The 54142-nt window shown below is 69.8% G+C and carries 46 protein-coding genes; 18 read left to right on the top strand and 28 right to left on the bottom strand.

The window, feature by feature from the left end; genetic code table 11:
* Positions 1-279 precede the first annotated feature (279 nt).
* From J2847_RS31615 to J2847_RS31590, 6 genes are all read left to right on the top strand, one after another.
* Positions 280-2250 carry a sigma-54-dependent Fis family transcriptional regulator gene (locus J2847_RS31615; protein ID WP_209782700.1) on the top strand — a complete coding sequence of 657 codons (1971 nt, stop codon included), beginning with the start codon at positions 280-282 and terminating at the stop codon, positions 2248-2250.
* 168 nt (positions 2251-2418) lie between these two features.
* A complete protein-coding gene (locus J2847_RS31610) occupies positions 2419-3492 on the top strand; it encodes an ATP-NAD kinase family protein (protein ID WP_209782699.1) in 1074 nt (357 codons plus the stop codon).
* A gap of 44 nt (positions 3493-3536) precedes the next feature.
* Positions 3537-4520 carry a thiamine pyrophosphate-dependent dehydrogenase E1 component subunit alpha gene (locus J2847_RS31605; RefSeq protein WP_209782697.1) on the top strand — a complete coding sequence of 328 codons (984 nt, stop codon included), beginning with the start codon at positions 3537-3539 and terminating at the stop codon, positions 4518-4520.
* A gap of 34 nt (positions 4521-4554) precedes the next feature.
* Entirely contained in the window at positions 4555-5592 is a 1038-nt protein-coding gene (locus J2847_RS31600; protein ID WP_209782696.1) for an alpha-ketoacid dehydrogenase subunit beta, read from the top strand.
* A gap of 44 nt (positions 5593-5636) precedes the next feature.
* The gene (locus tag J2847_RS31595) at positions 5637-6791 is read left to right on the top strand and encodes an acetoin dehydrogenase dihydrolipoyllysine-residue acetyltransferase subunit (RefSeq protein ID WP_209782695.1); all 1155 of its coding nucleotides are present in this window, start codon (positions 5637-5639) and stop codon (positions 6789-6791) included.
* A gap of 53 nt (positions 6792-6844) precedes the next feature.
* Positions 6845-7630 carry an SDR family NAD(P)-dependent oxidoreductase gene (locus J2847_RS31590; protein WP_209782694.1) on the top strand — a complete coding sequence of 262 codons (786 nt, stop codon included), beginning with the start codon at positions 6845-6847 and terminating at the stop codon, positions 7628-7630.
* Positions 7631-7687: 57 nt separating this feature from the next.
* On the opposite strand, the gene J2847_RS31585 is transcribed toward J2847_RS31590, so the two are convergent.
* Both J2847_RS31585 and J2847_RS31580 read right to left on the bottom strand, forming a co-directional pair.
* Complete coding sequence (locus J2847_RS31585; protein WP_209782693.1) at positions 7688-9211, bottom strand: MFS transporter; 1524 nt, start codon at positions 9209-9211, stop codon at positions 7688-7690.
* Between the two features lie 57 nt (positions 9212-9268).
* Positions 9269-9814, bottom strand: a complete 546-nt coding sequence (locus J2847_RS31580; protein ID WP_209782692.1) for a TetR/AcrR family transcriptional regulator — start codon at positions 9812-9814, stop codon at positions 9269-9271.
* 233 nt (positions 9815-10047) lie between these two features.
* Here J2847_RS31580 and J2847_RS31575 point away from each other — a divergent pair, with 233 nt between their 5' ends.
* Positions 10048-11724, top strand: coding sequence for a caspase family protein (locus J2847_RS31575; protein WP_209782691.1), 1677 nt, complete (start codon positions 10048-10050; stop codon positions 11722-11724).
* 36 nt (positions 11725-11760) lie between these two features.
* Here the strand turns inward: J2847_RS31575 and J2847_RS31570 are convergent, their stop codons facing one another.
* Entirely contained in the window at positions 11761-14076 is a 2316-nt protein-coding gene (locus tag J2847_RS31570; RefSeq protein ID WP_209782690.1) for a CHAT domain-containing protein, read from the bottom strand.
* Between the two features lie 234 nt (positions 14077-14310).
* Between J2847_RS31570 and J2847_RS31565 the strand changes: the two genes are divergently transcribed.
* Positions 14311-14838, top strand: a complete 528-nt coding sequence (locus tag J2847_RS31565; RefSeq protein ID WP_209782689.1) for a hypothetical protein — start codon at positions 14311-14313, stop codon at positions 14836-14838.
* A gap of 18 nt (positions 14839-14856) precedes the next feature.
* On the opposite strand, the gene J2847_RS31560 is transcribed toward J2847_RS31565, so the two are convergent.
* From J2847_RS31560 to J2847_RS31530, 7 genes are all read right to left on the bottom strand, one after another.
* Positions 14857-15867, bottom strand: a complete 1011-nt coding sequence (locus tag J2847_RS31560; protein ID WP_209782688.1) for an NAD(P)H-quinone oxidoreductase — start codon at positions 15865-15867, stop codon at positions 14857-14859.
* A 425-nt stretch (positions 15868-16292) separates the two neighbouring features.
* Positions 16293-17177 (bottom strand): IclR family transcriptional regulator, encoded by an 885-nt coding sequence (locus tag J2847_RS31555; protein WP_209782687.1) that lies wholly within the window; start codon positions 17175-17177, stop codon positions 16293-16295.
* Positions 17178-17300: 123 nt separating this feature from the next.
* Positions 17301-18176 carry a succinate--CoA ligase subunit alpha gene (gene sucD, locus J2847_RS31550; RefSeq protein ID WP_209782686.1) on the bottom strand — a complete coding sequence of 292 codons (876 nt, stop codon included), beginning with the start codon at positions 18174-18176 and terminating at the stop codon, positions 17301-17303.
* A complete protein-coding gene (gene sucC, locus J2847_RS31545) occupies positions 18176-19375 on the bottom strand; it encodes an ADP-forming succinate--CoA ligase subunit beta (protein ID WP_209782685.1) in 1200 nt (399 codons plus the stop codon). The genes sucD and sucC overlap by 1 nt, the downstream gene beginning before the upstream one ends.
* 158 nt (positions 19376-19533) lie before the next feature.
* Positions 19534-20808: a formyl-CoA transferase gene (frc, locus tag J2847_RS31540; RefSeq protein WP_209782684.1), complete on the bottom strand. Its 1275-nt coding sequence runs from the start codon at positions 20806-20808 to the stop codon at positions 19534-19536.
* Between the two features lie 67 nt (positions 20809-20875).
* Positions 20876-22645: an oxalyl-CoA decarboxylase gene (gene oxc, locus J2847_RS31535; RefSeq protein ID WP_209782683.1), complete on the bottom strand. Its 1770-nt coding sequence runs from the start codon at positions 22643-22645 to the stop codon at positions 20876-20878.
* Positions 22646-22687: 42 nt separating this feature from the next.
* Positions 22688-23377, bottom strand: a complete 690-nt coding sequence (locus J2847_RS31530; protein WP_085554426.1) for a GntR family transcriptional regulator — start codon at positions 23375-23377, stop codon at positions 22688-22690.
* A 286-nt stretch (positions 23378-23663) separates the two neighbouring features.
* Here J2847_RS31530 and J2847_RS31525 point away from each other — a divergent pair, with 286 nt between their 5' ends.
* Positions 23664-25931: a mechanosensitive ion channel family protein gene (locus J2847_RS31525; RefSeq protein ID WP_209782682.1), complete on the top strand. Its 2268-nt coding sequence runs from the start codon at positions 23664-23666 to the stop codon at positions 25929-25931.
* Positions 25932-25934: 3 nt separating this feature from the next.
* Here J2847_RS31525 and J2847_RS31520 read toward each other — a convergent pair whose 3' ends face one another.
* The gene (locus tag J2847_RS31520) at positions 25935-27992 is read right to left on the bottom strand and encodes a sensor domain-containing protein (protein ID WP_209782681.1); all 2058 of its coding nucleotides are present in this window, start codon (positions 27990-27992) and stop codon (positions 25935-25937) included.
* 400 nt (positions 27993-28392) lie between these two features.
* Positions 28393-28581 (bottom strand): zinc-finger domain-containing protein, encoded by a 189-nt coding sequence (locus J2847_RS31515; RefSeq protein WP_085554429.1) that lies wholly within the window; start codon positions 28579-28581, stop codon positions 28393-28395.
* A 154-nt stretch (positions 28582-28735) separates the two neighbouring features.
* Between J2847_RS31515 and J2847_RS31510 the strand changes: the two genes are divergently transcribed.
* Entirely contained in the window at positions 28736-29734 is a 999-nt protein-coding gene (locus tag J2847_RS31510) for an ABC transporter ATP-binding protein (RefSeq protein ID WP_209782680.1), read from the top strand.
* Complete coding sequence (locus J2847_RS31505) at positions 29724-30716, top strand: alpha/beta hydrolase (protein ID WP_209782679.1); 993 nt, start codon at positions 29724-29726, stop codon at positions 30714-30716. Before J2847_RS31510 ends, J2847_RS31505 begins: the two co-directional genes overlap by 11 nt.
* Positions 30717-30782: 66 nt before the next feature.
* Here the strand turns inward: J2847_RS31505 and J2847_RS31500 are convergent, their stop codons facing one another.
* The 4 genes from J2847_RS31500 to J2847_RS31485 all read right to left on the bottom strand — a co-directional run bounded on the left by J2847_RS31500 (position 30783) and on the right by J2847_RS31485 (position 36045).
* A complete protein-coding gene (locus tag J2847_RS31500) occupies positions 30783-31277 on the bottom strand; it encodes a hypothetical protein (RefSeq protein WP_085554432.1) in 495 nt (164 codons plus the stop codon).
* A gap of 18 nt (positions 31278-31295) precedes the next feature.
* Entirely contained in the window at positions 31296-33323 is a 2028-nt protein-coding gene (locus J2847_RS31495; RefSeq protein ID WP_209782678.1) for a protein kinase family protein, read from the bottom strand.
* A gap of 202 nt (positions 33324-33525) precedes the next feature.
* A complete protein-coding gene (locus J2847_RS31490) occupies positions 33526-34818 on the bottom strand; it encodes an adenylosuccinate synthase (protein WP_209782677.1) in 1293 nt (430 codons plus the stop codon).
* A 72-nt stretch (positions 34819-34890) separates the two neighbouring features.
* Complete coding sequence (locus J2847_RS31485; protein WP_209782676.1) at positions 34891-36045, bottom strand: ATP phosphoribosyltransferase regulatory subunit; 1155 nt, start codon at positions 36043-36045, stop codon at positions 34891-34893.
* A gap of 275 nt (positions 36046-36320) precedes the next feature.
* Here J2847_RS31485 and J2847_RS31480 point away from each other — a divergent pair, with 275 nt between their 5' ends.
* A complete protein-coding gene (locus J2847_RS31480; protein WP_209782675.1) occupies positions 36321-36839 on the top strand; it encodes an HPP family protein in 519 nt (172 codons plus the stop codon).
* Between the two features lie 21 nt (positions 36840-36860).
* Here J2847_RS31480 and J2847_RS31475 read toward each other — a convergent pair whose 3' ends face one another.
* The 4 genes from J2847_RS31475 to J2847_RS31460 form a co-directional block, all read right to left on the bottom strand.
* On the bottom strand, positions 36861-38024 hold the full coding sequence (locus tag J2847_RS31475; RefSeq protein ID WP_209782674.1) for a phosphoserine transaminase: 1164 nt from the start codon (positions 38022-38024) through the stop codon (positions 36861-36863).
* A gap of 125 nt (positions 38025-38149) precedes the next feature.
* On the bottom strand, positions 38150-38611 hold the full coding sequence (locus J2847_RS31470; RefSeq protein WP_209782673.1) for a hypothetical protein: 462 nt from the start codon (positions 38609-38611) through the stop codon (positions 38150-38152).
* A gap of 101 nt (positions 38612-38712) precedes the next feature.
* A complete protein-coding gene (locus tag J2847_RS31465) occupies positions 38713-39048 on the bottom strand; it encodes a hypothetical protein (RefSeq protein WP_211114898.1) in 336 nt (111 codons plus the stop codon).
* 129 nt (positions 39049-39177) lie between these two features.
* Entirely contained in the window at positions 39178-40803 is a 1626-nt protein-coding gene (locus J2847_RS31460; protein ID WP_209782672.1) for an EAL domain-containing protein, read from the bottom strand.
* 213 nt (positions 40804-41016) lie between these two features.
* On the opposite strand from J2847_RS31460, the gene J2847_RS31455 reads away from it, so the two are divergent.
* A complete protein-coding gene (locus J2847_RS31455) occupies positions 41017-41379 on the top strand; it encodes a hypothetical protein (RefSeq protein ID WP_209782671.1) in 363 nt (120 codons plus the stop codon).
* A 148-nt stretch (positions 41380-41527) separates the two neighbouring features.
* Positions 41528-42385: an IclR family transcriptional regulator gene (locus J2847_RS31450; RefSeq protein ID WP_233474918.1), complete on the top strand. Its 858-nt coding sequence runs from the start codon at positions 41528-41530 to the stop codon at positions 42383-42385.
* A 120-nt stretch (positions 42386-42505) separates the two neighbouring features.
* On the opposite strand, the gene J2847_RS31445 is transcribed toward J2847_RS31450, so the two are convergent.
* The 4 genes from J2847_RS31445 to uraH form a co-directional block, all read right to left on the bottom strand.
* A complete protein-coding gene (locus J2847_RS31445; RefSeq protein ID WP_209782670.1) occupies positions 42506-42892 on the bottom strand; it encodes a DUF7079 family protein in 387 nt (128 codons plus the stop codon).
* Between the two features lie 10 nt (positions 42893-42902).
* The gene (locus J2847_RS31440; protein WP_209782669.1) at positions 42903-43823 is read right to left on the bottom strand and encodes a LysR family transcriptional regulator; all 921 of its coding nucleotides are present in this window, start codon (positions 43821-43823) and stop codon (positions 42903-42905) included.
* 130 nt (positions 43824-43953) lie between these two features.
* The gene (gcl, locus tag J2847_RS31435) at positions 43954-45723 is read right to left on the bottom strand and encodes a glyoxylate carboligase (protein ID WP_209782668.1); all 1770 of its coding nucleotides are present in this window, start codon (positions 45721-45723) and stop codon (positions 43954-43956) included.
* Between the two features lie 139 nt (positions 45724-45862).
* Positions 45863-46213 carry a hydroxyisourate hydrolase gene (gene uraH, locus J2847_RS31430; RefSeq protein WP_209782667.1) on the bottom strand — a complete coding sequence of 117 codons (351 nt, stop codon included), beginning with the start codon at positions 46211-46213 and terminating at the stop codon, positions 45863-45865.
* A 209-nt stretch (positions 46214-46422) separates the two neighbouring features.
* Here uraH and puuE point away from each other — a divergent pair, with 209 nt between their 5' ends.
* Both puuE and uraD read left to right on the top strand, forming a co-directional pair.
* Positions 46423-47337 (top strand): allantoinase PuuE, encoded by a 915-nt coding sequence (gene puuE / locus J2847_RS31425; protein ID WP_209782666.1) that lies wholly within the window; start codon positions 46423-46425, stop codon positions 47335-47337.
* Between the two features lie 32 nt (positions 47338-47369).
* The gene (uraD, locus tag J2847_RS31420; RefSeq protein WP_209782665.1) at positions 47370-47882 is read left to right on the top strand and encodes a 2-oxo-4-hydroxy-4-carboxy-5-ureidoimidazoline decarboxylase; all 513 of its coding nucleotides are present in this window, start codon (positions 47370-47372) and stop codon (positions 47880-47882) included.
* A 10-nt stretch (positions 47883-47892) separates the two neighbouring features.
* Here uraD and J2847_RS31415 read toward each other — a convergent pair whose 3' ends face one another.
* Together J2847_RS31415 and J2847_RS31410 are read right to left on the bottom strand one after the other, a co-directional pair.
* Positions 47893-49311 (bottom strand): hypothetical protein, encoded by a 1419-nt coding sequence (locus J2847_RS31415; RefSeq protein ID WP_233474917.1) that lies wholly within the window; start codon positions 49309-49311, stop codon positions 47893-47895.
* Positions 49308-50411 carry a hypothetical protein gene (locus J2847_RS31410; protein ID WP_209782664.1) on the bottom strand — a complete coding sequence of 368 codons (1104 nt, stop codon included), beginning with the start codon at positions 50409-50411 and terminating at the stop codon, positions 49308-49310. Before J2847_RS31410 ends, J2847_RS31415 begins: the two co-directional genes overlap by 4 nt.
* A gap of 243 nt (positions 50412-50654) precedes the next feature.
* Between J2847_RS31410 and J2847_RS31405 the strand changes: the two genes are divergently transcribed.
* The gene (locus J2847_RS31405; RefSeq protein ID WP_209782663.1) at positions 50655-51059 is read left to right on the top strand and encodes a 6,7-dimethyl-8-ribityllumazine synthase; all 405 of its coding nucleotides are present in this window, start codon (positions 50655-50657) and stop codon (positions 51057-51059) included.
* Between the two features lie 7 nt (positions 51060-51066).
* Here the strand turns inward: J2847_RS31405 and J2847_RS31400 are convergent, their stop codons facing one another.
* Entirely contained in the window at positions 51067-52296 is a 1230-nt protein-coding gene (locus J2847_RS31400) for a benzoate/H(+) symporter BenE family transporter (protein ID WP_209782662.1), read from the bottom strand.
* A gap of 97 nt (positions 52297-52393) precedes the next feature.
* Here J2847_RS31400 and J2847_RS31395 point away from each other — a divergent pair, with 97 nt between their 5' ends.
* Positions 52394-53110, top strand: coding sequence for a GntR family transcriptional regulator (locus J2847_RS31395; RefSeq protein ID WP_209782661.1), 717 nt, complete (start codon positions 52394-52396; stop codon positions 53108-53110).
* 223 nt (positions 53111-53333) lie between these two features.
* Here J2847_RS31395 and J2847_RS31390 read toward each other — a convergent pair whose 3' ends face one another.
* Complete coding sequence (locus J2847_RS31390) at positions 53334-54059, bottom strand: transporter (protein ID WP_209782660.1); 726 nt, start codon at positions 54057-54059, stop codon at positions 53334-53336.
* Positions 54060-54142: the final 83 nt, after the last annotated feature.

Below are 54142 nucleotides of genomic sequence, written 5' to 3'. Positions count from 1 at the left end.
AACCAGCTCAACCGCTTGTTTCCGCTTCCTTTTTCTCCGCCGCCGCGCCGCTTCGTGAAGCGCCGCCCCGTCGGTGGAGCGGGTTATAGGCGCCCCCACCAAACACGCGCAACCCCTTTTTTCGTCCCTGCTGCACTTTTTTGACGGACACGGTTCCCCCTCCCGGAGGCGGGTCCAGGGTCGATGCTTTTGCACAGGTTGCGCCGGACGATGCCGGGTTGATAGTGTGGCATCGCTTTGTTGGTTGGCAAAACATACTGTAAACCGGGAGGCTCGGCAATGGACAACGCTTGCACGGCGCACATCCACGAGCTTGTCCGTGTCTCCGGCGGCGTCGCGTCCAACCGCGATCCGATCATCGAGGCCTCGTGGCGACGCTGCGTGTCCGACCACAAGCTCGACCCGACGGTCGGGCGCGAGGCCCGCATCCTGCCGCAGGAACGGCTGCGCCTTCACCGCGACGCGATGGACGAGTTCCTGCGCACGGCCCGCTTCGGGCTGGAAGCGCTGTACCGGCAGGTCGCGGGGATGGGCTACGTGCTGCTGCTGACCGACAGCAACGGGATCACCGTCGACTTCATCGGCGACCCGACCTTCGACAACCATCTGCGGCGGGCCGGCCTCTATCTGGGATCCGACTGGAACGAGGGGCACGCCGGCACCTGCGCGGTCGGCACCTGCATCGCCACCGGCACGGCGCTGACCGTCCACCAGACCGACCATTTCGACACGACCCACATCCCGCTGACTTGCAGCTCCGCCCCGGTTTTTGAAAGCGGCGGCGAACTGGCCGCCGTGCTGGACGTCTCGGCACTCCATTCGCCGGAACCGAAGATCAGCCAGCATCTGGCGCTCCAGATGGTCAAGACCTATGTCCACAAGATCGAGAACGCCAATCTCTACAACAACTTCCGCCGCGACTGGGTGGTGAAGCTGTCGGCGTCGCAGGAGTTCGCCGAGGTCGATCCCGATTACGTCATCGCGCTCGACGGCGGTGGCCGCATCATCGGCTTCAACAACAAGGCCCGCCGGCTGCTGGCGCCGGAGGATGCGGAGTCGCCGCTGGGATGCTCCTTCGCCGAGCTGTTCGACTGCGAGGTGGAGGATCTCGTCCGCTTCGTGCGCTCGCTGCCGAGCGACCAGCGCACGCTCCGCCTGCGACGCACCGGGACGCCACTGTTCGCCCAGGCGATGCCACCGCCGGCCGTCAGCCTGCCGCGCGCCCATGGCGGCGACGGCTCCCATCACCCCGAACCCCTGCCCGAGCCGCTGTGCGCGGTGTCCGGCGGCGATCCGGCTTTGAAGGCGGTGCTGACGCGCGCCGCCAAGCTGGTGAACACCCGGATGAGCCTGCTGATCCACGGCGAGACCGGCACCGGCAAGGAGCATCTCGCCAAGGCGCTGCACCGGGCCAGCGCCCGCCGCGGCAAGCCTTTCGTCGCCGTCAACTGCGCCGCCCTGCCGGAGGCGCTGATCGAAAGCGAGCTGTTCGGCCACGAGCCGGGAGCCTTCACCGGAGCGGCGGCGCGCGGCAAGAAGGGGCTGATCCTGGAAGCCGACGGCGGCACCCTGTTCCTCGACGAGATCGGCGACATGCCGCTGACGGCGCAGACCCGGCTGCTGCGCGTGCTGGCCGAGCGCGAGGTGACGCCGGTCGGCCGGACGCGGGCGGTGTCGGTCGACATCCGCGTCATCGGCGCCACCCACCGCGACCTGATCGAGATGGTCAAGGCCGGGCGCTTCCGCGACGACTTGTACTTTCGTCTCAACGGCGCGGTGTTCACCGTGCCGCCGCTGCGCCAGCGCGGCGACCTCGATTGGCTGATCGACCGGCTGCTGGCCGAGCGGGCGGCGCGCGACGCCAGCGCCTACCGGCTGACCCCGACGGCCCTGGCGGCCCTGCGCGCCCATCCCTGGCCGGGCAACGTGCGCGAGCTGGTGAACGCGCTGGACTACGCCTGCGCCGTCTGCACCGCCGGGGTGATCGAGTTGGCCGACATTCCCGAGCCGGTGCAGCACAGCGGGCTGTTCAGGGCGTGGCCGGCCAACGGCGCGGCGTCCACCATGACAACGCCCGCTCCGGTTCGGCCGGAGGAGGGTGGCCAGGATCCCGCCGCCCGGCTCCGCGAGACCCTGCGCCGCCATCACTGGAACGTGTCGGCGGCGGCGCGGGCGCTGGGGGTGGACCGATCGACCGTCCACCGCCAGATGCATCGCTTCGGCATCGTCGCGCCGCATCGGCTCGACTGAACGCCACACCTGTTGCAGGCCGATGCAACAGGTTGCGCAACAGGTGACGCGGCACGCGCCGCCGGATCGCGCACCGATCGTTGAAAATCGTGATGATCGGCCACACTGACGGCTTGGCACGCCGGTTGCTCTCTTCCCTTCGGCATCCACGCATGAAGGGGACGCATCGTGACTCCGGTCGTCGGCATCGTCGCCAACCCCGTTTCCGCCCGCGACATCCGGCGGGTCGTCGCCAACGCGGCGAACCTCCAGGTCACCGACCGGGCGAACATCCTGCTGCGCGTGCTGGCGGCGCTGCGCGCCTGCGGCGTCGCCGAGGTGCTGATGATGCCGGAGAAGGGCGGCATCCGCGGCCATGTCGAACGCGGGGTGGCGCGGGCGCGGGCTCATGGCGAGGATCCCTACCCCGCCATCCACCCGGTGGCGATGCCGGTCACCGGCACCGTCGAGGACACCCACCGCGCCACCCGCGCGATGCGGCAGGCCGGGGTCTCCGCCATCGTCGTGCTGGGCGGCGACGGCACCCACCGGGCGGTGGCCGCCCAGTGCGGCGCAGTGCCGATCGCCGGCATCTCGACCGGCACCAACAACGCCTTTCCCGATCACCGCGAACCGACCATCACCGGGCTGGCGACCGGGCTGGCGGTGACCGGCCGGGTGCCGCCGCACATCGCCTTCGCCGGCAACAAGCGCATCGACGTGGCGATCAACGGCGAGACCCCGTCGGAGATCGCCCTGGTCGACGTGGCGCTGGTCGCCGAGCGCTACATCGGCGCCCGCGCCCTGTGGCGCACGGAGAATTTCCGCGAACTCTACGTCACCTTCGCCGACCCGGAGGTGATCGGCATGTCGGCCATCGCCGGGCTGCTCGAGCCCGTCACGCGCGGCGAGAGCGGCGGGCTGATGGTGCGGCTGTCGCCCGCCGGCCAGACGTCCCCACCGTCCGGGCCGCGTCCCGGCGGGACCATCCTGCGGGCGCCCATCGCGCCGGGGATGATGGCGGCCGTCGGCGTCACCGACTGGCGCCGCATGCCGGCCGGCGTGCCCTTCGTCCCGGAGGTCGAGGCCGGCACCATCGCGCTCGACGGCGAACGCGAGCTGTCCTTCACGGCGCGGGACCGGCTGTCGCTGACCCTGCGCGACGACGCCTTCCGCACCGTGAACGTGAGCGGCTGCATGCGGCACGCCGCCGAGAACCGGCTGCTGACCGGCACCCCCGTGCCGGTCTCGGCCGATCTTTGAGCACCGCCTCCCAACAACCGCCAACCGCACCGGGGAGAACCACCGTGACCGAGAATCCCTTTCCGCTCAGCAAGGACGACCTGCTGCGCGCCTACCGCACCATGCGGACGATCCGCGAGTTCGAGGAGCGGCTGCACGTCGATTTCGCCAAGGGCGACATTCCGGGCTTCGTCCACCTCTACGCCGGGGAGGAGGCCTGCGCCACCGGCATCATGATGCATCTGAACGACAATGACCGCATCGCCTCGACCCACCGCGGGCACGGCCACTGCATCGCCAAGGGCGTCGACGTCCACGCGATGATGGCCGAGATCTACGGGCGCAGCACCGGCGCCTGCCGGGGCAAGGGCGGCTCCATGCACATCGCCGACCTGTCCAAGGGCATGATGGGCGCCAACGGCATCCTGGGGGCCGGCGCCCCGCTGATCTGCGGCGCGGCGCTCGCCGCCAAGGTGCGCGGCGACCGCGGGGTCGGCATCACCTTCGTGGGCGACGGCGCCTCCAACCAGGGGACCTTCCTGGAAAGCCTGAACCTCGCCGCCGTGTGGAACCTGCCGGTGGTCTTCGTGGTGGAGAACAACGGCTACGCCGAATCCACGGCTATGGAATGGGCGGTGTCCTGCGACAGCTACGTCGACCGCGCCACCGGCTTCGGCATGCCGGGCGTCACGGTGGACGGCACCGACTTCTTCGCGGTCCACGAGGCGGCCGGCGAGATCATCCGCCGCGCCCGCGAGGGCGGCGGCCCGGCGCTGCTGGAATGCAACATGGTCCGCTTCTACGGCCATTTCGAGGGCGACGCCCAGACCTACCGCGCCAAGGGCGAGGTCGAGGCCCTGCGCGCGTCGCGCGACTGCCTGGTCATGCTGGGCGAGCGGGTGATCGAGGCCGGCGTCATCGCGCGCGCCGAGTTGCAGGCCATCGACGGCGAGGTCGCCGCCCTGATCGAGGACGCCGTGCGCGCCGCCAAGGCCGCCCCGCTGCCGGCGGCCGGCGATCTGCTGACCGACGTCTACGTCGCCTACTGAGTTCCAAACGAACAAGCCACGCGGAGGAAATGCCATGTCCCGCAAGATCAGCATGAAACAGGCGATCAACGAGGCGCTCGACCTCGAAATGCGCCGCGACCCCACCGTCATCGTCATGGGCGAGGACATCGTCGGCGGCACCGGCGCCCATGGCGAGGCCGACGCCTGGGGCGGCGTGCTCGGCGTCACCAAGGGGCTGCACGCCAAGCACGGCGACCGGCTGATGGACACGCCGCTGTCGGAATCGGCCTACATCGGCGCGGCGATCGGCGCCGCCGCCTGCGGGCTGCGGCCGGTAGCGGAGCTGATGTTCATGGACTTCATGGGCGTCTGCTTCGACCAGATCTTCAACCAGGCGGCCAAGTTCCGCTACATGTTCGGCGGCAAGGCGGAAACCCCCGTGGTCATCCGCGGCATGGTCGGCGCCGGCTTCCGCGCGGCGGCCCAGCATTCGCAGATGCTGACCCCGCTCTTCACCCACATCCCCGGCCTGAAGGTGGTCTGCCCGAGCAACGCCTACGACGCCAAGGGGCTGCTGATCCAGGCGATCCGCGACAACGACCCGGTCATCTTCTGCGAGCACAAGAACCTCTACGGAATGGAATGCGAGGTTCCGGCCGAATCCTACGCCATCCCCTTCGGCGAGGCGAACGTCCTGCGCGACGGCGACGACGTGACCATCGTCAGCTACGGCCTGACCGTCCACCGCGCCATGGCGGCGGCGGACGCGCTGGCCAGGGAGCGGGTGGAGGCCGAGGTGATCGACCTGCGCACCCTGTCGCCGATCGATTGGGACAGCATCGTCGAGAGCGTCGAGCGCACCGGCCGGCTGGTGGTGGTGGACGAGGCGCACCCGCGCTGCAACCTCGCCACCGACATCGCGGCTTATGTCGGGCAACACGCCTTCGGCGCGCTGAAGGCCGGGGTGCAGATGGTGACGGCGCCGCACACGCCGGTGCCCTTCGCCCCGTCGCTGGAGGATCTCTACGTCCCCAGCGCCGAGGCCATCGCCGCCGCCGCACTCCGCACGCTGGCGCCGACCGGCACCACGCCGCGCAGCATCGCCGCCTGATGGAGCCGCCACGGGCCGCCTTATTTCCGCCGGAGCCTGAATTCATGTTGAACGAGCGCATCAAGCCCATCGTCATGCCGAAATGGGGCCTGTCCATGTCGGAGGGCAAGCTCACCGGCTGGCTGAAGCGGCCGGGGGCCAGCGTGGCCCTCGGCGACGAGCTGCTGGAGGTCGAGACCGACAAGATCACCAACGTCGTCGAGGCGGGGGACAGCGGCATCCTCCGCCGGGTGCTGGGCGAGCCCGGCACCGTCTATCCGGTGAAGGCGCTGATCGCCGTGCTGGCCGAACCCGACGTGCCGGACAGCGAGATCGACGCCTTCATCGACGCCTACGCCGCGCCGGCGACCGGCGGCGCAGGGGAAGAGGAGGAAGCCGGCCCCCGTTACCACTTCGCCGAAACCCCGGCCGGAACGCTGCGCTACGCCAAGCGCGACGGGACGCGCGGCGAGAGCGGGCCGGCCGTCCTGCTGCTGCACGGCTTCGGCGGCGACCTCGACAACTGGCTGTTCACCATCGACGCGCTGGCGGAGAGCGCCACCGTCTACGCGCTCGACCTGCCGGGGCATGGGCAATCGGCCAAGACCCTGGCCGATCCGACCCTGGCGGGCCTGTCGAAGGCGGTGCTCGGCTTCATGGACGCGGCCGGCATCGACCGCGCCCACCTCGTCGGCCATTCGATGGGCGGTGCGGTGTCGATGCGGACGGCGCTCGACGCGCCGGAGCGGGTGGCGTCGCTGTCGCTGATCGCGTCGGCCGGGCTGGGGAGCGCCATCGACCACGGCTACATCCAGGGCTTCACCGCGGCCAACTCCCGCCGCGACCTGAAGCCGGTGCTGGAGACGCTGTTCGCCGACCAGAGCCTGGTCGGCCGCAAGCTCGTCGACGACCTGCTGAAGTACAAGCGGCTGGACGGCGTCGAGGCGGCGCTGCGGGCGTTGTCCGCCGCGCTGTTCGCCGACGGCGCGCAGGCCGAAATCCTCGCCGGCGCGGTCGCCGCGACCGGACTGCCGACCCTGGTGGTGTGGGGCGAGCAGGACCGCGTCATCCCCGCCGCCCACGCCACGGCGCTGGGCCATGCTGCGCGGAGCGTGGTGATCCCCAACGCCGGCCACATGGTGCAGATGGAGGCGGCGGGCAAGGTCAACGCCCTGCTCAAGGAGCACATCGGCACCCCCGCCACCGGCACGGCCACCTGACCCCTTGCGGACCGGCGCGCCACGGAAGGCGCACCGGTCAAAGGAGACCCATCATGCCCGATCTGAGGAACAAGAGCATCATCGTCACCGGCGCCGGACGCGGCATCGGCGCCGCCATCGCCCGCGCGCTCGCCGCCGACGGCGCCCGGTTGACCATCGCCGACCGCACCGCCGACGAGGCCGAGCAGGTCGCCGAAACCATCCGCGCGGCCGGCGGCGCCGCCATCGCCGTCACGGTCGACGTGCGGGACCGCGACGCCGTGCGCCGCATGATCGACGAGACGGTCCGCGCGTACGGCCGGCTCGACGTTCTCTTCAACAACGCCGGGGTGGCGCAGACCAAGCCCTTCCTCGACATCACCGAGGAGGACTGGCGCTTCGTCACCGACGTCAACGCGCTGGGCGTGCTGATCGGCATGCAGGAGGCGATCAAGACCTTCCGGACCCAGGGCGGCGGCGGCAAGATCGTCAACACCGCCTCCATCGCCGGCAAGCAGGGCTACGAGCCGCTCGCCCATTACTCCGCGAGCAAGTTCGCCGTCGTGGCCCTGACCCAGGCGGCAGCGCGCGCCTTCGGCAAGGAGGGGATCACCGCCAACGCCATCTGCCCCGGCGTGGTGGCGACCGAGATGTGGAAGGTCATCGACAAGGGCTTCCGCGACACCGGCCTGACCCGGACCGAGAACGAGGCGTTCGACATGTTCGCGGCCGGCGCCGTGCTCGGCCGGCCCTCGGCGGCGGAGGATCTGGTCGGGGTGGCGCGCTTCCTCGCCTCCTCCGATTCCGACTTCATGACCGGTCAGTCGCTGATGGTCGACGGCGGCATGGTCTTCACCTGACCGGCGGCCGCCGAAGCCGGCCAACCCGGCCGGCAATCCACGCTCGGCAACCCTCGCTCAGCAGCCATCGGCGCGCCGTTCCGGCAAGCCGCTGCCTTCGGCCTCCTCCCGGCCGGCAAGCCGGTGGCGAACGACGAGCGCGACGGCGACCAGCATCAGGGCGGCCACGCCGACCACGCCGGTGAAGGCCTGGTCGAAGGCCGCCCGCGCCACGCCGACGACCTGCTCCGCCTGGAATGGCGCCAGCCCCTGGGCGAGAGCGAGAGCCTCGTCGATGCTGTCGCGCGCTTCGGAGGCGATCGCGATCCCCTGCGGGACCAGCATGGCCCGCGTGTAGAGCACCGACATCAGGCTGCCGAGCAGCGCGATGCCGAGCGTTCCGCCCAGCTCGTAGGAGACCTCCTCGATCGAGGCGGCCATTCCGGCCCGCTCCTCGGGGGCCGAGAGCATGATGACCGAGGACGCGGCCGTCACCGCGGCGCCGCTCCCGAACCCCATCGCCGCGAGAGCGGTGATCCACAGGGCGGCGGGGCCGTCGTGGCTGGCGAGGAAGGCGATCAGGGCCAGCCCGGTCACCATGAGCGCCCCCCAGAGCACCCGCGCGGAGCCGAGCCGCGACAGCGCCAGCCCGGTCAGCGGTGCCGCCACCAGGGACGCGAGCGGGATCGGCAGGATCAGCAGGCCGGCGTCGAGCGGCGACAACCCCAGCACCAGCTGGAGGCGCTGGCTGAACACCAGCTCCATCCCGATCAGCGCCGCCGACGCCGTCAGGGCGGTCGCCACGCCCGCCGAAAAGCGCGGGTCGGCGAACAGCGAGAAATCGATCAGCGGAAAGCGGGCGCGGCGCTGCCGGCGCACGAACAGCAGCGTGGCGATCAGGCCGACGGCCAGCGCCAACCCGGCCGCTTCCCAGGAAGGGTCGCGCTTGGCGGCTTCCTTCAGCGCATAGACCAGGCCGCCGAGCCCGATCATGGCCTGGAGCGAACCGGCCAGATCCCAGGGATGCCCGGCGTCCCCGGGACGGTTGGTCAGCAGAAGGGCGCTGCCCGCCAGGGCCGCCGCGACCACCGGCACGTTGATCAGGAAGACCGCCCCCCAGCGGAAATGCTCCAGCAGCACCCCACCCATCACCGGACCGGCCGCGGCGCCGCCGGAGGCGATGGCGGCCCAGATGCCGATGGCGAGCGACCGCTCCTCCGGGTCGGTGAAGGTGAGGCGGATCAGGGACAGCGTCGCCGGCATCATCATCGCCGCCCCGACCGCCAGCACCGCCCGCGCGGCGATCAGCGCCGCCGCCGAAGGCGCGAAGGCCGCGCCGAAGGACGCCAGGCCGAACACGAGAAGGCCGGTCATGAACATCAGCTTGTGGCCCAGCCGGTCGCCCAGCGTGCCCGAGGCCGGCAGCAGCCCCGCCATCACCAGGGGATAGGCGTTGACGATCCAGAGCTTCTGCGAGGCGGTGGCCCCCAGGTCGCGGGTGAGCGTCGGCAAGGCGGTGTAGAGCACCGTCATGTCGACGACGATCAGGAACAGGGCGCTGGAAACGGTGGCCAGGGTCAGCCATCGGGTGCCGGGAGCCATGAGTCGGGGGATCCTTGGTGGTGACGGAGGCGGGACGCCGGGAGGACCGGCCTCCATTCAGCTCCGGCCGTCGAGGAGCGCGCGCAGGTCGTGCCGGAGGCTGCCCCATTCCTCGTCGGGAAAATCCATGAAGCCGAAGGCGCGCAGAAGGAACGCGCCCTCGGCGGCGAGGAAGGCGAGCCTGGCCCGGCGCCCTTCCTCGGAACGGGGATCGAGACCGCCGAACCGCTCCCCGTACCAGGCCCTGGTGCTGTCGATGTGCTGTTTGGCCTCGATCAGCGCCGCCATCATGCCGGCCGCCCGGGCATGGCTGTCGGCGTCCATGGCCATGGTGGCCTCGACGTGGCCGCGCACTGCCTCCACCGGCGTCGGCGACGGCCCGGCGAGGGCGGTGATCTGGGCGTCGTACTCGCGTCCCCAGCGTTCGATCATGGCGGCGATCAGGTCGTCCTTGGTCCCGAACCGCGACTGGACGCCGCCCTTGGAAACGCCGGCGGCCTTGGCGACGGCGTCCATCGTCAGGCCGCCGGTCCCCGCCTTCAGCAGAATTCCTTCGGCGATGTCCAGAACCCTGTCCCGGTCGATCGTCGGCGGGCGTCCCATGAAACCTCCCGGTCTTATTCAAATCCATACGGATGGATTTGTAACTGCGGACACGTCCACGGACAAGCGCCTTGCGAAGGGGCGGGGCGTCCGGCCGGCACGCACGCCGCAACGCCGGCCGCCAGCTTGACGGTTTCGGCGTCATCCCGATAAGGTGAAAATGGGAAATCCAACGGCCATTTTCCACCGGCGGCCGCAACCGGGCCGGGCTCCATCAGGATAAGAGTGAAGCGATGAACAATCCGGTCCGCTTCCTGGTTTTCGCCCTTGCGCTGCTCGCCACCTGGATGAGCTGCCAGCCGGTGTCCGCCGAGCGTCTGGCGCTGGTCGTCGGCAACAGCGACTACCGCAACGCCGACAGGCTGCCCAACGCCCGGCGGGACGCGGAGGCGGTGGCCGACGCCCTGCGGCGCCTCGGCTACACGGTGGTCGACGGGTACGACCTCGACCTCGACGGCATGCAGGCGCTTGTCCGCCGCCTCGAGGACACCGCCCGGCAGACGGCACCCGACGTTGTGCTGGCGTATTTCGCCGGCCACGGCATACAGCTCGCGGACCGGAACTATCTGCTGCCGGTCGATTTCCGGCTGACCCGCCTCGGCGAGGTCGACCGGTCGTCGATGTATCTGAACCAGATCCTCGACCGGATGCGCGGAGCGCGCAAGCTCCGCGTCGCCATTTTCGACGCCTGCCGGGACAACCCTTTCGCCGCCGAGCTCGCCCGGCTTCTGGACCGGCGCAGCGTCGGCAGCGTGGCCACCCGCGGGCTGGCGCGGATCGCGCCCCCCGACAACCGTGGAAGCGACGTCCTGGTCGCCTTCGCAAGCGAGGCGAACACGGTCGCCGAGGATGGCGCCGGGCTCCACAGCCCCTACACCGCCGAACTGCTCAAGCACATCGCGACCCCCGGCCTGGAACTCCGCACGCTGTTCGAGCGGGTGCGCGACGGTGTCCAGACGGCCACCCAGGGCCGCCAGCGCCCCTTCGTCTCCGCCTCCCTCGGCGGCGCCCAATATTGGCTGGCGGAGCGCCCGGCGGCGGCACAGACAGCGATCACCCAGGCGGCGACCACTCCGGCGGCGGGCAGCCCGCCGGCGCTCAAGGAGTCCCCCCGCGACCCGCCGGTCTCCCGCCGCGCCCTGACCGTCGGGTTCCGCAACGTCGACGACAGCTCGGCGATCCGCCAGCTCATCGAAAAGCAGATCCCCTCCTCGCTCGTGCGGCTGACCGTGGAACCGGACCTCGCGGACGCGGTGTTCGTCGGCGTCGGCGACGGCCTGCAATTGAAGCTGCAAAACCCCGCGCTGAATTCGGCGGCGGGCCAGCGCAGCTTCGCGCGCCGCGCCGTCGCGGTCGGGGTCTCCACCTCGGCCCGGCCCAACTGGGACCGCTCGTCGCCGATCGTCGATCTCGTCAAATCCCTCAAGGTCATCGCCGAGAACAGCGACCTTCTGCTGCTGGGACGCGGTTCGGCCGGCTTCCGGCTCAGCCTGTCCACCGGCAACGGCCAGGACCGTTTCGTGAACGACGAACGCCTGTCCTACAGCCTCAGATCGGAAAAGGACGCCCATCTCCTGCTGATCGCCGCGTCCTCCGACGGCAGCGTCAACATCCTGCTGCCCAACCAGCTCACCCCCGTCGCGCGCGCCGCCGCGGGACAGCCCGTCACCCTGCCGAGCGGCGGCGAGTATTTCTTCGTCACCGCGCCGTTCGGCACCGACCTCATCAAGTCGATCGCCTTCCTCGACAAGCCGCCCTTCCTGAACGAGCTGATCCCGAAGAACACCGCCTATTCCAGCCTGCGGCCAAAGGAGATGAAGCGCCTGCTCGACCGCATCGCCGCGTGGATGGACGCCAACCCCGGCCGCTACGCCGAGACGGCGCTGTTCATCGAAACCACCGAGCGCTAGCGCCCCATCAACCAAGCGCCAGCGCCTCCCCCGCGGCTACTGGATCAGGTAGTAGGGAGCCCAGATGTAGGGCGAGTCCGGATATTCGGCCCGCAGCCGCTCCTGGCTGGAGGCGAACGCCTGCCGGACATCCCTGCTCTTGCCGAGGGCGTCGTAGAAATACTCGACGAACTTCCCGGCGGTCATGGAGTTCACCTTCCACAGCGTCAGCACGATGTTCTTGTTGTTGCCGATCAGCAGAGGACGCAGAATCCCGAGCAGCTCCGCGCTGTTCCGGTTGTCGTTGGCGGTGAGGCCGGTCTCGCAGGCGGCGAGGAACACGAGCTCGTTGCCCTGGGCCGCCGGAAAGCTCAGCATGTCGCGGGCGTAGAGGGCGGCGGCGTCGTTGGACGAATCGTCGATCCGGCTGCCCGCGAACAGAAGCTTGGACGCCGACGGATCGTCCGGGTTGTAGAGTCCGTGCATCGACAGGTGCAGGATGGAGCGGCCGCCGGCCGCGCCGAACGCGCTCTTCGACGCCTCCGCACGCGCCAGCAGCTGCGAGCCCGGGAAATTCCGGGAGATGTGGGGGATCTCCAACTCCGAATCCAGCAGGTCGCCGGTCGGGTTGAACAGGCCCAGGACGCTGGCGGTGGACAGCCGCGACTGCGGCGCGAAGCCCATGAGGTTGAGCGCCCTCGGCGCATCGGTCCCCATGGCGAGGGCGAAGGGGTATTTCGACAGCCATTTGTCGGGGGACACCACCGTGCCCGCCTCCACCGGAAAGGGCAGGAGCAGTTTCGCCGCCGCCCCGGCGGCCGGGCGCCGACGGCCCGTGGGCGAAGGAGCGGCCGCGACGGGAGCGGCAGCCGGGCTGGCCGGGGCGGGTCCGGCGGCGACCGCGACCGCGCGGCTCGGATCGAGCAACAGATACTCGGCCTCCAGGCCGGCGATCTCCTCGTCGATGCTGGCGCGCAGGGCGCCGATCTGGGAGCCCGACAGGCGGCGCGCCTGGATCGCCCCGCGCTCCAGATAGGTGATGTAGAGGGCGCCCTCGACGAAGACGTCGCCGTCGGCGGCGGGACGGGCCGGCTGCGGAACGGCGGAGCCCGCCGGCTTCGCCGCCACGGCGACCGCCCGCAGCTCCATCAGGGATCCTGCGGAATCGCGGCGCGACGCCAGGGCGAGCGGCGAACGGGCGGGCGCCGCCTGATAGTCGCCGGCGATGTAATAGTCCAGGAAGGGTGGAGCGGACCGCGCGCGGGACAGGAACGCCTGCTTGTCAGGCAGATGGGTGACCGGATCGATCGCGACGATCTGGCTTCCGCCCGCCAGGCGTGGGCTCTGCGCGCTGTAGCGGGCGCGCTCCTCCAGGATCATCCGGGATTTGTTCAGGGAGATGTAATAGAGCATGTCGTGAAGGCGCTGGGCCTTGTGACAGGTCTCGATCAGTTTATCGATGTGCCGGTTGACCAGCCGGTTGTACGACCAGCGGGACGCGTAATCGGTGATGTTGCTGTAGGGGATGTAGACGACGGCGAGCGCCATCTCCTCGGCTTCCAGATCGCCGGTGCGGTCGAACACGGCCTCGTAGTAGCGCGACAGGGAGAGGAAGTCGATTTCCTGGAAGAAGAAGTCCGTCGGCTTCATTCCCTCCTTCCGGGCGAGACCGGCACCGGCCAGCGCGCGCGGCGGAGCGCCGAGATTGATGAGCTCCCATTCGGCCCGGATCAGCCGGCTGATCACCTGCCTGCGGTCGGCCGTGCCGGGGTAGGTCTGGAGAAGGTCGGCGTTCACGGCGGCCAGGAAGTCCTCCATCTCGCTCCGCGACCGGATACGGCCCGCCGTCGGAGAGGATCCCGACAGCAGGCTGCGGTTCCGCGCCATGCGCTCGCGGGAACCGGCGACGATCTGGCCGGAGGACACATTGACGTAGCGGTCGCGGTACGCCGTGTCCTTCAGGATGCGGTTGTTCGCCGAGTTCGACTTGAAGCCGCTTTCGGCGGCCAGGACCCCGATGGCCTGGATCTGGCCGTCGGCCTCGATCGCCCGCTCGATGTCCAGCAGATGGTAGCTGTAGAGGTCGGCCAGCTCGTTCAGCAGATGCTGCTTCTCCGACGCCGATGCCGCGGCCTTCAGTTCGGCGAGCATCAGGCGTTCCGCCTCGGAATGCTCCTGCCGCTCGTAGGCCCCCTGCGTGGCGTTGAGGCGGTCGATCCGCTGGGCGAGCTGGCTGTCGCGGACGCCGATCACCGTTTCGGAGGCGCAGGCGCCAAGGCTGACGGCGAGGAGACCGGCGGCGATGCGGGACGGCCAGTTCGCGGGCTTCACCGCCCCGCCGCGCGACCGGCCATGGCGAATGCACATCGTCATTATGGGAATCCCACGCAATGATTTGAAATGCAAAAGTTGATGAATTATCATAATTTGCCTTTTTCCGTGTGGGCAAGGCCAAACACGATCGGGAAATACGAAATCCCCGCTTCACTGCGCGTCGCGGCGGCCGTGCCCGTTTCCTCCTTCCTCCTGTCCGGCTGCGTCCAGACGGGCATGGGGAACGCGATGAGCGCGGCGGTGGACCGATCGTCCGATGCGCCGGCGCCGCGGATGGAAGCCTACACCCAACCCGCCCAGGGGGGCGCGCGGACGGGCAAGCTGGTCTTCAACGCGAGCCACCAGGATGTCGCGCTGAGCTTCATCAAGAGCGGCAAGGGCATCCTGGAGCCGGTCTACGACCTGAAGCTGACCGACCGGAACAGCTTCGACCTCGTGCCCGACTGGGAGGCGACGAAGGAACTCCACAAGGCGTTGTCGGCGACGATGACGCTGGCCCCGCTGGAGGACACGCGGACCTATTCCGCCCGCCAGTTGGAGCAGATCAGGCGCCAGCAGGCGGAATGGACGGAATTCCTGCGGGAATCGGTCCGCACCGAGATCACCGGAGAGGCGAAGGTCAGCGGGGCCGACCTCCTGGCCATGCTGGGATCCGACAAAAAGGCGCAAAGGCGCGCCGTGGGCGGCGGAATCGGCGGCCAGTTGTGGGAAGCCGCCGACCCGACCGACAAGTCCCCCTACGCAGCTCCCTATTATTCCAGCGTGCTGAAGGACTTCAACCGGACGGGAACCACCCCCTGAAACGACCGGGGCGCGGGTTCACTCCCCCGCCCAGCCGACCGCCAGCAAGATCTTGCCGACATGCCGGTTGCTTTCCATCAGCCGGTGCGCCTCGGCGGCATGGATCAGCGGGAAGACCTCGTGGACGACCGGCTTGACGCGGCCGGCCTCCAGCAGCGGCCACACCCTGGCGCGGAGCTGGTCGGCCAGCGCCCGCTTGTAGGCGACCGGCCGGGCGCGCAGGGTGGAGCCGGTCAGGGTCAGCCGCTTGGTCATGACGGGAAAGAAGTTCACCGTCGCCGTCGCCCCGCGCACGAAGCCGATGCAGACGTAGCGCCCCTCGACCGCCAGCGCGTCGAGGCTGCGCGCGACGTAGTCGCCACCGACGATGTCCAGCACGACGTTCACCCCGGCGCCGTCGGTGGCCTCCCTGACCACCGTGACGAAATCCTCCGTGCCGTAATCGATGGCGCGCTCGGCGCCGAGGTCGAGGCAGGCCCGCGCCTTGTCGGGCCCGCGCGCGGTGGCGAAGACGCGGGCGCCGAAGGCGGCGCCGAGCTGGATCGCCGTGGTGCCGATGCCCGACGTGCCGCCATGCACCAGCAGCGCCTCGCCGGGCTGGAGCCCGCCGCGCTCGAACACGTTCGACCAGACGGTGAAGAACGTCTCCGGAAGGGCGGCGGCCTCGGCCATCGACAGGCCGTGCGGCACCGGCAGGCATTGCGCGGCGGGCGCCGTGCAATATTCGGCGTAGCCGCCGCCGGCCAGCAGCGCGCAGACCGGATCGCCCACCGCCCAGCCCGTCACCCCCTCCCCCACCGCATCGACGGTGCCGGCGACCTCCAGGCCGGGGATGTCGCTGACGCCGGGCGGCGGGTTGTATTTGCCGAGCCGCTGAAGCACGTCCGGCCGGTTGACGCCGGCCGCCGCGACGGCGATGCGCAGTTCGCCCGCCGCCGGAACCGGGATCGGACGGCGGACCGGGGTCAGCACCTCCGGCGCGCCGGGCTGGGCGATCTCGACCGCCATCATGCTTCTGCTGTCGCTCATGCGTCCCTCTTGCCGCGAAACAACCGGCGGACACTGTGCGGAGGGCGCGCGGCGACGTCCATGCCGGGACCGGGGGGATTTTACCATGCGGAAACGGGTGCACAAAAAAACCGCGCCCGGTAAGGGGCGCGGCCAGTATCCGAGAGAAGCGCGAACATGCAAAACAACACATCCGCCCGATGAGAAAGGAAATCCCCTTCCCCGAAGCCACATTCGCACGATTTCCGGATCGGAGAACCGAAAAAACGATGTTTTTCCATCCCGCGAAAACTTGAAAAATGATGATGATAACACGGAAAAAAGGCCGCATTCCTTGCGGAATGCGGCCCGAGTGCGCCAGGGAGGAAAACACCGGATGGGAACCGTTCAGACCCTCCGGCTCTTGGCGTCCGTGTGATTCATGTGACTCGTGCGCGGCGGCGCGATCAGCCCGGCGGACGCCCGCCGATCTCCAGGGTGACGGCGGCGGCGGCGCGCTTGACCATCTCGCCGAGCGCGATGACCCGCGCCTCCTCCATGCGCCGGCTGGAGCCGGAGACGGAGAGCGCGCCCATCACGCGGGCGTTCTCGTCGAAGATCGGGGCGGCGATGCAGCGCAGACCGGACACCCGCTCCTCCTGGTCGAGCGCGTAGCCACGGTTGCGGATCAGCGACAGGTCACGGTGCAGGGCGGGCAGCGACGACAGGGTCGTGCGGGTGAACTGATGCATGCCGCGCTGGGTGACGATGGCCTGAACCTTGGTCTCCGGCATGCCGGCGAGCAGCGCCTTGCCGACCGCCGAGCAATGCAGCAGCGTGCGGTCGGCCTGCGGGACGGCGGCCTGCGCCACGCGCGGCCCGCCGACGCGGGCGAGGTAGATGGCTTCCCCGTTTTCCTCGACGGCGAGGTTCACCACCTCGCTGCTCTCCTCCATCAGGCGGCGCATGCGCGGCCGGGCGACGTCGACGAGGTTGCGGGTCTTCAGGAAATTGGTACCGGTCATGTAGGCCTGGACGCCGACCACCCAGCCGCGCGCGCTCTGGTCGAAACGGACGTAGCGCTCGTATTGCAGGGTCGTCAGCAGCCGGTGCGTCGTCGAGGGCGACAGGTCGGCGGCGTCGGCGATCTCGGTCAGGCTGAGCGGGCTGTCGGCCTCGCCCAGGATCGTCAGGATGTTCAGGGCGCGGCAGAGCGATTGGACCACCTGCCCGCGTTCGGCCTTGACGTCGTCGCTCTTCACGACGGCGGTCTTGATGATGGCGGCGGCGCCGTCCTGCGGATTGTCGTGGGTGATCCGGCGGGCGGTCCGCGTCTGGGCTTGCGCTTTCATATCCGTCTCCCTCGGTGATCCGGCGCGTGGTCCACGCCTGTGGTTGGTTTGGCTGGTTGGTTTGGTGTCGGTTTCAGGGCGGGCGCCGCTCCCTTCGCGGCGCCCGGTCGCTCAGGCGGTGGGTCAGCCGTGCATGGCCTTCAGCATGGTCGAGCCAAGCGAAGCGGGGCTGTCGGCGACGGCGATGCCGACCGACTTCATGAAATCGATCTTGAAGTCGGCGGTGTCGTTGCCGCCGGAGATCACGGCACCCGCGTGGCCCATGCGGCGGCCCGGAGGGGCGGTGCGGCCGGCGATGAAGCCGACGACCGGCTTCCTGGTGCCCGACGCCTTGAGGAACTCGGCGCCCTTGACCTCGGCGTCGCCGCCGATCTCGCCGATCATGATGATGCCCTCGGTCTCCGGGTCCTTCACGAACAGTTCCAGGCTGTCGACGAAGTTGGTGCCGTTGACCGGGTCGCCGCCGATGCCGATGCAGGTGGTCTGCCCCAGCCCGGCCGCCGTGGTCTGCGCGACCGCCTCGTAGGTCAGCGTGCCCGAGCGGGACACGATGCCGATCTTGCCGCGCTTGTGGATGTGGCCGGGCATGATGCCGATCTTGCACTCGTCCGGCGTGATGATGCCGGGGCAGTTCGGCCCGATCAGGCGGGTCGCCGAGCCGTTCAGGGCGCGCTTGACGCGCACCATGTCGAGCATCGGGATGCCCTCGGTGATGCAGACGACCAGCGGGATCCCGGCGTCGATGGCTTCCAGGATCGCGTCGGCCGCGAAGGGCGGCGGCACGTAGATCACGCTGGCGTTGGCGCCGGTCCTCTCCACCGCCTCGGCCACCGTGTCGAAGATCGGGCGGTCGAGATGGGTGGAGCCGCCCTTGCCCGGCGTGACGCCGCCGACGAGGCGGGTGCCGTAGGCGATGGCCTGTTCGGAGTGGAAGGTGCCCTGGGCTCCGGTGAAGCCCTGGCAGATCACCTTGGTGTCGGCATTGACGAGAACGGCCATCAGGCGGCTTCCTTCACCACGGCGGCGACGATCTTCTCGGCGGCGTCGGCCAGATTGTCGGCGGAAACGATGGGCAGGCCGGACTCGGCGAGGATTTCCTTGCCCAGCGTGACGTTGGTGCCCTCCAGGCGGACGACCAGCGGCACGTGCAGGTGCACCTCGCGGGCGGCGGCCACCACGCCCTCGGCGATGACGTCGCAGCGCATGATGCCGCCGAAGATGTTGACCAGGATGCCTTCGACGTTCGGGTCAGAGAGGATCAGCTTGAAGGCTGCGGTGACGCGCTCCTTGGTGGCGCCACCGCCGACGTCGAGGAAGTTGGCCGGCTCGCCGCCGTACAGCTTGATGATGTCCATGGTGGCCATCGCCAGGCCGGCGCCGTTCACCATGCAGCCGATGTTGCCGTCGAGCTTGACGTAGTTGAGGTCGTGCCTGGCCGCCTCGATCTCCGCCGGGTCCTCCTCGGCCTCGTCGCGCAGGGCGGCCACGTCCTTGTGGCGGAACAGGGCGTTGTCGTCGAAGCTCATCTTGGCGTCGAGCGCCAGGATGTCGCCAGCGCCGGTAACGATCAGCGGGTTGATCTCGACGATCGCGCAGTCCAGCTCGACGAAGGCCTTGTAGGCGGCGGCGATGAACGTGGCGGCGGATCCGACCTGCTTGCCTTCGAGCCCGAGGGCAAAGGCGATCTTGCGGGTGTGGTAGCCTTGGATGCCGGTGGCCGGATCGACGGCGACCTTGACGATCTTCTCGGGCGTGTTGTGGGCGACCTCCTCGATCTCCATGCCGCCTTCGGTCGAGGCGATGATGGTGACGCGGCCGGACGCGCGGTCGGTCAGCAATCCCAGATACAGCTCGCGCCTGATGTCGGCGCCCTCCTCGACGTAGAGGCGCTTGACCTCCTTGCCCGCCGGGCCGGTCTGCTTGGTGACGAGGATGTGGTTCAGCATCTCGCCGGCGTTCTTGCCCACATCCTCAATGGACTTGACGACGCGGACGCCGCCCTTGCCATCCGGGTTGTCCTGGAAGCGCCCGGCGCCACGGCCGCCGGCGTGGATCTGGGACTTCACGACCCAGACCGGACCGCCCAGCTCGCGGGCAACCGCCTCGGCCTCTTCCGCCGTGTAGGCCACACCGCCGCGCGGCACGGCGACGCCGTACGACTTCAGCAGCTCCTTGGCCTGATACTCATGGATGTTCATGGTGGTCTTGGTTCCCAATAGGAACGGGCGTCTTCGCCGCGTGTCCCCTCTCCCCCGGAGAGGGTCAAGGTGAGGGGGCTGTCCCCTCCGTGCGTTCACTTGCGGGGCCGGTTAACCCTCTCCCCGGGGGGAGAGGGCTTGAAGCGTGGAAAAAGGTCTTACTCCGCCGCCATGCGCTCGACGAGGCCGAGCGCGCCGCTGTCGCGGATGTCCATGATGTCGCGGTCGTCGAAGCCCAACACCTCGCGCAGGATCTCGTCGGTGTGCTCACCCAGGAGCGGGGAGCGCGTCACCTCGGTCGGGCTGTCGGAGAGCTTGATCGGGTTGCCGACGGTCAGGTAGCTGCCGCGCGTCGGATGCGGCACCTCGACCAGCGTGCCGGTCGCGAACAGCGACTGGTCCTCGGCGATCTCCTTCATCGACAGGATCGGGCCGCAGGGGATGTCGTACTTGTTCAGAATGTCCATGACCTCGAACTTGCTCAGGGTCTTGGTCCAGTCCTCGACGGTTCCGAAAATCTCCATCAGGCGCGGCAGGCGGGCGGCCGGGGTGGCGTAGTCGGGGTCGGTGATCCACTCCTCGCGGCCGATCACCGTGCAGATCGACTTCCACACCGGAGCCTGGGCGATGAAGTAGATGTAGGCGTTGGGGTCGGTCTCCCAGCCCTTGCACTTCAGGATCCAGCCGGGCTGGCCGCCGCCCGACGCGTTGCCGGCGCGCGGCACCGTGTCGCCGAACTCGCCGTTCGGGTATTGCGGGTACTCCTTCATCGGCCCGTGGGCCAGACGCTGCTGGTCGCGCAGCTTGACCCGGCAGAGGTTCAGCACGCTGTCCTGCATCGCCGCCAGCACCTTCTGGCCCCGGCCGGTCGTCTTGCGCTGGTAAAGCGCCGTGACGATGCCGAGCGCCAGATGCAGGCCGGTGCCGCTGTCGCCGATCTGGGCGCCCGTCACCATCGGCGGGCCGTCGTCGAAGCCGGTGGTGGAGGCCGCCCCGCCGGCGCATTGGGCGACGTTCTCGTAGACCTTGCAGTCCTGGTAGGGACCGGGGCCGAAGCCCTTGACCGAGGCCACGATCATCGCCGGGTTCAGCTCCTGGATGCGCTCCCAGGAGAAGCCCATGCGCTCCAGCACGCCGGGGGCGAAGTTTTCGACCATCACGTCGCAGGTGCGGATCAGCGCCTCCAGCACCTCCTTGCCCTTGGGCGTCTTGGTGTCGAGGGTGATGGACCGCTTGTTGTGGTTCAGCATGGTGAAATACAGGCTGTCGGCGTCCGGCAGGTCGCGCAGCTGGCTGCGGGTGATGTCGCCCTCGCCCGGCCGCTCGACCTTGATGACGTCCGCGCCGAACCAGGCGAGGAGCTGCGTGCAGGTCGGCCCCGACTGCACATGCGTGAAGTCGAGAATCCGCACACCCTCGAGTGCCTTGCCCATGTATTTCTCCCCCTCTGCCCAATGTCCCGTGATGGTCGATGGTCCGGCGGCTTTTCGCCGCCCTGCCTTATTGAGCCGGTCCCTTGCGGACCGCGCTTTGCGGGTTGAGGCTGCCGATGTTGCCGCTCTCGGTGCCGGCCGCCGGGTCGATCACCGCGTTGACCAGGGTCGGCCGGCCGGAATTCATCGCCTCGCTGACCGCGTTGTACAGCTCGTCCGGCGTGGTCACATGGGCGCCGACGCCGCCGAAGGCTTCCATCATCTTGTCGTAACGGGAGCCGGGGACGAACACCATCGGCGACGGGTCCTCGCCGCCGGTCGGGTTGACGTCGGTGCCGCGGTAGATGCCGTTGTTGTTGAAGATGACGATGCAGACCGGCAGGTTGTAGCGGCAGATCGTCTCCACCTCCATGCCGGAGAAGCCGAAGGCGCTGTCGCCCTCGATCGCCAGCACCGGCTTGCCGCTCTCCACCGCGGCGGCGACGGCGTAGCCCATGCCGATGCCCATGACGCCCCAGGTGCCGACGTCCAGGCGCTTGCGCGGCTGGTACATGTCGATGATGCCGCGGGCGAGGTCGAGCGTGTTGGCGCCCTCGTTGACCAGCAGGGCGTCCGGCCGCTCCTTGACGATGCGGCGCAGCGCACCCAGCGCGCCGTGGAAGTCCATCGGCGAGGAGTTCTTCATCAGCTTGGGCGCCATCTTGGCGATGTTCGCCTCCTTGCGCCCGTTGACCGCGTCGGTCCATTCGGACGGCGGAACGGTCCAGCCGCCCTTGATGCCGTCAAGCAGGGCCGAGAGGCAGGAACCGATGTCGCCGACCAGCGGGGCGGCGATCTCGATGTTGCTGTCCATCTCGCGCGGCTCGATGTCGATCTGGATGAACTTCTGCGAGCCGGGCTTGCCCCAGGTCTTGCCCTTGCCGTGCGACAGCAGCCAGTTCAGGCGGGCGCCGACCAGCAGGACGACGTCGGCGTCCTTCAGCACCATCGAGCGCGCCGCGCCGGCCGACTGCGGGTGGGTGTCGGGCAGCAGGCCCTTGGCCATGCTCATCTGGAGGAACGGGATGCCGCTCGTTTCAACGAAGGCGCGGACCGTCTCGTCGGCCTGGGCGTAGGCGGCCCCCTTGCCGAAGATGACCAGCGGGCGCTTGGCGCCCTTCAGCAGGTCGAGCGCGCGGGTCACCGCGTCGGGCGCCGGGATCTGGGCCGGGGCCGGGTCGATGACCTTGACCAGCGAGCGGGCGCCCTCGGCGGCGTCGATCACCTGGGCGAACAGCTTGGCCGGCAGGTCGAGATAGACGCCGCCCGGACGGCCGGAGACGGCGGCGCGGATGGCGCGCGCCACGCCGATGCCGATGTCCTGGGCGTGCAGGATGCGGAAGGCGGCCTTGCACAGCGGCTTGGCGATGGCGAGCTGGTCCATCTCCTCATAGTCGCCCTGCTGGAGATCGACGATCTCGCGCTCCGACGAGCCGCTGATGAGGATCATCGGGAAGCAGTTGGTGGTGGCGTTGGCCAGCGCGGTCAGGCCGTTGAGGAAGCCCGGAGCCGACACGGTCAGGCAGACGCCCGGCGCCTTGGTCAGGAAGCCGGCGATCGCCGCCGCGTTGCCGGCGTTCTGCTCGTGCCGGAAGGAGATGACGCGCAACCCCTCGGCCTGGGCCATGCGGAGCAGATCCGAGATCGGAATGCCGGGCACCGAGTACAGGTTCTTGATGCCGTTCAGCTTGAGCGCGTCGATGACGAGTTGAAAGCCATCCGTCAGCGCCTGCGCTGCATCGGTTTCGGATGCGTCCGTGGCTTGATTCTTGACGATTGTTGCAGCCGCAGTTGACATAAGGGTAACTCCTCCCCGAGCTCCTGAAAGGTTCGAAATCGGTCAGTCGAGGAAATCGCAGTGCTTTTCCACGTACTGCGCGAGACCAAGCGTGTGCTCCCGCACGCGTCGTTCGGCGAGATCGGCGTCCCGGCTGGCCAGGGCGTCGATGATCTCCCGGTGTTCGTGGATGGACTGGTCGGCACGGTCGCCGATGCCCATCGTGACGCGGCGGATCGCCCGCATGTGGATGAAGAAGCGGTCGGTCAGGTCCGCGATCAGCGTGGAGCCCGAAGCCTGAACGATGCTCTGGTGAAAGACGATGTTGGCGTCCGAATATTCGGCGACGTGCTGCGCCAGTTCGGCCTTGGTGTATTTGTCGAAGGCGTGGTGGACGCCCTCCAGCTTCTCGACGGTGGCGTTCTCGACGAACAGGCGGGCGGCCATCCCTTCCAGGGCGGCGCACACCGTGATCATCTCCACCAGCTCGGCCTTGCTCTTGCGCACCACGAAGATGCCGCGGCGCGGTTGCGACCGGATGAAACCCTCCTGCTCCAGCAGCGCCATGGCTTCGCGCACCGGCGTCCGGCTGACGCCCAGGGCTTCGCAGAGGCGGCGCTCGTCCAGGCGGATCTCGTTGGCCTGTCCGTAGATGTTCATCTGGGTGATGGCGTGGCGCAGGGACTGGTAGGCCTTCGCCTTGAAACTCATTCCCTGGTCCAGCGGTTCGACGGCGAAACGTTCACGGTTCATCGCGTTTCCGACCCTTTGCGCGCCGACGCCCGCGGCGCCGCTTGTTGTCGTTCCAGCGTGTTGCTGTGTCTTTTTGAATTATCGATACGGTATACCAGATGCCAGACGCCGCGCAAGGGCAATTGCGGGAACCTCGAACTATTTTGCAGGCCGACGGAAATTGGCCGTGGACGGGTGGTCGCCGGCCTGGCGATCACCCGGCGGTCACATTCCCGTGAACCGCTTTCCCGCCCGCTGATCTGCGCTACTCTGGAGCCATCGACCGCCCGCCCCGCGAGCCCATGCCATGCCGATCCTCCTGCCCTTCCCCCGCGCCTTTCCCCCGGATCTTCGGCGGCCGGTCCGGCGCTGGGCCTCTCTTCTGCTGCTGGCGGTCCTGCTGGCCTTGGCGTCGCCGCTCACCGGACGGGCGCAGGCGCCACCACCCGCCGAGGCTGCCGCCCCAGCCAGCGCGGCTGACGGCATGATGACGATGCTGAGCCACGGCCGCGACCGGATGGCGGATTTCCGCGGCGGCCTCGCCAAGCGCCTGCACGCCGCACCCGAGATCCCGGACGCGATCCTGACAGTCATGACCGCGCAGAGCCCGACCGGGGCACCCGGCTATTTCCTGCGCGTCATCGGCCTGACCATCGCCCTGATGGCCGTCGGCCAAGGGGCGCAGCATCTTCTCTACGAGCGCCCGGTGGCCCGCCGCCTGCTTCCGCCCCCGGCCAAGCCGGTCCGGCCCGGCGGCTCGGCCCTGGCCGCGCGCTTCCCGACGCTGGTGCTGCGCACGCTGCTGACGCTGGGCGGCATGGCGCTGGCCACCCTGACCGCCTTCGCACTCGCCGTCGCGCTGGTCGAGGAACCGACTCCGGTAACCGAGAAGACCGTCATCCTCGTCGGAGTCGGCTATCTGCTGGTCTGGGGCGTCGCCCTGTTCTGGCGGCTGGTGCTGCTGACCGGCACGCCGGACCGGACCCGCCGGGATCCCGCCATCCGCCGCCTGTGCCGCGACCTGACCGCCAGCGGCGCCTTCGGCGTGGTGCTGATGATCGGCACCGTGTGGCCGCAGGCGCTCGGCATGCCGTCCGACCCGCACGCGGTGCTGGTCGCGCTGTCCGGCCTGCTGACGGCGCTGGCGACGCTCGTCGCGCTGCGCGCCAACCGGCGGACGGTGGAGCGGGTGATCCTCGCCGGGCGCCCGGCCGGGAGCCTTACCCCCCTCGAAAACCTGACCCTGCGCCTGTGGTTTCCCGCGACGCTGGCCTATTTCGCCTACGCCTGGGGCGCGCTGGCCCACCGGCTCATCATGGACTGGCCGACCGAGCTGCCGCTGCTGCTCGGCGCCTACGCGGTCGCCGGGGCGATCCTGACCGTCTACGCCGCCGTCGATTACGCCACCGAATGGTTGTTCCACCACCGCCGCACCCTGTGGCGGCCGCTGGACGAGGCGCCGGACCGCGATGGCGGGGACGGCCGCACGGAGGAGCGTTCCCCGCCGCGCGCCACACTCGACAGTTACGAGGCTCTGGCCCGACGGGTGGCCGGCATCCTCGCCGCCGCCGCCGGCGTCGCGGTGACGCTGTCGGTGTGGAACATCCCGCGCATGCACGGCGACGCGGCCGACCGGCTCATCGGCATCATGGCGGTCTGCCTGATCGGCTACGTCGCCTACCAGGGGGTGCGCATCTGGATCGACCGCAAGATCGCCGAGGAAGGGCCGGCGCCCAGCACCATTCCCGGCGACGAGGGCGGCGGCCACGGCTCGGCCAGCCGGCTGGCGACGCTGCTGCCGCTGGTGCGCAACTTCATCCTGCTGTCGATCGTCGGGGCGGTGCTGCTCAGCGTGCTGATGGATCTCGGCGTCAACATCGCGCCGCTGTTCGCCGGGGCGGGCGTGGCCGGCATCGCCATCGGCTTTGGGGCGCAGACGCTGATCCGCGACATCTTCTCCGGCGCCTTCTTCCTGATCGACGACGCCTTCCGCAAGGGCGAGTACATCGAGATCGGCTCCATCCGCGGCACGGTGGAGAAGATCTCGGTGCGCTCGATGCAACTCCGCCACCATCGCGGCCCGCTGCACACCGTTCCCTTCGGCGAGATCCACCAGCTGACGAACTATTCGCGCGACTGGGTGATCATGAAGCTGCCGCTGCGCATCACCTACGACACCGACGTCGAGAAGGTCCGCAAGCACATCAAGCAGCTCGGCCAAGCGCTGCTCGACGATCCGGAGCTGGGGCCGAAGTTCCTGCAGCCGCTGAAGTCGCAGGGCGTCATCCAGATGGAGGATTCGGCGATGATCCTCCGCGTCAAGTTCATGACCCGGCCCGGCGACCAGTGGGAGATCCGCAAGCGGGTGTTCCAGGAACTCCACGCCCTGTTCCGCCGCGAGGGCATCCGCTTCGCCCACCGCGAGGTGACGGTCCGCTTCGCCGGCGAGGCGACCGCTACCGGTCCAATCGGCGAGGACGCACGCAATCTGGCCGCCGGCGCTGCCCTGCACGCTCTCGGCGAGGAGGCGCTGGAGGCCGAGGCCGGGGCCGGCCGGCGCAAGAGCGCGCTGTAGGGATCAGGCCGGCACCACCCGAGCCCGCATGAACGCCTCGAACGCCTCGGCGGGCAGCGGGCGGCTGATGAGGAAGCCCTGGATGCGGGTGCAGCCCTGCTGGCGCAGCATCTCGACCTGCTCGGCCGTCTCGACCCCCTCGGCGATGGTGTCGAAGCCCAGGCTGCCGGCGAGGTTGACGATGGTGCCGACGATCGCCGGGTCGGTCGAGGACTTCACGATGTCGCGCACGAAGCTGCGGTCGATCTTCAGCGTGTCGATGGGGAAGCGCTTGAGATAGGCCAGCGAGGAATAGCCGGTGCCGAAATCGTCGATCGACAGCCGGACGCCGACGTCCTTCAGCCCGTTGAGGATCATCACCGCCTTCTCGATGTCGCCGATCATGGCGCCCTCGGTCAGCTCCAGCTCCAGCCGGTCGGGCGGGATGCCGGACGCCTCGACGACGCTGCGGACGAAGCCGACCAGCCGGGCGTCCTGGAACTGGCGCGGCGACAGGTTGACCGACACCACCGGGATGGGCAGCCCCTGCTCGATCCAGCCGGCCAGCTTGCGGCAGGCCTCCATGAAGGTCCAGGCGCCGATCTCCCAGATCAGGCCGGTCTCCTCCGCCAGCGGGATGAACTCCGCCGGGCTGACCATGCCGCGCACCGGGTGGCGCCAGCGGATCAGCGCCTCCGCCCCGATCACCCGGTCGGCCGCCATGTCCATCTTGGGCTGGAAATGCAGCTCGAACTCGTCGCCGCCGCCGGCCCGGCGCAGGTCGCTCTCCAGCCCCAGCGTGAAGCCCGAGCGCTCGCGCATGCCGCCGTCGTAGAAGACGTAGCGGTGCTCCGGGTTGCGCTTGGCGTGATACATGGCGAGGTCGGCGTTGCGCAGCAGCTGGTCGGCCGTGTCGCCGTCGTCGGGGTAGAAGGCCAGCCCGATCGACGCGCCGCAGAAGAGCTCCTGGTTGTGGACACCGAAGGGCTCGTCCATCGAATAGAGGATCTTCTCGACCAGCCGGGCGCCGGCCGACCGGTCGGCGGCGTCGGGGGCGACGATCAGGAACTCGTCGCCGCCCAGCCGGCCCACCGTGTCGGTCATCCGCGTGCAGTTGCGCAGGCGCCGCGCCACCAGCTTCAGCAGCTCGTCGCCGGCGTGGTGGCCCAGCGTGTCGTTGACCTGTTTGAAGCGGTTGAGGTCGAGGAAGGCGACCGCCACCTTGCTGTGGCCGCGCTGGGCGCGGACGATGGCCTCCTCCAGCCGCTCGCAGACCAGCCAGCGGTTGGGCAGGTCGGTCAGCCGGTCGAAGCTCGCCTGGTAGCGGATCTGATGCTCCTGCGACTTGCGCTGGCTGATGTCGGCGATGGTGAGGACGTAATGCTCCAGCACGCCGTTGGGCGCGCGGACCGAGGTCACCGACAGGGCGGCGGCGAAGGCGTCGCCGGAATGGCGGAAGCTGGTGACCTCGCCCTGCCAGCGGCCGGACTGGCGCGCCGTGGTCCAGATGGACTCGATGAAGCTGCGCTCGTGCGAGCCAGGGGCGAACAGCACCAGCGGATGGCGCAGCAGCTCCTCGCGCTGGAAGCCGGTCATGATCTCGTAGGCCGGGTTGATGGCCTGGACCGTCAGTTCCGGATCGACGATCAGGATGCCGTCGGCGACGCTGTCGAAGACGGTGGCGAGCAGCCGGATCTTCTCCTCGTGCTGCTTGCGCTCGGTGATGTCCTGGACGGTCCCTTCGTAATAGCGGATGCGGCCGGCGGCGTCGCGCACGCAACGCGCGCTCTCCGAGATCCAGATGATCGTGCCGTCGCGGCGGAAGACCCGCGCCTCGAAGCTGTGGACCGTATCCCTGCGGGCCATCAGGTCGGCGAAGGCCTCGCGTTTTCCAGGATCGACATAAAGCTGGCCGGCGATGTCGGTCAGGTTGGCGATCAGGTCGTCGGGAGACGCGTAACCGTAAATCTCCGCCAGCGCCGGGTTGACGCGCAGGTAACGGCCGTCGATGGTCGTCTGGTAAATGCCTTCGACGGCATTTTCGAAAATGCTGCGATACTGCTCTTCCGTCTCTTGACTCATGGTGCGCGCCTCTTCCGACGCCAAGCCTGAACCGCCTGGAAACAGCATTTCGATACTCGAACGGACAATTGTGGACGGACTGGCCTGTATCGCAATGCAACAAAGTAGATGACAGCTCACGGGATCCCGTCAAGACGGAACTGTCAAATACTGACACAACCTGAAGCAAAAATATAACAGGAATGAAACGCGACCAATCCGGAAGGACCCTATCCCATTGGGAATCCGGGTTTCCCCTGAGGCATCGCCCAAGAACTCGGTCCGATACCCACAAAAGAAAAGGGGACGGAAGCCGGCCGGTCGCGGCCCCTCTTCCATCCCCCTCGTCTTGAGATCGGAGCAAACGGATCCTTTGGTCTTGGAACCTTGGAACCGGCTCTTTCGGCCGAGTCGCAGAGACTCAGTGACCGTGCCCGAGCTTGACCCCTTCCTTCAGCACATACTCGCGCGAGCAGTAGGGGCATTCGACCCGGCGGTCGTGATCGAGCGTCAGGTAGACCAGCGGATGGCCCAGCGCGCCGCCGCCGCCGTCGCACCCGACGGTCGAGGTTTCCACGGTAATCGTCTCGGTCGGCTGCATGGCAGTCATCCTCTCTTTTGACAGGCGCGCGCCCGTGCGCCATCGTGGGACAGGTTTCCCGGACTTCGGCGCGCGCGGGCGGGATGATACCGATCGCGCGGCGCGGATCAACGGGATTGACAGGCTTTTCCGCAACTCCACCGCTATGGGTCCAGAACAGATCATGGTCGCGCACGCCGGCACCCCCACCCCCGTCGATCTTCCCGCCAACGCGGTGGAGCTCCGCGGCCTGACCAAGATCTACCAGCCGACCGGCAAGGCCGGGCCGAAGCACGCGCTGAAGGGCATCGACCTCGCCATCCCGCGCGGCTCGCTGTTCGGGCTGCTCGGGCCGAACGGAGCCGGCAAATCGACCATGATCAACATCCTGGCCGGTCTGGTGAACAAGACCGGCGGCACGGCGACGATCTGGGGCCACGAGGTGGCCGAGCACCCGCGCCGCGCCCGCGCCTCGATCGGCGTGGTGCCGCAGGAACTCAACATGGACCCCTTCTTCACCCCGCGCGAGATGCTGGAGCTCCAGGCCGGCCTCTACGGCGTGCCGGCCCGCGACCGGCGGACCGACGAGCTGCTGGCCGCCGTCGGGCTGGCCGACAAGGCCGACGCCCACGCCCGCTCGCTGTCGGGCGGCATGAAGCGCCGGCTGATGGTGGCCAAGGCGATGGTCCACACCCCGCCGGTGCTGATCCTCGACGAACCGACCGCCGGGGTGGACGTCGAGCTGCGCCGGCAGCTCTGGGAGTATGTGCGCGGGCTGAACCGGGCCGGCACCACCGTGCTGCTGACCACGCACTACCTCCAGGAGGCGGAGGAGCTGTGCGACACCATCGCCATCATCAACCACGGGCAGGTGGTGGCGTGCGAGCCGACCACGACGCTGCTGCGCCGGGTCGACAACAAGGCGCTGTGCCTCACCATCGACCGCGACCTGACCGCGCCGCCGCCCGCGCTGGAAGGCTTCAGCGTCGAGCTGCCGGAACCGCGCCGTCTGGTTGTCCGCTACCAGCCCAGCCGGCAGAAGGCCGGGGCGATTCTCTCGGCGCTTGCAGGCGCCGGCATCGGGATCATCGATGTCACGACCGAGGAATCGGATTTGGAGGATATATTCCTCCAACTTACGGGCAATGCACACGGTCAGACAGGGGTAATCCATGCGGCGTAGCGGGCTGGCGGCGGTTCTCGGGTTGGGTCTGTTGCTGGGCGGCTGCGCCGCCAATTTCCAACCGATGGGGACGGCCATCGTCCAGCCCGCGCTGACGGACAAGGCTCTGGTCGCCGCCGACGGGTTCGAGCTGCCGCTGCGCTCCTGGCTGCCGGCGGACGGCAAGCCCAGGGCGGCGGTGGTGGCCCTGCACGGCTTCAACGACTATTCCAACGCCTTCGACGGCGCCGGGCAGCGCTTCGCGGCGCAGGGCATCGCCACCTACGCCTACGACCAGCGTGGCTTCGGCGCCAGCAAGGAGCGCGGCATCTGGCCCGGCACCCCGACGTTGATCTCCGACGTCAAGACGGCGGTCGAGCAGGTCCGCCACCGCCACCCCGGCGTCCCGGTCTTCCTGATGGGCGAGAGCATGGGCGGCGCCGTCGTGCTGACCGCCATGGCCGACAAGCAGCCGCCGCGCGTCGACGGCACCATCCTGGTGGCGCCCGCCGTCTGGGGCCGCGAGACGATGGGCTTCTTCCCGCGCGCCGCCCTGTGGGTCACCTACAACCTCGTCCCCGGCATGGTCGTCCATCCGCCCAGGGAAATGAACATCCAGCCCTCCGACAACATCGAGATGCTGCGGGCGCTGGGCCGCGACCCGCTGGTCATCAAGGGCTCGCGGGTCGACGCGCTGGAGGGGCTGACCGACCTGATGGGCGAGGCTCTGGCCGCCTGCCCCCGCCTGGAGGTGCCGTCGCTGGTGCTCTACGGCGCCCACGAGCAGGTGCTGCCGCCCAAGCCGGTGGAGCGCGCCCTGAAGGATTTCGAGGCCGGCGGCCGGCATGTCGTCGCGGTCTATCCGGACGGCTACCACATGCTGCTGCGCGACCTGAAGGGCGGCATCGTCGTCAACGACATCGCCGCCTGGATCGAGCACCCGAAGAACCCGCTGGCCAGCGGCGCCGACCGCAACCCGCGCGAACTGGTGGCGGCAAAGTAGGGTGTTGCAAGGCAGGAACGTTCCAGGTCAGGAACGTTCCTTGGACGGAACGAACATTCCCGTCCCTCAGGCCCCCTCGGCCTCCTCGCCCGGCGAAAGACCACCGGATTCGTCGAAGTAATCCCCCGCCACGTCCGGTCCCCATTCCTGGACCAGCGCCACCTTCTTGCCCTTCAGCACCTCCACCCGCTTTTCGGCGCGGGTGATCTCCAGCCCGGCGACCAGCGGCGGGATGCCGTAGTAAAGCCCCCAGCCGACCGCCGCCGCGCCATACATCACCAGCCAGGCCAGCGGATCGGCGAAGATCTTGGCGGCGGCGCCGATGGTGTGCTGGTGCTTCCACAGCTCGATGGCGAAGGGCATGCAGCCGCAGAAGTTCAAACCGCCGACCGTGATCGGCGCCGACTTGTCGGGATCGCGGTCCACCACGTAGGCGACGATGGTGGGAATCATTCCGATCCCGAAAAGGATCGAGGTCGGCAACACGATCAACCCTGCCGGAATGATCAGCAGGATCAGCGTCAGCATCCCGCCCTTCTTCTTCTTCCGCTTCCGCGCCATGCGATGCTCCCCGGCCCGTCAGAAGGCGAAAAACAGGATGATGCCGGCGACCAGCACGGTCGACAGCAGACTGGACGCGATCGCGGCGACCTGCCGCCCCGACGATTCGACGATGGCGTTGCGGTCGGCGATGGTGTGGCGGATCTTCTCCATCTCGGCGTCCGCCTCGCGGTAGGCGATCTGCGCCGCCTCGAACTCCAGCCGGTCGCGCCGCAACGATTCCGGGTCGTCCACCACCTTCAGAAGCTCGGTCAGCCGGCCGTTGTGGGCGGCGCCGTCGGCCTGCTTGCGCACCAGCTCCTGGGTCTGGCGGTTGTGGAAGCGGCGGAACACCGGGTCGAGCAGCGCCACCACCCAGCTCGCCAGATGGGTCAGCCCGTCGACGCCGGTGCGGGCCTGGACGTCCGACAGGATGGTCAGCATGGCGATGACCCGCCGCATCGGCTCGATGCCGCTGCCGAGCTGGGTGAACAGCAGATCGTCGCCCCGCTTGTGCCGCGCGCCGAGGAAGGCGGCGATGTGGCGGTCGACGGGATCCTTGTGCCGCTCGCCGCCGGCCCCCAGCCAGTCGAGCGCGCGCAGCAGCTCGGCCGGGTTGGTCGGAAGCTGCTTGGCCACCAGGGGGCTCATGCAGGGCATGGTCGGGTTCATCTCGTACAGCACCCGCTCCACCCCCAGCCCGTAGGCGGCGCGCTCCAGGAAGCCGCGGAGCTGGTCGTAGGTCTGCACCAGCGGCACGAACTCCGGCTTGAACTCGCTCTGGACGTTGGCCCAGAACATCGGGAGCTGGTTGGCGATGACCTCGGCCACCGGCTGGGGCGACTCGCCGCGCATGAAGGCGTCGGCCAGCATGGTGGCGACCCCGTCCGGCATCATCGACCGTCCCCGGTAGCGGATGGGAGCCGACGGGTCGAGCGCCATGCAGACGCGCGCCACCAGCCGGTCGCCCTGGCTGCCGCCCTTGCCGCCCGACGCGGTCTGGATGGCGTTGCCGACCGCCTCCGCCCGCACCTCGTCGGCCATCGAGCGGCGCAGCCACTTGTCCAGCTCGCCGCTCTCGATCACCATCGCCGCCGCCGGGGCGTGGCGGGCGAAGGCGCGGGCCAGCGTGCGGCAATGCCAGTACTCCTGCCCCTGGAACTCGATCGGCCGGGCGGCGCGCCGGGAGATCTGCGGCTGCTTCGGGCTGAGCCGCCGGCCCGCCGCCCACAAATCGAGGTCGTTCAGCGTCCAACGCTGCTTGGGGTCGTCGACCAGCAGGCCGCGCACCAGCTCGTTGACCGCCAGCGGCAGCCGGTGCTGGTTGACCAGCGCCGGGTAGGAGCCGCGCTCGATCTTCGCCTGGATGACCGCCTCGTCGTCGAGCCCGGCCACCGGGTTGCGGCCAAGCGCCAGGATCAGCAGGGTGACGCCCAGCGAATACATGTCGTCGGCCGCCGTGCCGGTGCCGCGCCCGGCCGGCATCGCCATGCCGCGCTCGATGGTCTCCAGCAGCACCGGCTGGCCGTAGCCGGGCTGCGCCGTGACGCATTCCCCCAGCATCAGCCCGCCCGAGGCGAGGTCGCGGTAATAGAGGTTGGTCGGGCGGATGGCGCCGTGGACGACGCCGCGGCTCGACATCTCCTTCAGGGCCGAGATCAGCGGCTGGATGATCTGCCGGGTGAGCTGGTCCTCCGGCATCGGATCCAGCGTGTCGTTGATCGAGCCCATCAGGCGGCGCCCGCCCGGCTTCTCGAACACCAGGCAATAACGGCGGCCGCGATCCTGCGGCCAATCGACCAGCCCCCAGTCGAGCAGCCGCATGTGGGTGCCGTTGTCGAAACCGGCGACGGTCGAGCAGACGTCGGTGCGCGGCAGGGTGGAGGCGTGGCAGATGACCGCGAAGGGCTCCAGCCGCTTCTCGCGCAGCGACTTGGCGGTGAAGGCGTTGCCGCCGACGGCGTTCAGCGCGGGAATCGGCGCGCCCGGCTGGATCTCGTAGCGTTCCGCCAGCTTGACGGTATCGGCCATCGCCCCCGTGGCGGCGGTCTGAGCGTCGGACGGCATGAGCGGCGTATCCCCAGGGCGTGCGCGGTGTCGCCCGCTCTAGGTGGCGGGAAAACGGCAAACAAACACTTAACACGCCGTGAAGAGCTGGTTAAAGCCTTGGCGTTCCGGGAGAGGGCTTCCCGTTCCCCAAACGCGAACCGCCCGACCTCGCCTTGCACGGCGGGACCGGGCGGTTCCGGGAAACGGGACCCGAGGCGGATCAGTCGGAGAACGGATCCGTCATCAGGATGGTGTCGTCACGCTCCGGACTGGTCGACAGCAGGGCGACCGGGGCCTGGATCAGCTCCTCGATGTGGCGGACATACTTGACCGCCTGGGCCGGCAGCTCGTTCCACGTGCGGGCGCCGCGCGTGGTGTCCTTCCAGCCCTCGAAGGTCTCGTAGATCGGTTCGACGCGGGCCTGGGCGCCGGCGTTGGCCGGGTAATAGTCCAGCTCCTGGCCGTCCAGACGGTAGCCGACGCAGACCTTGATCTCGTCGAAGCCGTCGAGCACGTCCAGCTTGGTCAGCGCGATGCCGTCGATGCCGCCGGTCTTGATCGCCTGGCGGACCATGACGGCGTCGAACCAGCCGCAGCGGCGCTTGCGCCCGGTGACCACGCCGAACTCCTTGCCCTTCTGGCCCAGCAGCTCGCCGATGTCGTCGGTCAGCTCGGTCGGGAAGGGGCCGGAGCCGACGCGGGTCGTGTAGGCCTTGGTGATGCCCAGCACATAGCCGACGGCGCGCGGGCCCATGCCGCTGCCGGCGGCGGCGTTGCCGGCCACCGTGTTGGAGGAGGTGACGTAGGGATAGGTCCCGTGGTCGATGTCGAGCATCGAGCCCTGCGCGCCCTCGAACAGGATGCGCTTGCCGGCGCGGCGCAGCTCGTCGAGCTGCTTCCAGACGACGGCGGCGTATGGCAGCACCTGCGGGGCGATCTCGCGCAGCGGCTCCAGCAGGTCGGCCGGCGTCATCTCCGGGGCGCCCAGCGCGCGGAACAGCGCGTTGTGGTGGGCCAGCAGGGCGTCGACCTTCTCGACCAGCACCGCCTCGTCGGTCAGGTCGCACAGGCGGATGGCGCGGCGGGCGACCTTGTCCTCGTAGGCCGGGCCGATGCCGCGGCCGGTGGTGCCGATCTTGCCGGCGCCCTTGGCCTCCTCGCGGGCCTTGTCCAGCGCGCTGTGGACCGGCAGGATCAGCGGCACGTTCTCGGCGACGATCAGGTTCTCGGGCGTGACGGTGACGCCCTTCTCCTTGATCGCGTTGACCTCGCGGATGAAGGCCCAGGGGTCGAAGACGACGCCGTTGCCGATGACCGACAGCTTGTCCTGGCGCACCACGCCCGAGGGCAGCAGGCTCAGCTTGTACTCGACGCCGTCGATCACCAGCGTATGGCCGGCGTTGTGACCGCCCTGGAAGCGCACCACGACGTCGGCCCGGCTCGAGAGCCAGTCGACGATCTTGCCCTTGCCCTCGTCACCCCACTGGGCGCCGACCACCGCAACGTTGGCCATCTTAACGTCTCCGCAAAAACAAAATGATCCGCATAGCCCCTCGTCCCGGAGGGGATGAGGGCACGAAAAGCCTTACTCGACCGGCCGGACGACGCCGTCCGTCAACCGGTGGCCGCAGTGGAGCCTTTTCGCCTCCGCGACCGGGTCGGCCACCGGGGCGAGCCCGGCCACCGTCACCCATCCCTCGGCGCGCAGCTTGCCCGCCGCCGCCCAACCCGTGCCATGCGGCACATAAACGCGCCCCGGCGCCTGGGCGGCCGGAACCGCCGTCAGCACATGGTCCATATAGAGCGTGAAGCCGGTCGCCGGCTCCCCGCGATCCTCCCCTTGCGCGCCGGCGCGGTAGCGCCCGCCCTGCCCCAGCTCGCCCGCCTCGCGCGAGAACAGCGTGAAGCTGAGGCCCGTCTGGTACTCGAAGCCGCGATGCTCGACCAGATCGATGGTGATGGTCAGGGCCGGCATCGCCGCGCGCAGCAGGGCCAGCGTGTCGGTCAGCCGGCGGCGGTCCTTTTCGGCCCCCTCCGGCAGCGCCAGCGACGACAGGGCGGCCATGGCGCGGTCGGCCGGGCCGGACGCGGCCATCAGCGTGCCGAGCAGCGCCGCGGCCGGGCCGCCGACCTCGGCCACCCCGGCGGCGTCCTTGCGGTCGAGCGCGGCGCGCAGGCGGCGGGTGTCCTCCTCGGACTGGCCGAGGCCCTGGCAGATGCGCGACACCATGGTCGGCACGCAGAGATCGACCGACAAATGCGGCACGCGCAGCGCGTCCAGCGCCTGGACGGCCAGCAGCACGACCTCGGCGTCGGCCTCGGCCTCCAGCGGCCCGATCAGCTCGACGCCGACCTGGGTGAACTGGCGCTCGGGGCGGAGTTGCGAGCCCTTCACCCGCAGCACCGGGCCGGCGTAGCACAGGCGCACCGGGCGCGCCTCGTTCTTCAGCCGGGTGGTGGCGATGCGGGCGATCTGCGGCGTGATGTCGGCGCGCACCGCCATCATGCGCTGCGAATGCGGATCCATCAGCCGGAAGGTCTGCTTGGCCATCGCCGCGCCGGCGCCGGACAGCAGATTCTCCTCGAACTCCACCAAAGGCGGATCGACGCGGCGGTAGCCGTGCGCGGCGAACTCCGCCAGCAGGCGTTCGACGGCGGCGGCCTCATGCGCCGCTTCGGACGGCAGCACATCGTGCAATCCGGCGGGCAGCAGGGCGGTGCTCAGGGCGTCGGCGGGCATGACCAGCGTCGTCTCGTCAGGGAAAGGCAAATGCCGGGCACGGATGCGCGGACACACGGGGCGGGCTAATACCCGACCCCCGCCGATCATGCAAACGGAAAAGCCCCGCAAGGCACCGGCACCTCCCCTGCGCCGCCGTGCCCTGCCGTGCCGGGGTGGCAATTCCGTGGGATTTGGTGCACGGAATACAAAAATCTGTATGCCGTATTTTCTAGCGGCTTGACGCTTTTTTGCGCACTCCATACCATCGTCGGACGCCGCTGCGGAGAACGACGATGAAGCGCGTTGGCATATTCCTCGGGAAGATGAAGGGCTCGGAAAAGGCGCCGGCCCGTCCGCATTACCGGGAGGTCCTGTGGTCCTGGGCGGGCGGCAGCGCCGGCATTGGCGCCATCAGCGTGCTGTCGGTGATGGCCAAGCTGCCGCTGCTGATCGCGCCCTTCGGAGCCACCTGCGTGCTGATCTTCGCGGCGACCGACAGCCATCTGGCGCAGCCGCGCAGCGTGGTCGGCGGCTATCTGGTGTCGGCGCTGGTCGGGGTGCTGGCGCTGGCGCTGCTGGGCAGCGCGCCCTGGGTGGTGGCGCTGTCGGTCGGCACCGCCATCGCCATGATGCAGGTGACGCGGACCCTGCACGCGCCGGCCGGCGCCATGCCGCTGCTCGCCCTCACGCCGGGCGCCGACGCGACGATGCTGCTGCCCAGCGCGCTGGCCGGAGCGGCGGTGCTGGTCGGCATCGGGCTTCTGGTCAACAACCTGCGCAGCGACCGGGCCTACCCGCGCTATTGGCTGTAGGTCCGGCCGCGACGCGGCGGCTCATCTCGGCCCGATCACCTCGGCCTTGACGGTGGCGAAGGCCCAGTCGAGCCAGGGCAGCACCGCCTCCATGTCGTCGTTCTCCACCGTGGCGCCGCCCCACAGGCGCAGGCCCGGCGGGGCGTCGCGGTAGGAGCCGGCGTCGAAGGCGGCCTCCTCCTTCTCCAGCAGGGCGGAGAGCTTCTTGGCGAAGGCGGCCTGCGCCTCCTCCGAAAGTGCGGTCACGTCGGGATCGGTGAAGCGCAGGCAGATCGAGGTGCAGGAGCGCGTCTCCGGCTCGGCCGACAGGAAGCCGGCCCACGGGCTGCCCTCCACCCACTCCGCGACCAGGCGCAGGTTCTGCTCCGACCGGCGGATGAGCTGCGGCAAGCCGCCGACCGACAGCGCCCAGCGCAGCCCGTCGATGGCGTCCTCGACGCACAGCATCGACGGCGTGTTGATGGTGTCGCCCTCGAAGATGCCTTCCATGAGCTTCCCGCCCTTGGTCATGCGGAAGATCTTCGGCAGCGGCCGGTCGGGCTGGAAGCTCTCCAGCCGTTCCACCGCGCGCGGGCTCAGCACCAGCATGCCGTGCGCCGCCTCGCCGCCCAGCACCTTCTGCCAGGACCAGGTGGCGACGTCGATCTTCGACCAGGGCAGGTCCATGGCGAAGGCCGCCGAGGTCGCGTCGCAGATCGACAGGCCGGTCCGGTCGGCCGGGATCCAGTCGCCGTCCGGCACCCGCACGCCGGCGGTGGTGCCGTTCCACGGGAAGACCACGTCGCGCGAGAAATCGACCGCCGACAGGTCGGGCAGCCGGCCGTAATCGGCGATCATCGTGCGGACGTCGGGCAGCCTGAGCTGCTTGACCACGTCCGTCACCCACTCCTTGCCGAAGCTTTCCCAGGCCAGCATGTCGACGCCGCGGGCGCCGAGCATCGACCACAGCGCCATCTCCACCGCCCCGGTGTCGGAGGCCGGCACGATGCCGATGCGGTAGTCGCCGGGAATCGCCAGCACCGCGCGGGTGAGGTCGATGACCTCCTTCAGCTTGGCCTTGCCGGGCTTGGAGCGGTGCGACCGGCCGAGCAGCGCGCCGTCCAGCGCGTCGAGCGACCAGCCCGGACGCTTGGCGCAGGGGCCGGACGAGAACAGCGGGGTCGACGGGCGGCGGCTGGGCTTCATGGCGGACTTCCTACCCGGACCACGGGTCCGGACTGCGGTGTTGCGCGGAGGTCCGGACCTTAGAAGCCGCGCGCGCGCCCGTCAATCGGCCGGGAACGCAAGGCGGAAGCGCGGGCGGAACAGCGTCAGCGGGTGCGCGCGACGCGGCCGTCGCGGTAGGTCCAGGCGGCGGTTCCGCCGTCCTTGGGAACCGGCATCGACACGGTCAGCGCGTTGTCGGCGGTCGACACCTGGGCGGCGTCGCTGCACGACCCGAAGGGCAGCGACAACGACGGCTTGGGCGCGCCCAGATCGAGGACGCGGAAGCGGGTCGGGCAGTCCTTGGCGCCGGTGTCGGTCTGCAACAGCGCCATCCAGCGGCCCTGCACCGTGTAGGCGTTGACGAAGCTGACCAGCGTGCTCTCGCGGTCCTCGAAGACCGTGGACTCGTCGACGACGACCCGCGTCACCTTCGGCCCGACATCGATCAGCTTGACCACCGTGTCGCCCAGCGCCGCCGTCAGGCGCGGCTCCGCCGCCCGGGCCGGCATCCCACAGAGAAGACCGCCCGCCAGCGCGGCCACGGCCACCCACACATTCCGCACCATCCCTCTCCCTCGCCGGCGCCCCTCCGGGGGGCGGTTTCGACCGGAGGGCACCTTAATGCGGCGGGGCGCGGGCCGGAAGCCTCCATTCGGCGGGGACGGGATCAGCGGATGTTCACACTGAAGCCGAAACCGGGACTCGGGGCGTAGACCACCGGCGGGGGCGGCGGCGCGTAGATCACCCGGGGGGGCGGCGCGTAGACGACCGGCGGCGGGGCGTAGATCACGCGCGGCTCGCGCCAGTGCCGGCGGTGCTCGCCGTGCCAGCGCCGGTCATCCCGCCAGTCACGGTCGTGCCGCGGGCCGTCCCAGCCGCGGCCGGGACCGCCGCGCCAATCGTCGTGGGCGGCGGCGGAGCCGGCGGTCGCGCCCATCATCGGGACGGCGAGCAGCGCGCCGAGCGCGATGGCCTTCAAAGCGTTTCCAAAGCGGCCAGACATTCCGGCGTCCTCCTGCAAACGGGGATCGTTCCTTCCCCACTGCATCGATGAACGTCGGGCCGCCGACTTTCATTCCAGGAAATCTTATCCCGCTTTCGTCCTACGCCCCCCGCGCCACCGGCCGGAGCGTCAGGACCAGCTCTCCTTCACGCCCTGGCGCCGGGCGGCCGGCGTGAACAGATCGGGGGCCCGATAGTCGGGCCGGTCGGCGGGGCGGCCGAAATGATAGCCCTGCGCCAGTTCGAACCCCCAGGCGGTGAGTTGCGCCGCCTGGTCGGCGGTCTCCACCATCTCGGCGATCACCTGCACGCGGATTTCGCGGCACAGGCCGACCATGGCGCGCAGGATGGCGTCGTCGCGCGGGCTGCCGCCCAAGCGCCGGACATAGCTGCCGTCGATCTTCACGAAATCGACCGGCAGCGCCTGGATGTAGGGGAAGGAGGCCGCCCCGGCGCCGAAATCGTCCAGGCAGATGCGGTGGCCGGCGCGGCGGAAATCCTCCAGCACGCGGGCGGCGCGCGGCAGGTCGGTGAGGCCGGTCGATTCCGTCACCTCGACCAGCAGGCGCGAACGCAGGCCCGGGTTGCGCCCGACCAGCCGCTGGAAGGCGACGACGAACAGGTCGCTGCCCAGCGACGCCGCCGACATGTTGACGGCGATCTGCAACGCCTTGTCGGTCGCCAGCACCTCCAGCGCCTTCTCGCAGACCAGCAGGTCGACGTCGTGGACCATGCCGACCTGCTCGGCGAAGGCGATGGTCGGGCCGGGGGCGCCGTTGGGGAAGCGGGCCAGCGCCTCGTAATGGTGCAGCCCCTTGGTCGACAGCGCGACGATGGGCTGGAACTGAAGCTTCAGCCGGTCGTCCGTCAGGGTGGAGCGCAGGGTCGTCACCCGCGTCACCGTGCGGTCCACCAGTTGCCTGACCGCGTCGTGCATGTCGGCGATCTCGAAACCGACGCTGTCCTCGGCGAAGCTGCGGACGGTGAACATCAGCACCCGGCCGGCGTCCTCGCGGCTCAGCCCCGGCGCCGCCATGTCGAGCGTCAGGTTGTCGGCCCGCAGCGCCGGCGCGCCGGGGGCGAGCTGCGCGCCGGATTCGGCGATCTCGGCGGCCAGCGCCGGACCGTCGACGTCGCCGGCATGGACCAGCCCGAACCGGTCCTCGCCCAGCCGGGTCGCCAGCACGTCGGCGCTGGCGTGGACGCGCAGCAGCGCGCCGACCTCGCCGAGCAGCCGCAGCGTCAGGTCGGGACCGAGCCGCGACTTCACCTCGCCGAACTGGGCGATCTTGATCAGCGTCAGCTTGGGCGGCCCCTCCCCCACGTCCAGCCCGAAACGTTCGCCGAGCTGCGCCTGGAAGGCGTCGGCGTCGAGCAGCCCGGTCTCGGCGTCGCGCGCCGGCAGCGGCGCGCCCTTGGCGGCGGTCTCGGTGCGGGTCAGGGTGAGCTGCACGTTGGGCGAGCGGCCGAGCCGGTAGCCCGACAGCGTGACCGGCGCGCCGCCGACCAGGGACACGGTGCGCGATTCCAGCCGCGCGTTGGCGCCGACGGTGCGCAGCAGGCGGCGGACCAGCCCGCGGTCGCCGGGGGCGATGATGCGGTCGATCGGCTGGCCGATGATCTCCATGTCGGAGGCGCCCAGCACATGCTGCAAGGCACCGGCCGCGAAACCGATGACGCCGCGCGCGTCGACCTCGACCAGCACGTCGGCGTTCGCGAAGGCAAACCCAAGAAAGCGGGCGACGTCCGTGGTCATGAAGCCTCGACGCGAATCGGTGGCTGGCCGGGTCGAACGAAGGTTACGCGGCGCGCGACCGTTCGTGGAATGAACGTTCGCATTCGAAATGTTAATGAACCGCTACCTTCGTGGGATTTTCCGCAGGGCGGCGGGACAAGCCTTCCGCTTCCGCCCGCGCGCCATGCTAGGGTCGGCGGACCGGCAATCCTGCACCCCACCGAGGTTCCGATCGTGACCGACAGCATCACCCGCGCCGATTTCGACGCCCTGCGCGAGGCCGTCATGACGGTGTCGAACGCCGTCAAGGACATCGCCAACACCGGCCGCCGCAGCCATGAATCGCTGAGCGACGCGCTGGAGGAAACGCGGGAGTCCCTTCAGGGCCAGATCGTCGCCCTGACCGCCGTGTCGGCGGCGCTGGCAGCGCTGGCGATGGCCGCCGGGGTGCCGTCGGACACCGTGCGGACCATCGTCGGCAACGTCGGCGGCGCCCTGCCCAACGCCGACAGCCCGGACATCCAGGCCATCCTGCGCACCGCCCTGTCCTTCATCCCCGACGAGACACCGGACGACGGGGGCCCGCGCAACCACTGACGCGCCGCTCCCGCCACGGGACGGGTTCCGGTCCCTCAAGGGCAAAGCCGGGGCAAAGGGGTATCATGGTGCGATTTTCCTCGCCATCGCGCGATAATCGCACCATGATACCCCTCACCGCGTCGCCAGGAACAAGGACATCGACGGCATGGCCGACACGCTGCCTCCGGCCGGCACCATCAAGGGTGAGTTGGGCAAAGGCGAGTTGGACAAGAGCCAGCCGGTGCCGGACGAGAGCGCCGACCCGAACTTCATGACCTCGCTGGCGCGCGGGCTGTCGGTGATCCGCGCCTTCACGGAGCGCGAGCCGAACCTGACCATCGCCGACATCGCCAAGATCACCGGCCTGCCGCGCGCGGCGGCGCGGCGCTGCCTGCTGACGCTGATGCAGCTCGGCTACGCCGGGTCGGACGGGCGGACCTTCTTCCTGAAGCCGAAGATCCTGGCGCTCGGCTATTCCTTCCTGTCCTCGGCGCCGCTGGCGACGATCCTCGACCCGCTGATCGAACAGGTCAGCGCCGCCGTGCAGGAATCCTGCTCGGCCGGCGTGCTCGACGAGGACGACGTCGTCTACATCGCCCGCGCCGCGACCAAGCGGATCATGTCGGTCGGGCTGAACGTCGGCAGCCGCCTGCCGGCCTACTGCACCTCGATGGGCCGGATCCTTCTGGCGGCGATGCCGGAGGCGGAGCTGGAGGCCTATCTGGCGCGCGTGCCGCTGAAGCCCTTCACCGAACGCACCATCACCGTGCCAGACACCCTGAAGCGCGAGCTGGAGCGGGTGCGCGAGCGCGGCTTCGCCCTGGTCGACCAGGAGCTTGAGCTTGGCCTGCGCTCCATCGCCGTGCCGATCCGCACGGCGGCGGGCGGGGTGGTGGCGTCGGTGAACGTCAGCACCCAGGCCGCCCGCGTCACCTGCCCGGAGATGGAGGTGCAGTTCCTCCCCCGCCTGCTGCGCGCGGCGGACGAGGCGCGCATCCTGCTGGTGCGCTCGCGCGGGGTGTAGCCGTGAAGTTTTTGGGAAAGCGCTCCTAGACACAGATATCCACGGATGAACTCGGATTTTATTGTTTCTTGATTCCGTTCATCCATGAACCGGCACAGCCGGTATCCGTGTTCATCCGTGTCAAAAGTCCCCCGCATCATCGGAGGACGGCTCCGTAAAAGGATTGATGCGCGCCCAGTCCGCTTCGAGGTCGCGGCGCAGCAGGCGCCACGTCAGCCGCCCCGTCCAGCCGAAGCCGCCCCCGGCGATCACCGGTCGCAGCAGCCGGCGTGCATCCGCCTCGTCCCAGCCGTCCCAGACCCCGGCGACGGAGAAAAGGTTGGGGCCGAAGGCCGGAGTCACCTCCCGCCGCAGGATGTCGTGGAGCACGGCTTCGGCGTAGCCGGACGCGGCGAGCGCCGCGCGGATGCGGTCGTGGTCGGCGGAGTCTAGCTCGGTGTCGAGGAACAGCTCCGCCAGCGCCAGCCAGACCGGCATGCGCCGCTCGACCTCGGCCGCACCCATCATGACGAAGCCCTCAGAGGATCGTGTCCGGCGAGACGGCGGTCAGCGCCGAGCGGATCTTCGGCACCATGTGGTCGGCGAAGGCGCGCACCTTGGCCGGCACCAGGGCGCGGTGCGGGTAGAGCACCGCCAGCGTCACCGGCTCGGGCGGGTGGTCGGGCAGCACCGGCACCAGGGCGCCGCTCGCGACATGCTCGGCCACCTCCCACAGCGGCTTCAGCACGATGCCGCGGCCGTCGAGCGCCCAGCCGGTCAGCACGTCGCCGTCGTCGGCGTCGAAGCGGCCGGCCACCGGCAGCTTCACCGGCTCCCCCTTGTCGAGCAGCGTCCATTGGAACTGGCGGGTGCCGGGAAAGCGCAGCAGCAGGCAGTTGTGGTCGGACAGGTCGGACGGATTCTTCGGCGCGCCGCGGGCCTCCAGATAGGCGGGGGCGGCGACCAGGACGCGGCGCACGTCGGCGATCTTGCGGACGACGAAGCTGGAATCCTTCAGCTCGGCCATGCGGACGGCGACGTCGACCGCCTCGCGCAGCAGGTCGAGCAGATGATCCGACAGCCGCAGCCGCACCTCGACCAGCGGGTGGGCGGCGCAAAAGTCGGGAACCAGCGGCCCCAATATGCGGCGTCCGAAGCCCAGCGGCGCCGTGACCCGCACGCTGCCGGACGGCACGCCGGAACCGGCGGCGATGCTGCTGTGGGCGCGCTCGACCGCCTCCAGCACCTCCAGGCAGCTCTGGTAGAAATCGACTCCGGTCTCGGTCGTCTGCAACTGCCGGGTCGTGCGGTTCAGCAGGCGGACGCCGAGATGGGTCTCCAGCTGCTGGATGCGGTGGCTGACCATCGCGGGCGACATGCGCAGGTTGCGTCCGGCCGCCGACAGGCTGCCCAGCTCGACGACGCGGACGAAGATGCGCATGTTCTCAAGCAACGCCATCGGTGCGGAAACTCCCTGCCGGATCGGTCGCCGGGTTGGTCGGCTGTGCCGGATCCGACGCTAGCACGGCGAAGCCGCCGCTGGGAATTTCCGCACCGCAGCGCGGGAACGCTTTGCTTACGCCCTCTGGCTACACCAGGACGGTTTCCGGCTCGTCCACCGGCAGATCGAGGGTTTCCTCGAACTCGGTGACGTTGTCGATGTCGGTGCCCATGGCGATGTTGGTGACGCGCTCCAGCACCACCTCGACGACGACCGGCACCTGATATTCCGCCATCCAGCGGTCGGCCTGGGCGAAGGCGTCCTGGATGCGGTCGGGCTCGGTGACGCGGATCGCCTTGCAGCCCAGCCCCTCGGCCACCGCGACGTGGTCGACGCCGTAGACGCCGATCTCCGGCGCGTTGATGTTCTCGAAGGAGAGCTGGACCTGGAAGTCCATCTGGAAGGCGCGCTGCGCCTGCCGGATCAGCCCGAGATAGGCGTTGTTCACCAGCACATGGATGTAGGGCAGCTTGTGCTGGGCGCCGACCGCCAGTTCCTCGATCATGAACTGGAAGTCGTAGTCGCCCGACAGCGCGACGATCTTGCGCTTGGGATCGGCGACCCGCACGCCGAGAGCCGCCGGCAGCGTCCAGCCGAGCGGCCCGGCCTGCCCGCAGTTGATCCAGTGGCGCGGCTTGTAGACGTGCAGGAACTGGGCGCCGGCGATCTGCGACAGGCCGATGGTGGTGACGTAGGTGACGTCCTCGCCGAACGCGCTGTTCATCTCCTGGTAGACGCGCTGCGGCTTGATCGGCACTTGGTCGAAGTCGCTGCGGCGGTGCAGCGAGCGCTTGCGGCCCTGGCAGTCGGCGGCCCAGCCGGACAGGTCCTTCAGCTTGCCCGCCGCCTTCCATTCCCGCGCCACCTCGATGAACAGGTCGAGCGCCGCCCCGGCGTCCGACACGATGCCGAGGTCGGGCATGAAGACGCGGCCGATCTGGGTCGGCTCGATGTCGACATGCACGAACTTGCGGCCGCGCGTGTAGACCTCGACGGAGCCGGTGTGGCGGTTGGCCCAACGGTTGCCGATGCCGAGCACGAAGTCGGACTTCAGCATGGTGGCGTTGCCGTAGCGGTGGGCGGTCTGCAAGCCGACCATGCCGGCCATCAGCGGGTGGTCGTCGGGGATGGTGCCCCAGCCCATCAGGGTCGGGATGACAGGGATGCCCAGCAGTTCGGCGAACGCGACCAGCTTGTCGGACGCGTCGGCGTTGATGACGCCGCCGCCGGACACCAGCAGCGGGCGTTCGGCCGCCGTCAACATCGCCAGCGCCTTCTCGACCTGGGTACGGGTGGCGGTGGGCTTGTAGACCGGCAGCGGCTGGTAGGCCTCCTCGTCGAACTCGATCTCGGTCATCTGGACGTCGATCGGCAGGTCGATCAGCACCGGGCCGGGACGGCCCGAGCGCATCAGGTGGAAGGCCTGCTGGAAGACGTAGGGGACCTGCGCCGGCTCCAGCACCGTCAGCGCCCATTTGGTGACGGGGCGGGCGATGTCCGGCACGTTGATCGCCTGGAAATCCTCCTTGTGCAGGCGGGCGCGCGGCGCCTGTCCGGTGATGCAGAGGATCGGGATGGAATCGGCGATGGCCGAATAGAGGCCGGTGATCATGTCGGTGCCGGCCGGGCCGGAGGTGCCGATGCACACGCCGATGTTGCCGGCCTTGGCGCGGGTGTAGCCCTCCGCCATGTGGGAGGCGCCCTCGACATGGCGCGCCAGCACGTGGCGCAGGGTGCCGCGCCGCTGCATCGCGGCGTAGAAGGGGTTGATCGCGGCACCGGGAACGCCGAAGCAGACGTCGACGCCTTCCCGCTCCAGCACCCGCACCGCCGCTTCCGCCGCCGTCATTCTCGCCATCGCTCGGCTCCTCACTGATACGCGAATTGTTCGTGAGGACAGCTAAGCGGCGGACGGCCCCGGCGGCAAACCAAGGAGCGGGCTTTTTCACAGGCTGGAAAGCGGGCCGGCCCTGGCCCGCGCGGAAGGGGTAGCGGCCTCAGCTGCCACGGTAGGTGGAATAGGCCCAGGGCGAGACCAGCAGCGGCACATGGTAATGCTGCGCGGCGTCGGCGACGCCGAAGCGCAGCGGCACCTCGTCGAGGAAGGGTTCGCCGTCCCCGACGACGGTGCCGGCGGCGCGGAAATACTCGCCGACCAGGAACAGCAGCTCGTAGCGGCCGGGCTTGAAGGCGTCGCCGGCCAGCGCCGGAGCGTCGAGCCGGCCGTCGGCGTTGGTGGTGAACTCGCCCAGCACGGCGCCGCTGCCGAGGTCGGTCAGGCGGATGCGCAGGCCGGGCGCCGGGCGGCCGGCGGCGATGTCGAGAACGTGCGTCGTCAGGCGGCCCATGGCGTCGTCCCTTCTGTTGGAAAGAATCCTGTGGAATCAGGCACTCGGGACCCCAGACTAAGCAGCCGGCCGGCGCTTGGCGACCCCCGGAAAATCGGAAACTGTGTCCGGCGGCCGGACAGGACGGGATGGGTTGAACCGGGGCCGCCGCTTGCCTTAGCGTGAAGCCGCCCCGAGTTGCCCCTGTCCCTGCCCGCCGGAGACGCGCCATGACGACCGAGACCTACCCCCGCGACATGATCGGCTACGGCGCCATGCCGCCGCAAGCCAACTGGCCGGGCGGCGCGCGGATCGCGGTGCAGTTCGTCATCAACTACGAGGAGGGCGGCGAGAACTGCGTCCTGCACGGCGACGCGGCGTCGGAAGCCTTCCTGTCGGAGATCGTCGGCGCCCAGCCGATCCCCGGCGCCCGCCACATGAACATGGAATCGATCTACGAATACGGCTCGCGCGCCGGCTTCTGGCGGCTGCACCGGATGTTCACCGAGCGGGAGATGCCGGTGACGGTCTACGGCGTCGCCATGGCGCTGGAGCGCAATCCGCAGATCGTCGCCGCCATGAAGGACGCCGGCTGGGAGATCGCCACCCACGGCTGGCGCTGGATCGACTACCAGCATCTGCCCAGGGAGCTGGAGCGCGAGCATCTGCTGCGCGCCATCGAGGTCCACACCCGCGTCACCGGTTCCCGCCCGCTCGGCTGGTATCTCGGCCGTTGCAGCCCGAACACCTGGGCGCTGGTCGCCGAGGAGGGCGGCTTCCTCTACAACGCCGATTCCTACGCCGACGACCTGCCCTACTGGGACGCCAGCCACGGCCGCCCGCAGTTGATCGTCCCCTACACGCTCGACGCCAACGACATGCGCTTCGCGACCAACCAGGGCTTCAACTCCGGCGACCAGTTCTTCGCCTACCTGAAGGACAGCTTCGACGTGCTCCACGCCGAGGGCGTCAACAGCCCGAAGATGATGTCGGTCGGCCTGCATTGCCGGCTGGTCGGCCGCCCCGGCCGGGCGGCGGCGCTGGCGCGCTTCCTCGACTACGTGAAGGGCCACGAGCAGGTGTGGGTCGCGACCCGGCTCGACATCGCCCGCCACTGGATCGCCGAACACCCCTACACGCCCTGACCGCCACCCTTTCCGACCGGAAGCCGACCGACATGCCGCACAGCCTGGACGATCTCAACCGCATGGACCGCGCCGCCTTCGTCGCGGCGCTGGGCGCCGTGTTCGAGGACAGCCCCTGGGTCGCCGAGGCCGCCTGGGACCGCCGCCCCTTCGCCGACAGGCAAGCACTCCACGCCGCGATGGCCGCCATCGTCCGCGGGGCCGGGGCGGAGCGCCAGCGCGCCCTGATCCTGTCGCACCCGGATCTGGCCGACCGGGCGACGCGCCCGGCCAACCTGACCGCCTTCTCGCAGACCGAGCAGGCCCGCGCCGGGCTCGACGAGCTGACCGAGGCGGAGGCGGAGGAGCAGCGCGCCCTCAACCGCGCCTACCGCGCGCGCTTCGGCTTCCCCTTCATCATGGCGGTGCGCTTCAGCACCCGGCCGCAGATCCTCCAGGCGATGCGCGAGCGCGTCGCCAACGACCCGGACGCCGAGTTCGCCCGCGCGCTGGAGGAGATTTACAGGATCGCCGGCTTCCGGCTGGATGATCTGGTCGCAGGCTGAAACCGGCCGCTCAGTCGCCGGTGAAACCGCCGATGGCGTCCATGATGGCGAGACGCAGCGGCTCCGCCTTGGCGGGGCCGCCGACCAGCTCCAGCAGGCGCAGCGCGTAGAACAGGTTCAACTCCGACGCCTCGGCCTCGTCGGGGCGGCCCGCCGTCCAGCGGTGGCCGTCGAGCAGCGCCTGCGCCCGCTGCTGCAAGCCGGCGCCCATCGCCGCCAGCGTGTCGTCGACCGGCTTTTGCAGGCCGAGCGCCCCGGCCAGCCCGGCGCAGCGGCGCAGCGCGCGGGCGTGATCCTCGGCGGTGGCCTGGGCCGCTTCGTCCACCACCGGCGCCTGCCGGCGGTCGGCGACGGGAACGGCGGCGAGGATGCCCTCGGGCGCCGTTTGCAGGACGCTGCCCCGCACCATCGCGGCCACCGCCGTGGTCACCGCCTCCAGCCGTTCGCGATGGCGCGGGTCCCTCAACCGGCTCATCGCCGCGGCCGCCGTGGTGACGCTGGCGACCAGCCGCTCGGCGACGATAACAGCGGCCTCCGGCGCGACTCCGCCGGTGCCGTCCAGCCGCGCGCTGCGCTCCTCCAGGTCGCCGACCACCAGGGCGCCGAGCTGGGCGAAAAGCCCCGGCCGGTCCCGTCCCGCCCGGCCGAGATCCAGGTCGGGCAACGCCGCCAGCAGGTCGGCCGGCGTGGCGAGCCGCGCGGCGGCGATCAGCAGCAGGTGACGGACGGCGTCGGGAGGCACCGTCTGGGCGGCCCGCCCGATGGCGGCCAGGTGCCGCTCCTCCAGCGCGAACAGCGGCTTGGCCGACAGCTCGTCCTTCAGCGCCTCGACGGCGGGCCCGATGTCGAGAAAGGCGGCGATGTCGGCCACCTGCTCCAGCAGCTTCCCGTCGCCGTCCATGCCGTCGCCGTCCAGCCGCCGGGCCAGCGCCGGCCGGGACGCCGCGCCGTCCAGCGCGTCGCGCAGGATGCGGGCGGCCAGCGGCCACAGCACCCGCCCGACGTTCAACAGGGCGTTGCGGCTGCCCGGCGACGCCTCCTGCACCTGACGGTCGAGCTGGGCGATCTGGTGGCGGTCGGCGATCTCCGCGATCAGGTCCCAGACCGGCTCGATCACCCGCCGCCCGATGCGGCCGAGCGGCGCGTCGCCGCCGTGGCGGCTTTCCAGCACATCCTCGAACGGCATGCACAGCACGCGCTTCAGCGTCGGCCGGCGGCCCGGCCGGATCTGGGCGAGGCGCGGCCGGATGATGTTGAAGGTCTGCCGCACGTCGGGATGGTCGCGCACCCGTTCCAGCAGCCCGACCACCTCGACGAACTTGTGGGCGGGAATGTCGAGCAGCTTGTGCTCCAGGGTCGGCAGCCGGTCCGCCGAGGCACCGGGCACCGCGCCAACCCGCGGATCGGGGTTGCGGTTGGGCATGATCATGGCGCGCGCGCCTTCAGCGTCTCGATCCGGCGGATCGCCTCGACGTCCATGACGCCGGTCCGCCAATCCTCCAGCATGCGGACCGAGCGGCGCTGGACCGACTGGACACGCCGCGAATCCGCCATCAGGTCGCGGCCGCTCTCCGCGCGCGGCAGCAGCGGCAGGATGCGGAACAGCTCGTTGATCGCGACCGCCTGATGGTGACGGTCCTCGCCCTGCGCCAGCTCCCAGGCCCCGGTGATGTGCGACCAGCCGTCGAGCAGCCAGGCCATGCGGGTGGCGTGGTCGCGGATGCGGACGATCTCCGTGTCCCAGTCGCGCATCAGCGGGCCGATGGCCTCGATGCGCCGGTGGAAGTCGGTCAGCACCGCGTCGCCGATGCCGATGGTGTGCTGGGCGACCTCGGCGCAGAAGGCGGCGACCGGGGAGGTGTCGCTCGGCACCTCGCGCGCCCAGTCCAGCATGGCCTGCCGGAAGCTCTTCAGGTCGTTCAGGCAGCGCAGCAGGCGCCCCGGCCTCGGCGACTGCGCCAGCCCGACCGGCGACACCACCGCCGCGATCTCCGCCAGGCGGGTGTAGAGCACCGTCGCGTCGAGCGTCAGGCTGCCGGCCGCCCGCGTCATCAGCTGGCGGGTCAGCCGCTGCCCCTCCCCGGTGCCGATGCCGGCCTTCAGCATCTCCGGCGATTCCAGCCCGACCGCCTTCAGGATCGCCAGGATCAGCAGGTAATGGGTGAGCGTGCCCTGCTCCTCGTCCTCGTCGAGCGCGCGGCGGGCCGCCTGCGCCGCCTGCGGCCCGGCCAGCCCCTTGCGCGCCGCCCGCAGCGTCGCCCGCCGGATCTCGTGCGGGGAGCAGGTTTCCTCGCCGACGATCAGCTCGTGCAGGTAGCGGTCGTGCATGGTCATCGCGACCATCTCCGGCACCGACTTCCAGGCGACGACGTAGATGCCGGAGCCCTGCGACAGGGCGGGGATCAGCACCTCCAGCTTGGAACGGTCGCCCCGGCGCACCCGCGTCTGCGACAGCAGCGGCGTCGTGAAGGCCACGGCGGCCCCCCGCTCCTCGAAGGTCGACGGCGCGTATTCGATCGCACCCTTCATGCCCGACGCCCCACATCCACGCGCGGCCGACCGATGCGGGGCCTCGCCAAACGTCGTATTTTCTTCAATTTTTATGGAAATTGCCGGTCTGAAATTGTTCTGAAATGCATCGAGATCAGACAGCGCGGCGCGGCTTGATTCAACACCGCCACGGCCGTCGGTGATGAATCTTGCACTTTGCGCGGCGCGGCGACACTTTGGGCGCCTCGACGCAGGGTCGCAGTGAAACGGGAGTGGCAGAGGGTGAACAACATCGGCATCGTGCTCGGACGGTTCCACCGCCGTGAGGTCGAGGAAATGCTGGACGAGGCGCGCGCCGTCGCCGCCCGCCGCCAGCTCGGCATCGTCGCCGAGGTGTGGGTCCCCGGCTCCATGGAAAAACCGCTGGCGATCAAGCGCCTGCTGCGCCGGGACGACGTGGCCGGCGCCGTGGCGCTCGGCATCATCGAGCGCGGCGAGACCGAGCACGGCAACGTCATGGGCCACGCCGTCATCAAGAGCCTGATCGACCTGCAACTCGAATTCCTGAAGCCGGTCGGCGTCGGCATCCTCGGACCGGGGATCAACCCGTCGCAGATCCCGCCGCGCACCCGCCCCTACGCCGCCGCCGCGGTCGAGGCGGTCGCCGACCTGCTGGCCAGCGCCTGAGCCGCCTTCAGCGCGCCGCCTTGCGGGGGTTCCAGCGGTTCAGGGCGTGCATCGCCCCGCCGAACAACAGCCCCCAGAAGGCCGAACCGACGCCGAAGAAGGACAGGCCCGACGCGGTCACCAGCAGCGTGACCAGCGCCGGGACGCGCTCCTCCTCGGTCTGCACCGCGCCCAGCAGCGCGCCGCCGAAGGCGCCGAGCAGGGCCAGTCCGGCCACCGCCTCGATCAGGATGGGCGGCGAGCGCATCACCAGCGTGGCGGTCACCGCCGCCAGCGCCGCCAGCGCGATGTAGCCGAGCCCGCCGACCACCGCCGCCTGCCAGCGCCGCTCCGGGCGCGGGTCGGCGTCGGGGCCGGCGCACATCGCCGCGGTGATGGCCGCCAGATTGACCGTCGGCGCCCCGAAGGGGGCGCTCAGCGCCGAGAACGCCCCCGTCGCCAGGAACAGCGGCGGCACCCGCGGCGTGTAGCCGAAGGTCGCCAGCACGGCGAGGCCGGGGATGTTCTGCGACGCCATGGTGACGACGAACAGGGGCAGGGCGATGCCGACCAGCGCCTCCCAGGTGAAGACCGGCGTGACCAGCGTCAGGCCCGGCCACAGATCGGCCGGCAAACCACCGGCAACCGGCGGGTTCAGCGCCATCGCCCCCAGCGCCACCGCCACGGCGGCCGGCACGGCGTAGAGCCGGTTGACGCGCCCGACCACCGCCCACACCGCCAGGACCAGCAGCCCCAACCCCGGCGCCTGCTGGATCGCCGCGAAGGGCGCCAGGCACAGCTTCAGCAGGATGCCGGCCAGCATGGCGTTGGCCAGCGGCTTGGGGATCGCCGCGATCCAGCGGCCGAGCGAGGTCCACAGCCCGGTCAGCATGACGAGCCCCGCCACCGTCAGGAAGGCCCCGACCGCCGCCGGAAAGCCGCCGGCCACCGGCCCGGTCGCCGCCAGCAGCGCCATGCCCGGTGTCGTCCAGGCGACGCTGATCGGCTTGCGCTGGTGCGTCGCCAGCAGGATCGCCGCCAGCCCCATGGAAAAGCCGACCGCCACCAGCGCCGAGGTGATCTGGCCGGTGTCGGCGCCGACCGCCGACAGCCCCTGGATCACCACGGCGACCGAGCTGGCGTAGCCGACCAGCGCCACCAGCAGCCCGGTGCCGACCGCCGACGGCGACAGCCCGCCGCCACGGCCGGAGGTCGCGGCGAGGTCGTCTCGATCGTCGAGGGGGGTGGAGGATGGCATGGTCGGGCCTCTGCGCGCGGTGTTCTGGACAGGGAGGTGGATCATCGATAGATTGGATCCAATATCCAGGCAAGCGGCTTTTTTTGAACGGACCTCCATGCCTCCAGCTTCCGACGCGCGGCCGTCCGCCCTGAACGCCATGGCCCTGAGCGCCGTGATCGAGCGCAACCGCCGGCAATTCCGCACGGCGACCGAATTCGTCGAGGCGGCGATGCGCGAGGGGATCCTGACCGGCGCCCTGCCGGCCGGCGCGCCGCTGCGCCAGGAGGAACTGGCAGCGGCCTTCGGCGTCAGCCGCATGCCGGTGCGCGAGGCCCTGCGCCAGCTGGAGGCCCGCGCCCTGGTCGAGTTCCATCCCCACCGGGGCGCCGTGGTGGCGGAGATCTCGGCCGGCGATTCCGCCGACATCAGCGCCATCCGCGCGGCGCTGGAACCGGCGGCGCTGCGGCTGTCGCTGCCCCGTCTGACGACCGACGATTTCGCCCTGGCGGAGGAACTGATCGGCGAGATGGACGCCGAGACCGACCCCGGCCGGATGGGCGAACTCAACCGCCGCTTCCACATGACGCTCTACGCACGGGCCGGACGCCCGCGCCTGCTGGCGCTGGCCGAGCAGCATCTGGCGGCGGCCGACCGCTACCTGCGCTTCCAGTTCGCCGCCCTCGGCTACCACCCGCGCTCCCAGGACGAGCATCACGCCCTGCTGGCCGCCTGCCGCGCCGGGAACGCCGACGCCGCCTGCGCCGCGGTGGTCAACCACATCCTGGCGGCGGAGACGCTGCTGACAGCCTTCCTCGGCGAGCGCGGGTCGTGAGACAGGCGTGCTTTCACCGCGCAACCCCGCCGGCGCCCGGGCGGCTGTCCGCCTCCGGCCGGAGAAAGCGGCGGGATTCCGTTCGCCAGCGATGACACCGGCACCGCTTTCCGCGCTTCCGGGACCGCCGCCCCCTGAAGCGACGCTTGAGGCGGAGAGGACTTCCGCCCCCTCCGCCCTTGCTTTTCCCCATCCTTTCAGGCGGCCGGTGCTGGCCGGGGCCTCAGAAGGGCAGGATCAGGCGCCCCCAGGCGCGGGTGTCGTTGCCGCCGTAATTCTCCTGATGGACCGTGCTGGTCAGATAGGCCTGGAGAATCAACTGATCGAAGTTGTAGCCGACCAGGCCGCCGAGCGCGACCTGCTCCTGCTTGCGGTAGCCGGCAACCGGCCGGTTGAGGTCGAAGGAAGCGAAACCCACCGGCCCGACCGACCATTTGCCGACGCTCTTGGCGGCCGTCAGGTCGATGTTGAGGAAGTCGGGGTTGACGGTCCGCGACGATTTCCGGGTGGCGATGCCGTAGATGGCGTTGGCGGTCAGGTTCCAGTCGTCGCCGGTGTAGCTGACGGCGAAGCGCTGGTTGATCGAGGTGGTGTCGAAGCCCAGCTTGTTGCCGACCGGCAGATAGATGCCCAGCAGGTAGCTGGCGCCGAAGCCGTTCCCCAGATCCCAGGCGAGCTGGCCGGCGAGGAACGGGTTGTACAGGCCGCTGGTGTGGTCGCGGCCCTGGACGCCGACCTCCAGCGCCGGCAGGGCGGCCAGCAGTTGGACGCGGGCGCCGAGCAGCTTGACCGGGGTCGACCAGGCCAGCACCGGGATGTTGACCCCCAGCGTCACGTCGGGGTTGCCGTTCTCGCCCTTGCGAACGCCCCAGTCGAAGGTGTCGACGAAATAGACGCCCTCCGGCAGCGGCGCGCCGGTGGCCAGACCGATGGTCTCATACCGGCTCACGCCTGAGCTGACTCTCGGGCCGCATGGGATTCCCAAATTATAGCGAGCATGATTCACTGAAGCTCCACCGGGAGTGGGAGTAA

Origin of the sequence: Azospirillum agricola (assembly GCF_017876095.1) — a bacterium.
In the GTDB taxonomy this organism is placed as follows: domain Bacteria; phylum Pseudomonadota; class Alphaproteobacteria; order Azospirillales; family Azospirillaceae; genus Azospirillum; species Azospirillum agricola.
This window is presented reverse-complemented; position numbering and strand designations above follow the sequence as displayed.

What these genes read in the sequence shown, in the direction of transcription:
- J2847_RS31615 (WP_209782700.1), top strand. Translation starts at nt 280, where the DNA reads ATGGACAACGCTTGCACGGCGCACATCCACGAGCTTGTCCGTGTCTCC.
- J2847_RS31600 (WP_209782696.1), top strand. Translation starts at nt 4,555, where the DNA reads ATGTCCCGCAAGATCAGCATGAAACAGGCGATCAACGAGGCGCTCGAC.
- J2847_RS31595 (WP_209782695.1), top strand. Translation starts at nt 5,637, where the DNA reads ATGTTGAACGAGCGCATCAAGCCCATCGTCATGCCGAAATGGGGCCTG.
- J2847_RS31590 (WP_209782694.1), top strand. Translation starts at nt 6,845, where the DNA reads ATGCCCGATCTGAGGAACAAGAGCATCATCGTCACCGGCGCCGGACGC.
- J2847_RS31585 (WP_209782693.1), bottom strand. Translation starts at nt 9,211, where the DNA reads ATGGCTCCCGGCACCCGATGGCTGACCCTGGCCACCGTTTCCAGCGCC.
- J2847_RS31580 (WP_209782692.1), bottom strand. Translation starts at nt 9,814, where the DNA reads ATGGGACGCCCGCCGACGATCGACCGGGACAGGGTTCTGGACATCGCC.
- J2847_RS31575 (WP_209782691.1), top strand. Translation starts at nt 10,048, where the DNA reads ATGAACAATCCGGTCCGCTTCCTGGTTTTCGCCCTTGCGCTGCTCGCC.
- J2847_RS31570 (WP_209782690.1), bottom strand. Translation starts at nt 14,076, where the DNA reads ATGACGATGTGCATTCGCCATGGCCGGTCGCGCGGCGGGGCGGTGAAG.
- J2847_RS31565 (WP_209782689.1), top strand. Translation starts at nt 14,311, where the DNA reads ATGGAAGCCTACACCCAACCCGCCCAGGGGGGCGCGCGGACGGGCAAG.
- J2847_RS31560 (WP_209782688.1), bottom strand. Translation starts at nt 15,867, where the DNA reads ATGAGCGACAGCAGAAGCATGATGGCGGTCGAGATCGCCCAGCCCGGC.
- J2847_RS31555 (WP_209782687.1), bottom strand. Translation starts at nt 17,177, where the DNA reads ATGAAAGCGCAAGCCCAGACGCGGACCGCCCGCCGGATCACCCACGAC.
- sucD (WP_209782686.1), bottom strand. Translation starts at nt 18,176, where the DNA reads ATGGCCGTTCTCGTCAATGCCGACACCAAGGTGATCTGCCAGGGCTTC.
- sucC (WP_209782685.1), bottom strand. Translation starts at nt 19,375, where the DNA reads ATGAACATCCATGAGTATCAGGCCAAGGAGCTGCTGAAGTCGTACGGC.
- frc (WP_209782684.1), bottom strand. Translation starts at nt 20,808, where the DNA reads ATGGGCAAGGCACTCGAGGGTGTGCGGATTCTCGACTTCACGCATGTG.
- oxc (WP_209782683.1), bottom strand. Translation starts at nt 22,645, where the DNA reads ATGTCAACTGCGGCTGCAACAATCGTCAAGAATCAAGCCACGGACGCA.
- J2847_RS31530 (WP_085554426.1), bottom strand. Translation starts at nt 23,377, where the DNA reads ATGAACCGTGAACGTTTCGCCGTCGAACCGCTGGACCAGGGAATGAGT.
- J2847_RS31525 (WP_209782682.1), top strand. Translation starts at nt 23,664, where the DNA reads ATGCCGATCCTCCTGCCCTTCCCCCGCGCCTTTCCCCCGGATCTTCGG.
- J2847_RS31520 (WP_209782681.1), bottom strand. Translation starts at nt 27,992, where the DNA reads ATGAGTCAAGAGACGGAAGAGCAGTATCGCAGCATTTTCGAAAATGCC.
- J2847_RS31515 (WP_085554429.1), bottom strand. Translation starts at nt 28,581, where the DNA reads ATGACTGCCATGCAGCCGACCGAGACGATTACCGTGGAAACCTCGACC.
- J2847_RS31510 (WP_209782680.1), top strand. Translation starts at nt 28,736, where the DNA reads ATGGTCGCGCACGCCGGCACCCCCACCCCCGTCGATCTTCCCGCCAAC.
- J2847_RS31505 (WP_209782679.1), top strand. Translation starts at nt 29,724, where the DNA reads ATGCGGCGTAGCGGGCTGGCGGCGGTTCTCGGGTTGGGTCTGTTGCTG.
- J2847_RS31500 (WP_085554432.1), bottom strand. Translation starts at nt 31,277, where the DNA reads ATGGCGCGGAAGCGGAAGAAGAAGAAGGGCGGGATGCTGACGCTGATC.
- J2847_RS31495 (WP_209782678.1), bottom strand. Translation starts at nt 33,323, where the DNA reads ATGCCGTCCGACGCTCAGACCGCCGCCACGGGGGCGATGGCCGATACC.
- J2847_RS31490 (WP_209782677.1), bottom strand. Translation starts at nt 34,818, where the DNA reads ATGGCCAACGTTGCGGTGGTCGGCGCCCAGTGGGGTGACGAGGGCAAG.
- J2847_RS31485 (WP_209782676.1), bottom strand. Translation starts at nt 36,045, where the DNA reads ATGCCCGCCGACGCCCTGAGCACCGCCCTGCTGCCCGCCGGATTGCAC.
- J2847_RS31480 (WP_209782675.1), top strand. Translation starts at nt 36,321, where the DNA reads ATGAAGCGCGTTGGCATATTCCTCGGGAAGATGAAGGGCTCGGAAAAG.
- J2847_RS31475 (WP_209782674.1), bottom strand. Translation starts at nt 38,024, where the DNA reads ATGAAGCCCAGCCGCCGCCCGTCGACCCCGCTGTTCTCGTCCGGCCCC.
- J2847_RS31470 (WP_209782673.1), bottom strand. Translation starts at nt 38,611, where the DNA reads ATGGTGCGGAATGTGTGGGTGGCCGTGGCCGCGCTGGCGGGCGGTCTT.
- J2847_RS31465 (WP_211114898.1), bottom strand. Translation starts at nt 39,048, where the DNA reads ATGTCTGGCCGCTTTGGAAACGCTTTGAAGGCCATCGCGCTCGGCGCG.
- J2847_RS31460 (WP_209782672.1), bottom strand. Translation starts at nt 40,803, where the DNA reads ATGACCACGGACGTCGCCCGCTTTCTTGGGTTTGCCTTCGCGAACGCC.
- J2847_RS31450 (WP_233474918.1), top strand. Translation starts at nt 41,528, where the DNA reads ATGGCCGACACGCTGCCTCCGGCCGGCACCATCAAGGGTGAGTTGGGC.
- J2847_RS31445 (WP_209782670.1), bottom strand. Translation starts at nt 42,892, where the DNA reads ATGATGGGTGCGGCCGAGGTCGAGCGGCGCATGCCGGTCTGGCTGGCG.
- J2847_RS31440 (WP_209782669.1), bottom strand. Translation starts at nt 43,823, where the DNA reads ATGGCGTTGCTTGAGAACATGCGCATCTTCGTCCGCGTCGTCGAGCTG.
- gcl (WP_209782668.1), bottom strand. Translation starts at nt 45,723, where the DNA reads ATGGCGAGAATGACGGCGGCGGAAGCGGCGGTGCGGGTGCTGGAGCGG.
- uraH (WP_209782667.1), bottom strand. Translation starts at nt 46,213, where the DNA reads ATGGGCCGCCTGACGACGCACGTTCTCGACATCGCCGCCGGCCGCCCG.
- puuE (WP_209782666.1), top strand. Translation starts at nt 46,423, where the DNA reads ATGACGACCGAGACCTACCCCCGCGACATGATCGGCTACGGCGCCATG.
- uraD (WP_209782665.1), top strand. Translation starts at nt 47,370, where the DNA reads ATGCCGCACAGCCTGGACGATCTCAACCGCATGGACCGCGCCGCCTTC.
- J2847_RS31415 (WP_233474917.1), bottom strand. Translation starts at nt 49,311, where the DNA reads ATGATCATGCCCAACCGCAACCCCGATCCGCGGGTTGGCGCGGTGCCC.
- J2847_RS31410 (WP_209782664.1), bottom strand. Translation starts at nt 50,411, where the DNA reads ATGAAGGGTGCGATCGAATACGCGCCGTCGACCTTCGAGGAGCGGGGG.
- J2847_RS31400 (WP_209782662.1), bottom strand. Translation starts at nt 52,296, where the DNA reads ATGCCATCCTCCACCCCCCTCGACGATCGAGACGACCTCGCCGCGACC.
- J2847_RS31395 (WP_209782661.1), top strand. Translation starts at nt 52,394, where the DNA reads ATGCCTCCAGCTTCCGACGCGCGGCCGTCCGCCCTGAACGCCATGGCC.